The following is a 57,671-nucleotide window of genomic DNA, read 5'->3' on the forward strand; positions in this document are numbered from 1 at the left end:
ATGAATCCGCTTACACGTTTTAGGTGGAAATAAATTCCGCCAACAAATGCTTGACTCAAACATATGTTGTCCATTTCGGGTTAGCCGTTATAATATATGATAATATATAGTGGTAGATATAAAATACAGGATGTTCTTTATATGAAACCGATGAATTCGGCTTTGTTATTATAGAAAACTTATGTAAGGTGTGTGAGACTGGATGATTGGTGATCGGGTAAAAAAAATCCGTCAGGAAAAGAAGATGTCACTTTCTGAACTGGCTGATCAAGCAGGTGTTGCTAAATCCTATTTAAGCTCCTTGGAGCGCAATTTACAAAGAAACCCGTCCATACAGTTTCTTGAAAAAATATCGTCTGTACTGGGAGTTCCTGTTGATACCTTAATCAATGAACAGCCTAATAAAGAACAGCTTGATTCCGATTGGATGAACCTCGTGAAAGAGGCAATGAACTCCGGGGTTACGAAGGATCAATTCCGTGAATTTTTGGAGTTTAATAAATGGAGAATTAATAAAAAATAAACCTGTTTTTTTCATAACAGGTTTTTTATTTATGTATTTGAGTAAATTTCACAATGTGCTAAGCTAAACCGAAAAACGAATCTAATGGTCTTAATAACCCGGGAGTATTCCGTGGCAAACGAATAATACTGTTTACATTTTAAATAACTGTTCGTTTTTCAATTAAAGAAATAGCTATCGAAATTTACAGAGAGCGTCCATTGGTTCTATTGCAGAATATTGCTGGTTTGTTCCGGCATGTTCCTGATTCTTCATTTTTAGCGATTTTCAACAGCAACTTCCCTCATAAAATGATCATTAAGAAAATTTCGGATATCTTCTTTTTTGAGTCCTAGCTCCTTCGCTTCAATAATCAGCAGCATCCATTCCAGATCGATTTCGTCAAAGCTTTCTTTTACGCCTGCCAACATGACTCCCCCTAAAATACATTTCGTATTCCAGGCAACCCAGCCGTCCTAGCCTGAAAATGCTTCCAAGACCTTAGACCCGCGACTTTGCGTCCCCATCTTTCAATAGGTTTGCCCTTTTCTGGACCTGATCCATCCTCTTCTAATACTTAGGTATTATTTTATCTACTTCTTTACTATTACGGTGTTATTATTTGTCATATGAAAAATGCAGGCCATTCTCATTTTCGTTCAAAAAAAGCCATTATTCTACAGCTTTCTTCTATTTCCACGTAAGTTATTATGAAAATGTTAACTTTTGGTAGGTTTAAAGATGAATTTCTGTAAGTTTAACGAAATTATCGTCGAATTATTTTGCTAACGATTGATTGAATGCGTGGGTGTATGATTAGTTCTTTTTCACTGTTAAGTCTTCTTGTTTTTTGCTTCTTTATCATTATAAACGGGAAAAATCAGCCCCCTTTTAAGAGCTGATCTACTATGTATATTTCAATAAACTCACTGCGATACGGGACCCGATATCTGCATTATACTTTACAAGTGCAATATTGGCAATGAGACTTGAGCCTTTTGTTAATTCTTTTACTTTCCCTAACAGAAATGGAGTTACGTCCTTGCCTGCCACGTTATTTTCCTTTGCTTCCGAGAGCGCCGCTTCAATCACCTCATTAATGAATGTTTCATCTAATGCATCCCGCTCCGGAATCGGATTTGCGATTACAATCCCGCCATCCAGCCCAAGCTCCCATTTAGTACGAATCAATTGTGCAGCCTGATCCGGATCGTCGACACGGAAATTTACACTATACGGGCTTGTTCGAGTATAGAAGGCCGGCAGACGGTCAGTTTGGTAACCGACAACGGGAACTCCGAACGTTTCCAGATATTCAAGAGTTAGTCCGATATCCAGAATCGATTTTGCCCCCGCGCACACGACGGTAACATTCGTCTGTGCAAGCTCTTGAAGATCCGCTGAGATATCCATTGTCGTCTCTGCTTCGCGATGTACACCGCCAATACCGCCTGTGACGAATACTTCAATTCCAGCCAGACTTGCACAAATCATCGTTGCAGCCACTGTCGTTGCTCCATTTTTACGATTGGATACAAGATATGGAAGGTCGCGGCGGCTTGCCTTCGCCACATCATTGCTTTTCGCCAGAAACTCGAGTTCATCTTCTGATAAGCCAATTTTAATTTTTCCATTTAGAATTGCAATCGTCGCCGGAACAGCGCCGTTTTTCCTGATAATACTTTCTACCTCTTTTGCTGTTTCTACATTTTGTGGATATGGCATTCCGTGTGAAATAATCGTCGACTCCAATGCAACAATTGGCAAATTGCGTTTTCTTGCTTCCAAAACCTCTGCTGCGTATTCCAATACGTTTTCTAACATGTTGTACATTCTCCCTTATTTAAAAAATTGTTTGAACGCTTCCTGAAGACTAGTATGGTTTAAAGCGGGATTAACTGTTTCATGGGATTGCAATGTTATCTGCGAACATGTCATGCCTATTTTGCAGGCGTCTTTTATGTTCAATCCCTTCAAATGGCCATATGCAATTCCGGCGACGAGCGAGTCTCCTGCACCTGTTACATCGTCGACCGCCACTTTTGGCGGCAAGAGCACGCCCGCTTCACCTTGTTTGGAAAAATATACAAGACCTTTGTCTCCCCGGGTAATAACAACCTTTTTAGCCCCTTTTTCCAGGATCGCTTCAGCAGACTTAAAAAAGTCGCCTTCATTTTGAATTTTCACACCTGATAAAGCCTCTGCCTCGCGCTGGTTGGCAATAAGCCAGGTTACTCCGCTTAAATTCCGGGGAAGTTTTTTTACCTTTGCTGATGACACTGGCGTGATACAAAGTGGAATCGACTCTTCTTCGCAGCGTTTAATCGTATGAGCTAATACGTCTGCCGGAAAATTAGTATCAAGGATGACCAGCTCGGCAGAAGCCAGATACCCCCACTTCTTTTCAATCATTTCAATGCTCACTGCGTCATAAATGCACATGTCAGCAAGCGCGACCGCCATTTCTCCGTCCCTCTCGAGCACAGCGGTATAGGTGCCCGTCGTCTTTTTTGATATTTGCTGAGAAGGGCCAATATCGACAAAAGCTTTTGTATAATCCAAAAGCCATTGCCCCTGATGGTCGTCACCGACGACAGTCATAAGCGCCGCATCGATCCCGATCCTGCCCAGATTCTCGGCAATATTTCGGGCAACTCCACCGCATGACTGCGAACTGTATCCTGGATTGGAGGTGCCGTATTCCAGCTTATCAATCACCTGAATCTTCCGGTCCACATTGGCACCGCCAATGCAGATAACTTCTTTTTCATCCGGTAAAACGTACGCCCGACCGAGAATTTTCCCTTGTCTTATTAACGAAGAAACATAACCGGCTGCAGCAGAACGTGATAGACCCGTCTGTTCAGCCAGGTCGATTTGCGAGATAAACGGGTCTTCTTTTACTAAATGTAAAATTAACGACTCTTTTTCATTCACGTTTGTTTCCCCCATCACCTTTCAGACTTTTGTTTCAATTATAAACATTTGTTTTACATCTGTACAAAACTTTTTAAGCTCTTATAAATAGAAATGCAGGTTAAGCCTGTTAGCTTAACCTGCATTTCTTGGTAAAATAAGAATTTCAACACGTCGGTTCTTGGCCCTGCCTACGTCAGAATCGTTTGGCGCGACGGGCTGGAACTCACCAAATCCTTTCGCACTAAACCAGCGCGGATCAAGTTGTTTATTTTCTAAAACAATTTTCATGAAATTAACAGCACGCATCACACTTAGCTCCCAGTTTGATGAGAACTGTGAATTCTGAATCGGAATATTATCAGTATGCCCGCTGATAATAATATTGCGGGGTGGGTCCATCACAAGCAAAGCGGCAATTTCGTTGGCAATCTGTCTATCCTCTGCCCTTACGTCTGAACTTCCTGAGCTGAAAAAGACATTGTCTCGAATCGAAACCAGCAGACCTTCATCCGTCAGAGAAGCTTGTAATACTTCTGTTAGATTGTTTGCCTCGATATAAGCATTTACCTTCCGGAGAATCTCTTCCAATTCTTGTTGATCTAAATTGTCGGCAGCACTGCTTTTATCTTCTTCTTGTTGCTTCTTTTTTTGTTGATCCTTTTCCGACTCCTCAGCCGCGTCCATGCGACCTTCGGGAACCGGACTCTGACTTTCAAACTCCATGACCCCCGTTCCGCCGTTAAAAACCTCATTAAAAGTTTTGGAAAGCGCCTCAAACTTCTTGGCGTCGACTGAACTCATGGCAAACAAAACAATAAACAGCGCCAGCAAAAGGGTGAGCAGGTCTGAATAAGGAATTAACCAGCTCTCATCCATATGATCTTCATGAAGATGCCTTTTTTTGCGCTTACTCATCCGCCTTCACACTGCTCTCTTCCAGAAAGATCTTCCTTTCACCAGCTGGAAGAAATGAGGCAAGTTTCTGTTCGATAACCCTCGGTGCTTCACCTTCCAAAATGGACAAAATCCCTTCGATCATCATATATTTTATCTTCGCTTCTTGCTTAGACTTGCGTTTTAATTTGTTCGCGAAAGGATGCCATAAAACATAACCCGTGAAGATACCGAGTAAAGTTGCTACAAAGGCTGCACTGATAGCATGTCCGAGCGCATCTATATCCGCCATATTGCCCAATGCTGCGATTAACCCGACAACCGCTCCCAAAACTCCGAGCGTTGGAGCGTAAGTGCCTGCCTGAGTAAAAATACTCGCTCCGGCCTGGTGCCTTTCTTCCATCGCTTCGATTTCTTCTGATAGCACATCTCTAATATAATCAGCGCTTTGTCCATCAACTGCAAGCGAAAGTCCGCTTCTTAAAAAAGAATCCTCTATTTCATTTGTTTTCGCTTCAAGAGCGAGTAAGCCTTCCTTCCTGGCAAGCTGCGCCCAATCAGAAAACATCCGAATCAGTTCAACCGTATTGACAAGAGTCTGTTCTTTAAATATCACTCCGAAAAGCTTCGGGAGGCGTTTAATTTCATCAGTTGGAAAAGCAATAATGACGGCTGAGGCCGTTCCAATCAAAATAATTAAAATTGCGGCAGGATTAGCAAGTGCTACAACACTTACACCCTTCAATACCATTCCGACCCCTACCGCAATAATTCCCAATATCACACCAATTAACGACGTTTTGTCCATGAATCATTCACCTGTCTTATCTCATACTTTTTTAGCTCTTTGCTGCCAATCTCCGTTTGAAAAGACTTAAAATTAGCCATTTCCCTTTATTTCGACATTTTTTCTTGTTTTTTAAGGGAAAATAAACATTAATTTTTTTTGCAGCTGTACCCGCAAAAACTAGGTTGCAGCGCTGCAAACGCTTCCTAGCAGAATTTAGCGCGGCAGAATAGGATTTTCGTCGATAGATGCTCTTCCAATCGTGATAGAACGGAATTTTTTCGCGACTGCTCGTTCACATATTCGCGGTCGGATCAGCATTCATCCGCAATCGATGTCATCTGATCCGCGATCCTTGCCATCTTATCCTCGAAAAACTTCATATATCCGCGATTTTTTCCTATATATCCGCGAAAAATTTGATATATCCGCGATTTTTCCAATATATCCGCGAAAAACTTCATATATCCGCGAATCTCCAAATATATCCGCGAAAGCAAATCATCGATTGGTGACTCGGATAATCCGCGGCTATAATTGCTATTCATTTTAGAGAATTCGGTATATCCGCCCTTTTGCTCATGTTTGATTCGCAGGAAGCGCTGCATGAAAGCAGAACAGATGTCACTGCGCGACAGAACGACTCTCTAAATCCCGAATAATCGCATCTTTTTGTGAAACGATATGAACAATAAGTTGAAGTAAGAAGGGATGGTCCTGGATGAGAAAGCTCATATACGTATTTCTTATTGCGGCCTTGATCAATATAATTGCTGTGAGCACTGCCGATGGAGAAGGGGTGAACAGTCAGCTTATGGAAGAGGTATTAGTGAAACAATTTCATGAACAAATTTCCAAATCGATTATAGAAACTTATCAAAACAGATTTCCACAGTATGAGAATGCAACAATTATCAGTATTAATAAAGAGGCACTCCCTGAATCATCGGAGGAAATGAAACCGGGGATCCTATATGAGATCGTACTTCAAGTCGAAGTGCCGCTCAATACTGGCAAGCGTGAAAAATTGACCATCATCCTTAATAACGATTCAAGTGATGGGCAGTTTAACGTGAGAACCGTGAAAAAAGGGCATATGTAACTGGATATTTACTTCATTTGGACTTTTCTTTTTTGAGCACTAAAAAAAACAGCCAGGCCATTGTAACCTGACTGCTTCGTATTCAGCTAAAAAAGCTTGCTGTTGATTTTTTGTTCATAATTTTTGAACATGTTCGAGTTTGTGTTGGCTCGTCGCTTTGCCATCATGCTGTTGAAGCGAAGTATTTTTTCATTCAGCTTTTTTTGCAGCTGCTCTTTTTCTTCGTCGTTTTCACAGCTCTTTATGAGGTCCTCGAGTGACAGCATTTCCTGCTTAAGGCGATTTTCTTCCGTGGAATAGCCAGCATTTTTCAGCATTCTGTATGCCATTCGTAGCTCGGGCGGGACTGCGGCGGCATCATCCCGTGGCAGCGGTTTGCCAAATCCGGGTAGATGATCGAACTCCCCATTTTCGTATGCTTTGCGAATTTTATCTTCTGACACAATCGAAGCGAAATCCATTATACCATCCCTTCTTAATGGTATTCTCATGGTGAAAATGTTGATACGTTAATGTCATTATAACCGAAAGATCAAAAATTCGCACTGGAGCTTGGGCCTATGTCGCCTTTCTTATTGATCCCGAAACTAAGAGAACGAACCCGCTCAATTTTTCTTATATCCTGCCGATCTCATCATCATTATGCTGTATACCTTTATTACCGGGCAACCAGTTCGCAGGCACTCCCTGACCTGTTTGCTGCGCAAACTGAATTCCTTGAATTAACCGCACAATTTCCGGAATGTTTCTGCCTATTTCCTTCGGATAGATATGCTTTGCGAAAATGATTTGCTCAGGGCTTATGATAAAAGTTGCCCGAAATGACTCTCCCGTCTGTTCATCCAAGACGCGATAAGCACGGCTAATCTCCTGAGTACGATCACTTACAAGCGGATAGGCAACATTTCGCAACGATGATGAGGTTTCCTTAAACACTTTATGGGCATAGACACTATCAGTACTAATCGCGACCACTTCCGTTTTCAGCGCTTTCAGATCATCATGAACAGCAGCGACCGCTGCTAATTCCGTCGGTCAGACGAATGTAAAATCGCTCGGATAAAAGAAGAGGACGACCCAGTTTCCCTGATAACCTTCGAGGCTGATTTGTTTAATCTGCCCGTCGAAAAATGCATCAGCTGTAAAGAGAGGGGCCGGATCGTCTCTTGTTGCACAAAAGTAGGACGGATAAGCGGCAACGTCTTTGGCATAAAGCTTATTTTGCATAGGAAGCTCCTTTCATCTTGCCTTTAAGAATTTCATTCCTTCTATACATATGCAAAAGGAGGCACATTTTTTCAAGCTGTTTGGAAAAGCCTACTGATGAAATGAAAGCAGTGATCAGGAATGTCACAGAGGAGGAATTTAGCATAAGAAAACAGGCCACCCCGGTTCTTTCCGAAAGATAGCCTGACTAAAAAACATGCGAAAGAACGAGACGAAGATGCACAACTAATTTTCACATATGAGGCCATTAAAAACCGCTTCGACAGGCCGTGAATAGGTGAAGAAACTTTCTCACAAAAGCAAGGCTCATCTTATGTTCGTCAGATGATCATTTTGCATTTTTCTCAGCCATTGTGATGCCGTTTCGATATCCGCCGAGAAAACTCTGTCCTTCTCAATGGACGGCACCAGCTCCCGTCCTGTTTTATAAAGCTTACTAGTAAAACCAGCCATTTTTTCCGTTCCCCTGTATTCTGCTGCCTGCATGGCACAGATCCATTCGATTGCAACTACCTTCATTGCATTCTGGATTATTTGATAAGCATGCCTGGCGGCAATCGTCCCCATGCTGACATGATCCTCCTGATTCGCTGATGACGGTATCGAATCTACACTGGCCGGATGGGCAAGTGTTTTATTTTCGGAAACGAGTGAAGCCGCACAATATTGCATAATCATCGCACCTGATTGCAGACCTGGCTCCGGGCTAAGAAACGGCGGCAAATCATTGAGCTGCGGATTGACAAGCCTTTCGATACGCCGTTCTGAAATATTAGCCAGTTCGGCGACCGCGATTTTCATAAAATCCATTGCCAGCGCAATCGGCTGTCCATGAAAATTGCCACCTGAGATCACCTTCGCTCCATCATCAAAGATAAGCGGATTGTCTGTCGCAGCATTGATTTCAATCTCTAGTTTTTCTTTGACATAATCCAATGCTTGCCAGGAAGCACCGTGAACCTGTGGTATGCAGCGCAGCGAATAGGCATCCTGCACCCGCATTTCACCCTGCCTTGTCGTTAGCCTGCTCCCCTTCAGATAAGCTCTCATCCTGCTTGCTGTCTCGATTTGCTGCTTATACCCCCGTGCCAAATGGACATCCTCATCAAAAGCATCGGTAATTCCGTTCAAACCTTCCATCGTCATCGCTGCAATCATTTCACTAACGGTCGCAAGCCGTTCCGCTTCTAAATAGGCGACAGCACCCATCGCGGTCATCGCCTGCGTCCCGTTGATTAACGCCAGTCCCTCTTTTGCCTCAAGTTCAAGAGGGCATAATCCTTCTTCATTGAGTGCATCGGCCGTATCCACGACCTGCCCTTTATACATGACCTTGCCTTCGCCAATGATGGTGAGTGCAAGATGGGATAATGGAGCCAGGTCACCGCTCGCACCTAGCGACCCTTGCTGGGGAATGACAGGATGGATTTGTCTATTTAGGAATTCGATCAGCCTGTCGATGATCAAAGGCCTTATCCCTGAATAGCCTTTCAACAGGGCATTTGCCCTTAACAGCAGCATCGCCCGCGATACCTCCTCCGAAAACGGTTCCCCTACTCCGCATGCATGTGAACGAATCAGGTTAAGCTGTAAATCCCGGACATGATCAGCATCAATCATGACATCACTGAATTTCCCGAAACCAGTATTAATTCCATAAACAATTTTGCCGTCTGCAACAATCCTTTTTACGGCCTTATGGCTTTTTTCTACAGCTTTGATACTTTCAACTGATGCCTCCACTCTTTCTTTGCCAGATATGACTGTCCTCACTGCCTCGATTGTCAAAGTATTGCCCGTCAAAATTACCATCCTGTCTCCCTCCATCGCTTTAGCACAATAAAGAAAGAGGCTGCCCTTATCCGATCCGGTTAAGTTCAGCCTCTTTCATTTGTTTTTGATTAATAGAAGAACAGCTATATTTCACCTTGTTCCCCTGCCTTTTTAATAATTTTCCGAATTATATTTTAATTCTATGACCTTTAGTCCACTTACGTCAATCCTTTTGGAAAATTTTAGTTTGTTAATCAAGTGGTGTGTTAGTTTATTAAAGAGTTGAAATAAGTAATGGACATAAAGGGAAATTCATGAAATATTTTATATATATTTAAAAGGAAAGCAGGGGTAATATGGAAAAGCTGATGTATCCAATTGGCCGATTTGAATTTCCGGCAAACATTACATCTGAACAAAGGAACGAATGGATCAGAATCTTAAAAGACGCTCCCGGCCTTTTAAGAAAAGCTACGCAAAATTTGTCCGAAGCTCAGCTTAATACTCCCTATCGTCCAGGCGGCTGGACGGTTAAACAGGTTGTCCATCATCTTCCTGACAGCCACATGAATAGCTATATACGTTTTAAGCTAGCTTTGACAGAAGACGAACCAACTGTTAAAACATATGACGAAAACCGATGGTCCCAGCTTCACGACTCGTTAACGGTAGGCCACGAAGTCTCGCTCAACCTATTGGAAGCTGTACACGCACGCTGGGTCAGTTTGCTTGAATCTCTGACAGAAGAAGATTTCTCACGCAAATTTATCCATCCGGACCACAATAAAAAAATGGATTTGAACGAAACACTTGCTTTATATGCATGGCATTCGCAGCACCATATTGCCCATATCACATCACTGCGCGAAAGGATGCATCGGAACTAAGATGATAAACGGAATATAGTTGATGATATATTTATAAAGTTGATGATAAATGGGATGAAGTTGATGATATATTTAAAAAGTTGATGATAATCGGAATGAAGTTGATGATATATGTAAAAGTTGATGATAATCGGAATTAGGTCGATGATATACCTCAAAAGTTGATGATATAGCGTCTGAAGTCGAAGATATATCTGAACAGTTATTACAGAACCAAGGGTTAGCGGCATAATCCTTGGTTTTTCTATTAACTGAGATGATGTGCACAATGTCGTCCCGACTATCTCAATGTTAAATTCCTGCTTTTTCCGTTATACTTATAGGATAAGACCATTTTATAGGTATTGGTTTGCGGCTTCATCGATGCGTGACAGCTTTGCCGCAAACTCCAGGAAGGAGTTTTTATGAAATCTCTCGTTCTTGCAGAAAAACCAAGCGTTGCCCGTGAACTCGCCCGCGTGCTTGGCTGCAATCAGAAAAATAAGCATTATTTTGAAGGAAATAAATACATTGTCACATGGGCTCTCGGGCATCTGATCGAATTAAAAATGCCGGAGCATTATGATACTAAATATAAAACGTGGCGGCTTGAAGACTTGCCGATTATTCCCGACAAGATGGGATTGAAGGTGATGAAGCAAACAAGTCCGCAATATCGCGGGATCGAAAGCCTTGCAAAACGTCCGGATATTAAGGAATGCATAATCGCAACAGATGCCGGCCGGGAAGGCGAGCTTGTCGCAAGATGGATCTTGCATAAAGTCCATTGGAAGAAGCCGATTCAACGCCTTTGGATCTCTTCGCAGACAGACCGGGCTATTAAAGAAGGCTTTCAGCATTTAAAGCCGGGCAAGCAATTTGAACCGTTATTTGAATCTGCTGTTTGCCGTGCCGAAGCAGATTGGCTGATCGGCCTTAACGTTACAAGAGCATTGACAACCAAGTATAATGATCCGCTTTCCGCAGGACGTGTGCAGACACCGACTTTAGCGATGGTTATCGAACGGGAAAAAATAATTCAATCGTTCGTGCCAACCGAATACTGGACTCTCCAGGCGAACATCGGCCCGTTGAAAGCTCTCTGGGAAAAGAATGGCGAAAAGAGGATTTTTTCGAGGGAAAGCGCCGAGAAAATCAAAAAGAAATTGACCGGCCAAAAAGCAACGCTTACTTCAATTGATCGCAAGCCGAAAAGTGAACCGCAACCGCTACCCTATGACTTAACTGAATTACAGCGCGATGCCAACAAACGTTTCGGATTTTCAGCGAAAAAAACTTCGTCTGTTCTGCAAGGATTGTATGAACAGCATAAACTTGTTACGTACCCGCGCACAGATTCGCGTTACTTGACTGATGATATGGAAGCGACGATGCTTGATCGTCTCGAGGCGATAAGCTCCGGATACAAGGATGAAGTGCGACCGCTCCTTGCAAGTAAAGGACGTGTACTGGCAAAAAAGGTTTTCAACAATGCAAAAGTAACCGATCATCATGCAATTATTCCGACCGAAGAACGGCTTCATTTAAACGATTTATCCACTGACGAGCGAAAACTTTACGACATTATTGTAGGCCGTTTCCTCGGGCTGTTTTATCCACCCTACCAGTTCGAAACTGTTCTCGCCAGCTTTGACGTGAACGGGGAAACGTTCAAGGTAAAGGAAACCGTTGTCGTTGATCCGGGCTTCAGGAAAATTGCCGGAAAAAGTGAAGAAGCGGAGGGCAACCAGAGTCTTGCCAATGTAACAAAAGGGCAGGAATTTCCAACCAAGAATATCGAGATGGACAAAAAATTCACTGAGCCTCCGCTCCGCTATTCTGAGGCAGATATTCTTGCTCAAATGGAAAAATACGGCCTCGGTACTCCGGCAACACGCGCTGAGATTATTGAAAGACTAATCGAAACCGAAGTTGTCGAACGGCAAAATGGCCGTCTTTACCCGACAAACAAAGGAAAACAGCTCATTGAACTGGTTAACGACGAACTCAAATCACCTGAGCTAACTGCACACTGGGAGAAAGAATTAGAAGCGATTGCACGCGGAACAGGAAACCCAAAGGTATTTTTGCAAAATATCCGCAAAAAGACGGAAAATCTTGTTTCCGAAATCAAAAAGAGCAACCAGGCATACCGTGCCCATAATTTAACCGGTTCGAAGTGCCCCGAGTGCAATTCCTTCTTAAAAGAAAGAAACACGAAAGAAGGAAAAATTTTAGTTTGCTCCAATCTGGATTGCCACTACCGGAAGCATAAAGATCCAAAACTCTCAAAACGGCGCTGTCCGCAATGTAAAAAACGCATGGAAATGCATGAAGGTAAAGCAGGCCTGTATTTTCAGTGCCGTCCATGCAATGTTGTCGAGAAAGCAGAAGAACAGAAAAAGTCGGTAACAAAAAGAGAAGAACGGAAACTCGTCCAGAAATATTCACAAAATGACTCATTCGGAACGAGCCTTGGGGACTTGCTGAAACAGGCATTGGAGGAGAAAGACTGAAAAAAGAGCGGAAATTCCCGCTCTTTTTTGCTTCTATTTCTGAATTAACCTGATTTCCCTGATTGGACTGTCCTTCTGTTCAGAAGTCCCTTCCAGCCACAATTCTTTCCCATTCCCTGCGTCATAAAGCTGAAAATAGTTTCCGTCCTTATCGCTTACACCTTCAGCACCCGGTACTCCTAGTACTTTTTCTGCCTCTTTGAAAAACAGCTGCCGTTCTCCAGGAAAATAGCTGACATAGTGAATGGATTTGGCGTTTTCTGTTTCCAAGTAGCCAAAGGCATGGTCTTTATAACCAAAGACGAGAGATCCGCTCCAGTTTTCCTCGAAGTCCGGTTTCCCTTTTTCTGTTTTAATTTGATCGACCATTGTACCAATTGGATAAACGATTCCCTTTAGTTTATTCTGTCGAATTTCCTCAACAAAAGTTTGATCAAAAAAACCGGCACTAGCCATTTCCTTCTGCAATGACGATTCCAGTAAAATCGTCACTTTTTTTATAGTATGGCCGTACTGAAAGTCAAAGACTATATCACGATTATGATCATCTTCAGTAATTGTGTATAAACCCGGCTGATCTGCCTGCTTTAAGCTATGGAATATACGAGCACTCCCCTTAACAAGGCCGGATTGTCGTATCCCGATTGTCCCGCCAGGCTGGGCATACACCACACCTTCTTTATCACCGGTAACAGTAAGTTCACCAGCCTGTGCTTCATATTCCAGCATGATATTCGCGTATTTACCGAGTTCTTTTCTTGAGTTGAGCAATTCGGGACTTGACTCAAATTGGGCTTCTGACCATTGGAAGCTATCCTGCTGTTCTTCACCTTTAAATACAATTAAATTATCTTCAACTGCTACTTTTCCTGTTTCCACATATTCGCTCGTTAATTCGCCTATTTGTTTAAATTCACCGTTGGCAAAACCAAAGAGCCGTGCAGAAGTAGGCACCATTGATGCCCCTGCAGACTGATGCTCTACAACTACTCGGGTTGTCTGTTTACCTTCGTACTCAACGGTTATCGGTCCAACCATTCTAAAATCAGCAACAGCTGGTGCTTCTTCTCGAAAAAACACTTTCCATTTGCGCGTTTTTTCGTCAAAGCTTTTGCCTATCAAGATCCCGGTTTGTTCATTCAATTCCGGATTGGATTTAGTATAGGAGGCCAATATTTCTGGCTGTTTCCTGCCCCTTATATGTATAACTTCAATGATGGGATCTTCCGCGGATGCTAGCTCTGTTTTTATCCCGCTCTGTTTAATCCAGTCTTCCTTTGTATGCGGAACCTCTTCCTGAAGTTTTTCTATTGTTTTTGTCTGTGCTTCAGTCTGGCAGCCCGCTAATATAGCTGCACTGATCATCAAATAATAAAACTTACGCAAATCGTTTCCCCCTCCTAAATAGGATAACATGATTTTATGAAATAGAAGGATTGTTTTTTCAACCCTTGCCTCGTTTGTGAGAAATGAACCATATAGATTTGTCTTGTTCTTCTTTAATTTGGAATTCATCACTACTTTATAGCTATATAGAACGGATAGGAAATTTCAGGCCAGAATGGTATTCAGTTTCTTTTTCCAATCATTAAAGCTAAAATAAAAAGGAGATTCTGTAAATAAGAAAAAGCGGAAGCGCCTTGTTCAGACCCGACAAGCATTAGACGAGCGCTGCAGCAAGGTGTTTTTTGCCTTCTGGAAGCGATTGGCTCATGACCCCCCTCGAGGGTCTAGGCGCTGGCGCTAGACAAGGAGATAATAAATGAGTGATTTTAACGCACAATTAGAGAAATACGCAGACCTTGCTGTCAAAGTGGGCGTAAATGTTCAGAAAGGACAAACCCTCGTGATTAACACGACGCTTGATGCTGCGAAATTTGTAAGACTTGTCGTGAAAAAGGCATATGAGACAGGAGCACATAATGTCGTCGTCAATTGGACTGATGATGTTGTTTCACGCACGAAATACGAGCTCGCACCTGACGAAGCGTTTTTGGAGTACCCTGAATGGCGCGCAAAGGAAACGGAGGCACTTGCTGAAAATGGGGCTGCCTTTATGGCGATCGTCTCTTCAAGTCCTGATTTGCTCAAAGGGATCAATCCTGAGCGAATCGCCAATTTCCAAAAAGCTACCGGAAAAGCGCTCGCCAAATACCGCCAATATGTGCAATCAGATAAAGTCAGCTGGACTGTCATTGCCGTGCCTTCAGATGACTGGGCGGCCAAAGTATTCCCTGAGGAACCAGCGGAAAACCGTGTACATAAGCTTTGGGAAGCTATTTTTAAAGCAACCCGGAGCGATCTTGACAATCCCGTCGAGGCTTGGAAGGAACATGATAAAAACTTAAACGAGAAAGTTGAGTATTTAAACAGCAAGCGTTTTAAGAAGCTGCATTATAAAGCATCCGGCACAGATCTAACCGTAGAGTTGCCTGAAGACCATATTTGGGTCGGAGCCGGAAGCACAAATGAAAATGGTATTGAATTCATGGCCAATATGCCGACGGAAGAGGTTTTTACCGTACCATATCGGGAAGGTGTAAATGGTTATGTCTCAAGCACAAAGCCTTTAAGCTATGGCGGCAATATCATTGACCAATTTAAAATCACGTTCGAAAATGGACGAATTGTCAATGTCGAGGCTAAAGAGGGTGAAGAAGTTCTAAAGCGGTTAGTTGAAACGGACGAAGGCTCACACTATCTCGGTGAAGTTGCTCTCGTTCCACATAATTCACCGATTTCACAGTCAGACATTTTGTTTTTCAATACACTCTTTGATGAAAATGCTTCAAATCATTTTGCAATTGGCAGCGCCTATGCTTTTTGTATTGAAGGCGGCAAAAAAATGTCTTCAGATCAGTTGAAAGAAAAAGGTTTAAACCAGAGCATCACCCATGTTGACTTTATGGTCGGATCAGCTGAAATGGATATTGACGGAATTTCCGCTGACGGCAAAACAGAACCTGTCTTCCGGAACGGCAGCTGGGCATTTTAATAACTGTAAGAACAGACTCCTCTATTGGAGCCTGTTTTTTTTTGCCGTATCATAACTATGTTTTATTGCCTGATTAGAATATAATAAAAATATAAAAATAAGTGGTTTTTATTTCTCTGGGGAGGGAACAGTTCTTGCTGCAATATCATCTGATTGTTAACGGAAGGGTCCATGGTGTCGGTTTTCGCTATTTCACACAAATGAAGGCCAATGCATATCACATCACTGGCTGGGTAAGAAATCTCCCGGATGATCAGGTCGAGATTTTAGCAGAAGGTTCCGAGGATGACCTGGTCCTCTTTGCGAACAGCATCAAGGAAGGCAATCCATTTTCCAGGGTGACCAGTATCGAAAAAACAGAAAGCAGCCACTTGCAGGGCTTTAAATCTTTTACGATAAAATATTAATGACGCAACCCCATGCCATGATTGGCATGGGGTTTTGATAACAATCGAGACCTATTCACGATTGCGAATAGGTCTCGAACTTGTATTTTTATAATTTTGGGTTGACTAATATATTAACGATTATCAACTTTTTCTGGATACAGATCATGATTCATCAGCCTGTATTCAGCCATTTGCTCATACTTTGTACCGGGCTTACCGTAGTTTGTGTAAGGGTCGATGGAGATGCCGCCTCTTGGCGTGAATTTCCCCCACACCTCAATATAGCGCGGATCCATTAACTTGATTAAGTCATTCATAATAATGTTCATGCAATCTTCATGGAAATCACCATGATTGCGGAAGCTGAACAAGTACAGCTTTAACGATTTGCTTTCGACCATTTTTTGGTCAGGTATATAGCTGATATAAATGGTTGCGAAGTCAGGCTGACCTGTGATTGGACATAAGCTTGTAAACTCCGGGCAATTAAATTTAACAAAATAATCACGGTTCGGATGCTTATTGTCAAATGACTCGAGTATTTCTGGTGCATAGTCAAATAAATATTTTGTTCCTTGATTTCCAAGCAAGGTAATGTCTGATAGCTCTTCATTTTTTCTTCCGGGCATAAATAAAAGCCTCCTTATCTGAATCCGCATTCGCGTAAGAGAGGCCGCCGCATCTTTAACCGGGCTTATAAAGTATCAAAGCCATAGTTTTTTATAGAGGGTTGTTTGCTATGAACCTCTCCCGCCTGAGTGCGGGATTATTGAATTGTCATTGTTAATATAGATAAAAAGTCCGTACCTGTCAACGGATACTTTTCTCTGCCAGAAAATGCTCTATTATCATCCACAATAAGGAATGTCATCTTAAACATCGATTATGGTAAAGTAGCATTATATTGAACAGTCTTCAGGGAGGGTTTTGTTTGTGGAACGAATTTAAGAGATTTGCGATAAAAGGTAATGTCATTGACCTCGCGACCGGGGTTGTTATTGGCACCGCTTTTGGAAAAATAGTTACTTCTCTTGTAAATGATATTATTATGCCAATAGTCGGTTTGCTTATCGGCGGGATTGATTTTTCAAAACTGATATTTCCATTGCCGAACGGAGCAGAAGATATAAAGATCGGCTTATTTATTCAAACGATTGTAAATTTTATGATTATTGCGTTTTCAATTTTTATGATGGTTCGCCTAATTGAACGCTTTAAGAGAAAAGAGGAAGAAAAGCCGGCTGAACTGGTCATAGACAGACAAGAGGAGCTTCTTTCTGAAATTAGGGACCTCTTAAAGGAAAGATCAAAACAATTATAATCGCTCTTAAATTTCCTCTGCTGCCATATTTTTATTTGCTGAAAATTTTAAAGCTTATTTGAAAATCGTTTGGATCTTGGAAAAAAGATTGGCTTATCGGATGCTCAGCTTGCTACCACACCAAGAAATTCGGCGATTATTTCGCGGATCATGCAGAACCGAAAAACCGTGAAGAAAAGCTGCTGCAAGAGCTTTGGAAAGCAGGAAACGAGGAAGAAAGACACAAGCTTGCCCATCTGCTCGTAAAGCTCGTTGATGCGGAATAACCATTATAATATACAGGACATTCTCCATGATTAAAAGCCAATACGGGTATGTCCTTTTTTCTTTGTCGCGAACTACTTTTCTGCTATCGCTATGCCCTGTAATCTGTTAAAATAGAAGTTGACTTCATGATACAATGAGTCCTAAAAAACGATTTCCCCTCTTCCTTCCGCCAGTAAAGAGCCGCACTCCCGACTGGATTGTTTTCTTGATCCGGAGCTTTCTTTTTTTACAAATTCAGCTTCTGTTCATAGAAGCATTAAACGAAGCTGCCAAAATCCAGAGTTCATAATAATCAACCTCCAACCTTCAACTTCAGCTTACCTTATCTTCCATTTACAGCTACAGCTCCTATCTGCGCCTCCACCATGAAAATCCTTCAGATCTGTTGCATCCTTTTTATATTGCAGAATATACTTTCACTTGTTCGTTTAACACTGGTCTATCAAAGAAACCTCCGGAGACTTGGCCACGGCTTAACGCTTTATACTCTCCCGTTCAAAACATCGTGCAAGATTACAGTTCCCAAATAGTTGAATCGTACGAATATCGAAGGCTCCAATCTAAAAGCGCTGAAAAATTGTACCTTTTTATGAGATGGTTAATAGAAAGTAAATAGAAAATTTAAAATTTAGCATTTAAAAAAATACGGTTACTAATATATCAAAAAAGCATAAAAAATTCTTTCCGAATAGGATAAAGGTCCTACAAAAGATCGATTCTTAAAAGAAACAAAAAGACTTTCGATAGAAATGTAGCAATTTCCCACTTTTAATATTTTTTAGAAATAACTTTTTTTCTATGTAAACTATTTTTCTATTTACCACATATGCTATTCCTCTGCGTAAAATGCTGTCGAATTTCCACACATATTGGTTTAGAATGGCATATATAATAACCGTAATTACCTCTATAAAGGCAAAATCACTGAAAAGTGGTGACGCAAAGCTAAAGGGACTAACGCAGGAAACATTGCCAGGTCAGCCAGCTGCTTTAGGTTTCTTAAACCTGTTTATGCGAATAGGTTTATTTTTATAGCTCAAGGGGGCGAACGATAAGTTAATGAAGTGAAACACCATATTTTTCATGCTAGATAAACAACGGTTGTACTGTACCTGTACCACATAGGTTTTATGCAGTGTTTTTTCATTGATTGCCAAGGCAAGTATGCGCTTTCCCGGCTGCATTAATCTAACGGGCGCACCCAATTTAAGTTTGCTATTGAACAATTGTTTCAGTATTTAAGTCACACTTTGCTTACCTCACTCCTTTAAATACTGAAGCAAGTCTTTCAATATGATGAACTCCGTGCCTGGCCACCTGGAACCTATACACAGTACAATACTTAGCTTAAAGTTTTCAGCTTAATAGTAAAGGTAAAGTAAGGTGCATGGAAAAATGTTATACAAACGATGGACTACAGAGGAAGTCGATTATCTAAAGGTGAGTGTCGGAAATAAAAAAGTACCTGTAATCGCCAATCAGTTAAGGAGGACCGAAAAGGCAGTTGTCGCGAAAATGAAGAGGCTGGGAATCTCGCAAACGAAATCGCATACCGGGATGCTTACCATGAATGAACTGGCCAAGCATCTCCATGTTGATCCGAACACAGTCAAAAACTGGATTGATAATCATCATTTAAAAAGCAGTGTGAAAATTACAAGGACAACCAGAAAGTTTACGTTTATTAACCCTGAGGATTTTTGGGAATGGGCCGGCGAATACAAATCCAAAGTCAATTTTCAAAAAATAGATCAACATGCGATCTTACCCGAACCCGAGTGGGTTGAGGATGAACGAAAAAAAAAACGAGAATTTTGTTTCTTACAAAAAGTGGACCACCAAAGAGATTCAGCAAATGTTATGTCTCATCTCAAAGGGACATTCCTTTGAAGTGATAGGTAAACACCTGGGCAGAAGCCCAATGAGTGTCGCCAGAAAATATCAAAGAATCAATAAGGATAACAGAAATTCGACCTAACAGGTTTTGCAGCAGATATCTCCCAAATAGTTCTTATTTCAATCCATGGTGAATAGTTGGAGGGAAAATAAATGATTTTAAAAGACATCGACAAAGTCATAAGCCGGGATATACTCGAAGATGATATCTATCACGACAGTACACTGGTTATCAAAAAAGATACTCTGTTAAATGAAAAACTTATTAAGAAGCTGAAGTCACTTGGTGTAAAAAAGATTGCTATTAAAAGCGAGATATTGACTGACTCCGGCCAGGAAAACAAATCCGTTTCAAACAGCTTTCAAATTCAATTTATAAAAGAAACCTTTTTTACCAACTTAACGCATTTTGCGAACGAGCATCGTTACGGAAAGCTATTGTATGAATTGGAAGACTTGATGTTTGTTGAAGACTTATTTGTCTCTACTTTAATGGATGAGAAAATTGAGAGCTTGCTGGCCGCTTTGCGAAACTGGGATTCATACAGCTATTATCATTCATTCGACGTGTTTGTTATGGGTACTTTACTTGCCCGCAAAATGGAAGTTAAAAACCTGGAGGAATTGGCGATCGGTTATCTGCTGCATGATATTGGAAAAATTAATGTAGCAAGAGATATTTTACAGAAGGAAACAAAGCTAACGATTGAAGAATTCCAGAACGTCCAAAATCATGCAATCGAAGGCTACAAAATATTAAAAAACCTTGGCTTTGACGAAGCGGTCGCAGTTCTGGCCAAATCCCACCATGAACGAATCGATGGTTCAGGATATCCGGAGGGGAAAATCAATGACCTGCTTTCATTGGAGCTGAAAATATTAATGATCGTCGATGTTTACTCTGCTCTTACCTTAAAAAGACCTTACAGGGAGCCGTTTCATGCTGCGCAGGCTATTCAGTTTTTAATCAGTGATGTTCCCAAGTTTGAAAAAGAGTGTCTAATCCAATTTATCGAATTATTGAAAATCTATCCGGCAGAATCAATTGTCAATTTATCAAACAATAAACATGCGAAGATTGTGTTAATAAAAGAGGCCTTTCCAACATTGCCGGTCGTTAGACTGCTTGATCAGCTAGAGCCTATTGAACTACCATCAAATTACTCAATAACTATCAGCAATTTGGTCGAGTGGTCCGAATATGATCCTGAAAAGAACTTTGATGCTTACATAAAAGTATTAAAAAACGGAGACATCAAGCAGGCCTATGAGATTTTCCAGGTGATCATTGACGGGATGAGGATTGAAGAGATTTACTCGAAAATTATTTACAGTTCAATCACTAGGCTTTATACCCAGTATAAAAATGGTGAAATTGCCATGTCCGAGCTAAGGATTGCCGAGGAAGCAACAAAAAATATCATGCATAAAGCTCTTGAACAATTCATGCCTGAAATTGATCATACTCGGGAGAGCATTGTTCTGACCTCGTTTGGAAATGAAGAACAGTCAGTGCCGCTGCAAATTGTAGCGGATGTCCTGACAATCAATCGCTGGAAAGTTTATAACCTTGGGCTTTCAATTCCAAAGGAAGAACTGCTCGCTTTTATCCAAAAAAAGAAATTGAAATACTTGGGGTTCACACCGCCTGCCGAAGAGAAACTTCCTGAAATGCTCCAGACGATTCAATGGTTAAAGGAACAGCACCGCCAGTTAATTGTCGTGTCCGCAGGCTTAACGGTTAAGCTCACGTCAGCACTGAAGGCTGATATTCATGCAGCGACTCTTGCGGACATGCTGGATCAACTAAATACGAAAGAGATGGCTCGAATGAATGGATAGCTGCTCGGTGACGGTGTGTAAATTCCGCCATCTGATCGGGAGCTATCACAAACATCCCTGCCGGTTATCGGCAGGGATGCTTGGAAGTATGCTATTTGAAAAATGAGTCCTTTTCTTTTGGGGTCAATATATCTCCCATCCATCCTTTTAATCTTAAATAAAGATAAATGGCCACGGTCGATATGACCATTAAAATAATGGCATATAAATAACCAAATTTCCATTTCAGCTCGGGCATAAATTCAAAATTCATTCCCCATAGCGCTCCCAATGCCATTAGCGGTGTAAAGAGAACAGTAAATACAGTCAACGTTTTGATAATTTCATTTCCCCTATGTGTGGAAACAACTTCCTCAAGATCGATCATTGTGTCGATTTCCTGCTGGTACTCACCTATTAAGCGTAGTCCTCTTTCCAGCCTTTTACTTAAGCGCTGATATTCCGGCTTTTTATTAATCTCATCATTAAAGGTTTCCTCCAAACCCATTTCAACCTCCATAAGTGGTATCATCAAGTTTTTCCTGATTAATAACTCATGTCGGGTATCAAAAATATCATCCAATATACTTATATTGTTTTCCTCTTGAATCCTCCACATTAATTTCCTGAGGCGAACTTCGAATTCGTCGACTTTTCTTAAAAAGTTATTTAAGATATCAGCCAGCAAAATGGAAAAACCCTCAATAGGGGAAGTTGCCCTTTCCATCTGGTCAAGCATCGCCGGCAGGTTTGTTGATTCCAGAATCTCAAAGTCGAGGCCTACTGTAATAAAAAATTCTCTTGTAATGTAAAAGTAGAAAAGATGGTGGTCTTCTTTATCGTCAATATTTTGCTGATAAACAATTGAACCCCTCAAAAATTCCTTATTTAATTTTGTCACATCGATTTGTAACAAATTTGACTTTTTTTCTTTAATACCTTTCATCCAGTCATCGCAAGGCTGATATTCTTTGGTGATCTCATGCACCAGATCAGCATCATCGTATTTTAGCTGATACCATTTCCAATTATGCTGCAGGAATGTATGGTCCATATCTTATCCTCCCAAAAAAGTCACTTCCATGGTTACCCTTTTTCCCCTTTTTGATAACAATTAAAACTAGTAGACCTTTCTCATGTTTCCCATTCTTGTGAACAGATACTTTTTTTAGCGGTGACAGCAATTTCACCCATCAATGAAAAATAAAAAGTTTTCGATTGTGTTTCTCCTGTAATAAAAACGGGTACATATTATTCAACAAGGCGGGATACCTTAAAGAAACAAACTCCTTAGATGTTAACTTATTAAAAAACGACAGGGAGGAACAGAAACATGATCCAGTCTGGTTCGGTTAAATCTTACGTGTTGTTCGGTGTGGGCGTTACAGCATTATGGCTCGCTTTAAAACCTAATTCAAATAAAATTGAGTTCTATTCTACAAAATTAAGAAAAAAATTCATGCCAGGAAAACAGCTTCCAAACAGTTTGCCGCCATTAGAAAAAGCAGGACACCCGGATCCGGAAGATATCGAAGACAACAAGATGGTCAGTGAAGGTGCAATGTACTCTGTTAATTATTACAACGAAGTGAAGCAGTCATGATCATAATAAATCGAGCATTTTGTCGCCGGGGCAGTTGTGGCAAATCAGATGACAACATTGGAATTTCATAGAAAAAGAACCTGAGCGGACAAAGTCTCCTCGGGTTCTTTTATTTCCTGGACATGCATAATTTCATTCATTTAGGCAACAGAAGGTTGAGGTGATAAAAAGTGGGTTTTCTTTTTATTTTAATTTATATCGCGATTATTCTTGCGGTTATTGAAATCAACGTTACATTATTTATTCTCACCGGTCTTGAGCCGAGGGTAGCGAGGTTCCAGGTTATCTCGATGTTAACTGCAACAGGCTTTACAACTGGCGAATCGGAACTTATTATTGACCACCCGATCAGGAGAAAGCTTAGTACTTTTTTAATTCTCTTTGGTGCCTTTTCACTGGCGGTGATCATTTCGACAATCAGCAGCATTTTATCCGATAATTTTTATGCGGTTGAAGCTGCTTATGTAGTTGGTGTACTGATTTTTATTTTAATGATTTTAAAAACACCTTTGCTGAAAAGAAAACTGGAGAAACTATTTGAACACGATCTGGAAGAACATTACGATATATCAGAACTTCCAATCCAAGAAGTTCTATTAACAAACGAGGATGACCAACTTTTTGAGCTAGCCCTTTATGAGGAGTCACCGGCTGCCAATAAGAAGATCGCTGATATCCTTAGCCCTGATGATGATATTATGATTTTGTTTATTCAAAGAGGAGAAATTAAAATCATGCGGAATAATTGCAATAAAGAAGATCTCCAGCCCGGAGATGATATTATTTTATACGGAAACAAGCAGCACATAAAACAAAGGTTCAACAAGGATATCGAAATTGCAGAAAATCGAAAAAAAGAAGAATTAAGCGAGAAGTAGGATTTACCATATTGTTGGCTGACAGCCCTGAAGGCTTTCTATTGGACTGCCAGCATTTTCAATTTTGGTCGCAGTTGCTCTTTTCCCCTTTTCATCCTTGTTTTCACTGTAGATAAAGGAATCCCGGTTTCATCGGAAATTTCTGCTAACGAGCAGTCTTTAAAATAAAAAAGCAGCAGCGGATCTTGATATCGGGCTGGAAGCTCCTTGATCGACGCTTCGACGGCCTCGTCAGCCTGTTTTTTAATGACATATTCTTCAGTTAATAAACTTGCTTCATAATCATTGGAATAGATGCAGGCATTCTCCTGCCAAAAACGCTGTCTGCCTTTTTCTTTCCTCCAGTAATCCCGGCATTTATTAAGGGCAATCGTGTACATCCAACTTTTCAGCCTGGCTCTTTGTTCAAATTGCCCGAGGGCAAGGTAAGCAGACAAAAGAACCTCTTGATACAGATCCTCTGCCAGCTCTTTATGCCTAACTAACGAATATATATAATGAAAAACTGCTGCCCCGTGTTCACAAATTTCATTTTCAAAGTAGATTTCCCGGTCCATGGTCCCTGCTCCCCTCAAAAAAACTTCTCTATTCATAAGGTTTATAAAGCAATTCTTGAATTGAAAAACGAACAGTTATCTAAATTAACATAGTATTTCGGTTCCTTCGGGATACTCCTGTTTAGTAAGACGAACTTCATTCGTTGTTCGGTCTAAATTATTACATTGTGAAAGTTACTCTATTAAATAAACGAAAGGAAATAATCAACCCCTACACTTTATTTAACATTTTCCTCGCGTCAAATCCATAAAAGACAATGTCCAGCCGCGTGGAACATTTTTTCTTTAATAATTCGCTAAAATGAGCGGAAAACCTTCGTTATTTTAAAACACTCTGCTTTGATAATTTTAAGGACCATGAGATATTTAGTTTTTTGACAATTGTTAAGTAGTGCATTAACGTTAGTAAAATCGTACCCGTATTCATCCCGATGATCACCCCGCCCATCTGCAGATCATGGAGAGAACCGAGCAAAAAAATCAGTCCGTATGATATACATGTTGACCAGACCACATGAATGAAAGCATCCCTGATCAGGCCAAGGCCAATTAAATATGCCTGCATCGGAATAACAAAAAAGTGAAAGAGAAAGTACGGCCAGAGCATTTGCAAGTAGCTTGCCGCGACAGGAGAATGAAAGAACAAATTCGTCAGCGGTTCGGCAAAAAAATAAAATACAACCACTGAAGGTACACCGTAAATGAATGTCGCTGTCAGAACGTTTTGCAGAAGCCTTTGCAGCTTGCTTGTTTCATTCTGCGAATAGGCTTTTGAGACAGTCGGTATTAACATGATAAGCAGGGAGTGGGCAATGAACGCCGGGAAAAAGCCAATTGTCATCGCCACCCCGGCAAGGATTCCGAAATGCTCGGTTGCCAGCGGTTCCGATATACCGGAACGCATAAGAGCTGCCTTGATTAAAAAAGGCTGCAACGCATGTGTAAATGCATGAAAGACGCGCATTCCCGTAGTTGGAATCGATACTTCCATCAAGTTCTGCAGAACGGTACGCCTGCTGAGCGTGTTATATGGCCTTCTCTTTAGCTGCATAAATTGAACAATAAAAATATGAATTAAGTATAAAAAAACGACGAATTCACTGCCGACAAGCGTACAAAAAGCGATCAGCACGGCTGTATCAAGATTAAAATCAAAAAACTGATAGACGGCGACCAGCAATCCGAGCTGTAACAGTTTTCTTAGAAAATTGGACAGGGCGATTTTCCCCATTTGATGCTTGCCCATAAAAAATCCTCTGGCAATCGATGAAAAGGAAACCAGCGGAATTAATAAAAGCACTGCCCACTTAAATAATGGATGATATTTATCAAACACCGGAACGTTCGGGATAACAACCGCAGCTGCCAATAAAGAAACTGCTGTAAAAATAATTGTTATCTGAATGGCATGCTGGAGCATACTGCGGTGGAATCTCTCATCTTTCTCGGCAACAAACTTTGAAATAGAAATGGGCAACTCAAGGCTTGCAAGCAAAACAATAAAAAAAACAGAAGGCAAAATGGACATATAAAGGCCCATCCCTCTCTCCCCAAGTTCGTTTGCCAGTACCATATTTACAATAAATTCAATGCACTCTCCGAAAAACGCCGCACCCACTAATAAGAGTGTCCCTTTAAGAAACTTATTCATATTGTCTCTCCTCATATATATCCCTGTGCGGATATATTTTGAACGATAAAACGCTGTAGGGATAACCCTTTTATAAAGGTATGAGACAAGTTGGCCAAATATTTTTATATATTGGTAAAAAATCTTTTATGCAGGAAGTTTGTTACTCTTCTTGAATGTTTATGGCAATCTTTTGACAATATAAATTTATTAGTAGTATTATAGTATGTGGAAATAGGAGGTTATATTATGTCAACTATGGATAAAAACAAAAGGATCCAAAGTATTCCGCAAAAAGGTTTTTTCGGGCATCCTAAAGGATTATTCACTCTCTTTTTTACAGAATTCTGGGAACGGTTTTCTTATTATGGGATGAGGGCAATACTTCTTTATTATATGTACTATGAGATTTCAGAAGGTGGATTGGGGCTCGACCAAACTACTGCCGCTTCGATTATGGCAGTATATGGGGCTTTAGTGTATATGTCTGGTATTATCGGCGGCTGGATCGCAGACCGATTGCTCGGAACATCTAGAACCGTGTTTTACGGTGGTGTTTTGATCATGCTCGGCCATATCGTGCTATCTTTCCCGGGCGGTGTTACAGCATTATTCGTATCAATGGCTTTAATCGTCATCGGGACAGGCTTATTAAAGCCTAATGTTTCAAGTGTTGTCGGTGATTTATATAGCGATGAGGATACCCGTCGTGATGCCGGATTCAGCATTTTTTATATGGGCATTAACTTAGGTGGCTTTCTTGCACCATTGATTGTTGGTACAGTCGGACAACAATATAATTATCATCTTGGTTTTAGTCTTGCTGCAATCGGGATGATGCTTGGACTTATCACTTTTGTTCTAACTAAAAAGAAAAATCTTGGCTTAGCAGGCACGCATGTTCCTAACCCGTTAACAAAGGAAGAAAGAAAAAAAGTATTTGGTATTATCGGAATCAGTGCAGTAATCATGATTATTTTAGGTGCTGTTTCGATTCAAACAGGGTTTTTAACGATTGAACGCTTTATTTTCCTTATCAGTATTTTGGGAATCATTATTCCAACCCTATACTTCATTGTAATGTACAACAGTCCAAAGACAAACGAGGTAGAGAAATCACGCATCATTGCTTACATCCCTCTGTTTATTGCTGCGATGATCTTTTGGGCTATCCAGGAACAGGGTTCAATTATTCTTGCTTTGTATGCTGACAATCGCACACAACTATCTTTGGGTGGAATCGAGATTACACCATCATGGTTCCAGTCTTTAAATCCTTTATTTATCATCTTTTTAGCGCCGGTGTTTGCATGGCTATGGGTGAAGCTTGGCAACAGGCAGCCATCAACTTCTAAAAAGTTTGCTTATGGTTTATTTTTTGCAGGGCTTTCGTTCCTCGTTATGATCATTCCTGCAGCTATGAATGGAACTGAAACACTCGTAAGCCCACTCTGGTTAGTGCTCAGCTTCTTCCTGGTCGTACTTGGGGAATTGCTGCTGTCGCCTGTCGGATTGTCAGCCACTACGAAGCTGGCACCAGCTGCTTTTTCAGCGCAAACAATGAGTTTATGGTTCCTGTCCAACGCATCGGCACAGGCCATTAACGCTCAAATCGTTAAATTATATCGCCCGGAAACTGAAATCATCTATTTTGGAGCAATCGGAGCTGTCGCGATTTTACTTGGCGTGATTCTGTTAAGTCTTTCTCCAAAAATTCAAGAATATATGAAGGGTGTACGTTAACCCTGATAGAAAAATCGCCTGCCTCCTCTCGGAGAACAGGCGATTTTTATTTGGAATACATTGATGTTTCACTTGACCAACGAATGTTTAAAAGCATAAATAACGGCCTGGGTTCTGTCCTGAACCTGGAGCTTGCTTAAAATATTACTGACGTGGGTTTTAACGGTCTTGAGTGCGATAAATAATTCATCCGCCATGTCCTGGTTCGACTTTCCCTCTGCCATCAGCAGCAATATTTCCATTTCTCGGGTTGTCAGCTCCTCATGGGGAGCATGCTGGTTTTGCTTTCGCATCTTCATCATCATTTTCCCGGTCACCTCCGGCTCCAATACTGGCTGGCCGTGATAGGTTGAGCGAACGGCATTGGCTATTTCACTAGCCTTTGATGTTTTCAGCATATAACTGGTTGCGCCTGCTTCGAGAGCAGGATAGACCTTTTCATCGTCAAGAAAGCTTGTCACAATAATGATTTTCGCATCCGGCCAACTGTCGATAATTTTTTGTGTCGCTTCAATTCCGTCCATTTCCTTCATGACAAGGTCCATTAAAATAATATCAGGGCGCAGCTGCAGTGCGAGCTCAACCCCGGTTCGGCCGTTATCTGCTTCTGCTATGACGTCGATGTCAGGCTGGGCAGACAAATACGAGGACACACCGATTCGGACCATTTCGTGATCGTCAACAAACAATACTTTAATCATCGATTTCACCTTCACTCATTATCGGAACTTTGACTTCCAGACGGGTTCCTTTATTTTTTAGGCTGACTATTTTAAGGGTTGCACCTATTTCCAATGCGCGCTCATGCATGTTTTGCAGCCCATATGAACCGGCTTTTTGTTCTTCTATATCAAAACCGATGCCATCATCGGATATTCGCAAAATGATAAACTCATCCCTTTTAATAAGCAGAACCTCTAGCTTCGTTGCTTTTGAGTGGCGAAGGGTATTGGATGCACTTTCTTGTAAAACCCGAAACAGATGGTCCTCCACCCCTTTATCGAGAGGAAATTCCTCTACCTTCCAGACGATCTCCATCGTTACCTTTTGTGATAATTCAATAAGCAGCTCAACAATTCCTTCCTGAAGCGTTTTTCCCTTCAAGGCAGCAGGTCTGAGATGGAGAAGAAGAGCCCTCATTTCAAGCTGGGACTGGTGAATCATTTCTTCGACAATTTTCAACTGTTTTGTTTCAAGATTATTATCTGAATCGGTCTTCGCCTCATTGATTGCAGACATCAGCATTGAAGCTGCAAACAATTGCTGGCTTACAGAGTCATGAAGCTCTCTGGCCAACCGGTTTCGTTCCTGAGAAATAATTTCCTGAATTCTCGTCTCCTGGTCCTCGGCTTTTTCGGTAGCGAGCCGCTGTGAAAGCTTTGTCTGTTCCGCGATTTGCTTTTGGACTTTTGCAATTCTGCTTGTAATCGCAGAGAGGTCAGGATTGCTTTCGGGTCCGGCAATTTCGAATTGACGTCCCTCTTCGAGTTGGCGAAGATACCCTTCAATCGCCTGTAGCTGCTTGCGCCTTGTAAGGCCGGAGGTAAACCCGAAAATAATGCCGATTGCCACACTGACACTTGGCAGAAATACAATAAACGGGATGTCCATCAACTGGCGCTTCCAGAGCTCTGACCAAGCCGCTAAAGGGTATGCGGCTAAAAAAGCGGCAGCGGACAATACAAAAACAATTAAAGAGAGAAAGGCCCCCCAGAGAATTTGGCGCTGTACCGTACTCATACCCTTTTCACCTCGACATCCCCGACGATCAATGAGGTGAATATTTTAATCTTCTGCTCTTGTGTTTCATACCCTGGTGTCTGGAGCAGGAATGTACGATTGAACGCTTTTGGTTCCTGAAAATTGAAGACTTTTATCGAACCGGCAATGACTGAGTGATGAATACTGACCTCGAGGTCATACGGTACGAGGATCTGGACATTGCCAATAAAATTACGAATAAATACAACAGTCTCCCCAGGAGGCAGAACAGTATAGCTTAAATCTATGACTGTATCGCCAAACCCTGCCTGGATATTGATATCATTCCATTCGTATACACGCTCAGGTGTTTTTTGCTGCCCAAACAGAACATTATCAAAGAGCGGTTTTTTCCTTACGACCTCTTCCTCGCTGTTAAACAGGACCGGCTCTTTTAACACTGGATTGATCTGTTCCGGCTTTCGTTTTGATTGTGAATATTGAATGACAAAGTGGACAAGTATGGCGAGCAAGAAAAACCTGAATGTCAGCATGCCAATGATGCTGGCAAAGAAAAAAATAAGCCCGCTCCAAAACAGGATTTTCCCAAACGTCCCCGGCATTGCCTTGCGCCCGAAATAAATCATGCCGACAGCCACGAGAAGGGAAAAGATAAGCCCTTTATTAAAGAAAGTCACTTCAAGAAGAAGCAATATACAGCCGATTAATATGAACCAACTAATATAATCGCTTTTGATTTTATCGAGCACAGGCATTTCCTCCCTTCCTGCGGCAGTAAAAAATAGGATTATAGACTCGGGTGATAAGTGCAAAAAGGCGCAGAAAGCCTACGCCTTTTAAGAATACCATGTTTCTGTTACGAAATAGAATGGGTTTCTTCTTTTTTCACATCTTTTTCAAGTTTGGCAATCCGGGCATCGATCGTGCTCCGGTAATAAGAGCTGTGTACCTGGTGCTCCAAACGGTCAAGATACGTTTCAATTTCCTGAAAGCGGGAATAAGCTTGGTTCGAGTATGTGGTATTATCAAGAACCTGGTTCATTCGATAATTCGCGCGTGTAACATTTTCGCGGCCCATCAGCTCCATGCGGCGAATGTTCATATCCTTTAGCTTGTGATTCATTTCTTCATATTTTCTTTCCAGCTCAGCAAGCTGGCGGTCGGCGTTTTGCAAGGCTTCATCCAGACGTGCTGCACGCTCCTCGTACTGGCGGTGCTCCTGTGAAGCGAATTCATACAGCTCGGCTTCTCCTGCCTTTAGGGCAATCTCCGCCTGGCGCTTTCGTTTCTCTGCCAGCTCCCGCGCCTGATGGCATTCACGAGTAAACTGTTCCTTTAGCCGAAATTGTCTTTCAAGCAGCTTGCGAACTTTCTCGGTTTCCTGCTCACATTCGCGCAAATATTGATTAAGCATCGCAATTGGATTTTTTTGTTCTTTTTGGTCTAATGCCTCATGCAAATCAGCGGCAATCGTATTTTTTATGCGGTTGAATAGGTTTGTCATCATTGAACACTCCTTCTCTTCTTAATAATTTTTTAGGTTGGACCACTCTTTTTCAAAGTTTACAAACGGATCTTTCTCTTCTTTAAAAGTCATTTTCCTACCGTTCCACTGTTTGTAGACAACATAGAGGATATAAGCTGCGGCAACTCCAAGAATGGCTGGAACATTTGATGCTGATGCCATTAGCGCCATAAATCCGATCGCAGCCCAGCCTATCTTCGCCCATGTCGATTCCGTCTTTAAAAACTGCTTCACAACCAGATACAGGACGAGCAGACTCACCGCCAAACCGATCATTGGACCGAGCTGTGAGATCAGCACCAGCGCGGCAATTCCTCCTATTAAAAGCAAACCGAATTTTTTCATTTTTCGTTTCCTCCTTTCTTGATTTCATCTTACCTGTATCCCGAGCTTCCTATAACGAGCCTCAGCTTTATTTTCAGATCAGACTTGAGGCTTAGCAGATATAAGTCTGGCTTGTCCGGATGCATTCCGCGGATATATCTTTCTCAGTTAGATTTATATATAAAAACCACCGCTCTAATCAGGAGCGATGGCTGTGCAAGAAACAACATTCTATTAACAATTTAAAGATCCGCTTTCCCTAAAATATTATCATAGCCCCAGCAGCTGAATAAATTTTTGAGTTTAAAAAAAATTCAAGCAAGCAAATTTTCCTTGTCTTTCTGTTCTTCATTCTCTTGATCTCTGAGAAATTTGATATAATTCAGACAAAAGTAATGGAGGTTTTAAGGATTAAAAAAGCACTCTTATTTCTCTTCATCTTTGGTTTAACACTAATCATGATTTACTTTATTTTTAATCCCTTGCGGATTTTTGATTTAATATCTAAATGAGTCAAAACCGAAAAACGAATGAAGTTGTCTACATATATAGGAGCATGCTGCAGGAAACGAATAATACGATCTTAACTTTGAATGACTGTTCGTTTTTCAATTAAAGAATTGCTTTATGAAATTCATTCAAATAAAACTATCCTGACAGCAATTTTTGGATAAGATTTTAAGATAACGTAGACATGAATTTCTTCCTATACCTGCTCAACGTCAGCAACGGCCAGATATACCTGTAGCTGTGATAATGAATATAGAAAAAGGAGGCCATGCCCTGTCCGGTTGGATAATCAATCGTCCAGTCCTGTTTGGTCCCTTCGCTCACGAGATAAGCTATCGCTTTTTTGATTTCAGGTGTCTCCTCTTCTGAAATAGACAGGAGCGCATCTGCTGCCCATGCTGTGTGGATGAGCGTGCTTGTACCTAGTGGCACATATTTCTTATGAATGTCACTGTTGCATGATTCTCCCCAGCCTCCGTCCTCATTTTGGATACTGATCAGCCAGCGTTCTGCTTTTTTGATGGCCTGATGTCCGTTTGGAACTCCGACTGACGTTAAACCGGTAACCGCTGCCCACGTCCCATAAATATAGCAGATCCCCCATCTGCCATACCACGCTCCATCGTGTCTTTGGTTATTTAATAGCCAATTAATTGTGCGTCCTATTGTGTGTTTCGGGTTGGCGAGACTGACGTATCGTCCAAGAAATTCTAAGGTTCTGCCTGTTAAATCGGGCGATGACGGGTCGGTTAAAATAAATTCCGCGCCCTGAATTGGCAGTAAGTGAAGCAGTTTTTTATCAACGTTTCTTTCAAAAGCTGCCCAGCCCCCGTCATCATTTTGCATCGTTAATGTCCAATCAAGCCCCTTCTGCCACGAGTTTCTTGCTGTCTCGTCTCTTTTAGTAGACTCGTAAAGGGCTCGAAGCGACGCTGTTGTATCGTCGACATCAGGATTGATTGTATTCACATCAGAAAAGCCCCAGCCTCCCGGCGCGCCATTCGGGTTATGAATCTGCCAGTCTCCATATTTATGATGCTGGCGCGAAAGCAGGTAACGGTTTGCCCGGCGCACACTCTCGTCCTGGTGCGGCAGGCCCGCTTCTTGCAATGTATAACTGATCAGTGAAGTATTCCAGACACTTGCTGTCGTATATTGCATATGTATATCATCATCAATCCGGCAAGTCATATTCTTTAAGCCGTTTACAGCTTTTTCGATGATCTGGTCGTTTTTCGCATAACCGAGAGCAAGCAGGGCGAAAATCATATAAAAGGTTGAGCTGAAATAGCTGTACAGCGTTCCATCAGGTTCACGCCGTTCCAACATGAAACTTTCTGCACGGTTTAAGGCTTTTTTATGAAGCTGTGCAGGAAGCTCCAATATGCTGTTGAACGCATTTTTCAGAGAAGAATAACAAATTTGCCACTCCCGAGATTGAAATTCCTCCCAGTCATCGTCATTGTTCGTGCGAAAATTTAAGCTTTGCAGATTGGGGCTTAGTACCGTTTTCCGTTGATACTTCGCATTGGCAAGAAGGAGAATCGGCACCAGATTGGCCCTGCCAAACACTGAAATGTCGAACTTGTTAATCGGGAAAGAAGCCGGGAGCAGCACGGTCTCGATCGGAATCGGAAAAAAGGCGGGCCAGCTGTATTGGCCTGTCGTCGCGAGCATGATTTTTGTATACATGCCTGCTTTTTTTAATCCGCCGTTTTCGTAAATAAATTTTCGCGCTGCAAGAATGGCTGGGTTATGCTCATTACGATAGCCCGAATAAAGCAGTGCATAGTAAGCCTCAATCGTCAAAGAGAGATTGCCATCTCCCTGTTCGTCTTTATACAACTTCCAAGCCCCGTTCTCTTCCTGTTTCCGTTCAATTCGCTTAACAAGGGCTTTTATCAACTCCTCCTCATCATCGATTTTTAATGATCTAAGCAAAATAATCATATAGGCATCCGTAATGATTCCGGTCTCAAAAGGATATCCCCATGACCCGTCCTCCTTTTGCTGCTCTTTCAAAACATGGATTAGTCGCTCGATTTCCTGATCCAGTTCATGCACAATTGCGCCCCTCCTAAAATCAAATCGTCACTCCATGTATATTCTTGATGTGGATTTCCCATACATACTCAGGTCATTAACCTTTGAGTATTAGATTGGAAAATATTATAATGAGAAGATAATTTTAAAGGTAAGCTCCTTTTGCATAGAAAGAAGATGACAGCTTGAAAAACTATCAGATTTATTTGGTTCTGACAGGTGTTATGCTCATTTGGGGACTAAATGTGTCGGTGCTTAAGATTCTTGTCGAGCATTTTATGCCTGTGACGATTACCGCGTTACGAATTTTCACTGCTGGCGTCTGCGTATTATTGATTCTGGCAATCTCCCAAAAAATACGTAAGCCGTCAAGTCAAGAGCTTGGGTATATCATTGTCGGAGGTCTATTAAATGTTGTTGCCCATCATTTATTTTTAGCAACAGGCCTGGCAAGAACAACGGCTACAAACGGAGGATTAATTCTCGGACTCGGCCCCCTCATTACCGCCTGCTTTGCGTTGATCTTTTTAAAGAGATTTCCAACACGACTTCAGCTGATTGGATTTGTACTGGGCGGGATTGGCATTAGCTTTACCGTGCTTGCTGGCAATAAAGAGATTGGCGATATTAACTTGGGTGATTTTTATGTGTTTCTGTCGATTTTAGCTCAAGGTATGAGCTTTATTTTAATTAAAAAGGCTTCAACTACCTTGGACCCGCGCCTCTTAACAGGGTATATGCTGATCATTGGCTCATTCATTCTCTTTTTGCTCAGTATCGTGATAGAGCCTGATGGTCTCAAAACACTTGGTGGGGCGCCAGCCTATGTTTGGGGCGTATTTTTCGCTTCAGCGATCCTCGCTACTGCGCTTGGACATTATATCTACAACTATGCAATCGGCCAAACCGGACCGGCTGAGGCTGCAATTTTTTTGAATTTAAGTACATTTTTTGCATTGCTTGGATCAGCAGTTTTCCTTGGAGAACAGTTCTATCCTTCCCACTTCGCCGGCCTTATTCTGATTGTCTCAGGAGTAGTATTTGGATCAGGGGCAATGGAGGATTTGATAAGAAAAAGACGACGGCGCATCAAAGTTTCATAGAAACTGAAAGCTGAGGCTGCCTCAGATTTACAGGCAGCCGCATTCAGGTGCGAAAATTTCATTTTAAATAAACTTTTTAATCCCGATAACGATACCTGCCCCAACTAAACTGAGCAGAGAATAAATGAAGGCGTAAACCACTAGGGTAGAATCATAGGATAACCTTTGAAATGTAAGCATTAATACCAGACTCAGAATAAAAATAATAAAAGGTATCCACTTCCACCACGTTGGGGCAACCAAACAAAAAATAATGCCAAACAGAAACATAAAAACGGGATTAAACAATAATAGTATTTCAAAAGTATTCATTTAAGTTCCCCTTGAATGTCTTTTATATAAAGCTTCAAAAATAGCAATACAATCAAAAAACGTCTTATCATACTTTCCGTTATCCTCTACCGACCAACTTGTCGAAAGCACAGTGTGGGCATATCCCCATAGCAGCATTTTTTCCTTATCTAAGCCCAGTTCTTCAGTGAATATATCGATTCGCCTCTCAATGACTTCGGGCCGATTTTCAGCGGGCAAGCAATTCAGTAAAATTAAAACGATATCATCGCGCCGCGCTCGTCAAACACTGAATCGGGATTCCATGCCAATTCCCAGAGATTATTTTCCGGATCAGCAAAATAGGCAGTTCTGCCTCCCCAGGCGGCCCCGCTTGGTTCGCGAAGGATTTTCCCGCCGGCTTCGCGTATTAATTCGATTGTCAAGTCCACTTGTTCTGGTTCGTCAACGTTGATTGCGAATGTAATAGCAGAATAAGACTCTGCTGGTTTAGTAATTTCTACCCCTGCGTCTTTTTGTAAATCCCCAATCGGAAACAATGAGAGCAGAACCCCCGCCGTCTTGAACACAGCATAATGATCAGAGCTAATGTCCGTTTCTTCCCACCCTAACCGCTGATAAAAAGCCCTTAAATTCGGCAAATCCATTGCGCCTATCGTGATCAAACTTACTCTTTGCGGTACCATCCCTACCACTCCTTTAAATTTACTTAACTACGCTTTAATAATACCAAAAATAGACAATGTTCTGTTACTTTTTAGTTAAAAATACCACAGCTTCTAAAGCTGTGGCAGACTCAAATTTGCATTCTTATTTATTATGACTATATAACTTAAATATAACATTTTCCAGCTATCTTTCGATGAGCTAAGAGAGCGGGTGCTGTTATGGCGCATGAAGGACAAATCTCATTCGAAAAATAGGAAAAGCGGTCTTCATAGGGCGCATGAAGAACAAATCTCACGTGGAAAATAGGAAAAGCGGTACTGCATCAAAGATTCACCAATGCAGTCCATAAGAAAGTTGCCTAATTTTTAAACTCAACCAGTTCAATTTGATTGCCGGATGGATCTTCGATAATCGTATACCGGCCGGGCGGACATGGTTTTGGTTCCTCGAATAAAATTTTGACGCCTTTAGATTTTAAAACCTCTATCTCCTCATCTAAATTCTTGGCGATGAGTCCAGGCAGGACATTGTTCTGCGAATTTGCTTGAATGCCCTCGGTTTCTTCCAAAACAAGCGGCAATCCCTCGTGCTTCAAGCTGACAAGCTTTTCCCCATAATGCGTAGCCACCTCAAAACCTAATGCCTCAGTATAAAACGTGATCGCTTCTTTTAAGTTGTGGACACGGATCGTTAATACCCCGATTTGATTTAACATACTTTCTCCCCTTTCTTACTCTAAATATATTGGAAATAAATAAGCTAGAATTCTTTTAGTTTGCTTTATTGCTATCCTTTTCAAATAACAACAACGGCAAATTGATCAGAATCGGCGGATCGTATGGCAGCGGTTCCCTCAATTCTATATTCACTTCTAAACTAGAATATTCCTGTACAGTAACCAGCTCTGATTTTCCCCGCAATGCATTGTCATATACAAAGTAGAGCCGGTGCAGCATATGACGCTGTCCGGCTCCTTTTTTGAGGTCTATTTCAGAAAAGCATTGTAGTACCTCGTCATAGCGACGGCGAAATCACCGCGTGTTACGGTTTGCTTCGGGCTGAACGTCGCTGTGACGGTTGGTTTTAAGTCATACGGCCCCTGCGACACTGAGAACTTGGCATTCAGGATATTTAAGTCTAAAGCGAGCTGGACATATCCTTTAAGTTCGGCTGGGATGTCCGCCGCATCCTTAATGGCGATTCTTTCGTCTTTATACTGAACAGTCACTTCACCTTCAAACGCTTTTGCCTCATTTTGCAACCCAAGGATCTGGACTAATGAGTAGGCTAATTCCGCACGGGTCACAGCATCCTTTGGCGCGAACTTTCCGCTCGCTTTTGGCAGGATGACGCCGTTTTGGATGTGCTTGTTATCTGCGAACGCGGCACCTTTTGCAGCGGTTGCTTCGGCAAAAGGCAGATCCTCACTGGCAACATCAAAAAATGTTTTTTGTCCGACGGCTGGCAGTGATTGCCGGATTTCCGCACCCATCACGAGGTATTTCGCCAGCTCTTTTCTCGACAGGGCTGAATCCGGTTTGAATGTTCCATTTGAATATCCGTCAAACAATCTTTCGCCTGCGCCAATTTGAATCGCCGCCGCAGCCGGATGGCCGTTTATGTCATTCAATCCGGTAAAGCCGCTTACCTTTGTGAATGCCAGAGTACCTTTGACGGTCTCAGGAAGTGCTGCTCCGACTGGATTCACTTCATTGCCCCTCAGTCCTCTTATTTCGGCTTTCCATGTACCAGCTGCCGGGGAATTGACAGAGACAGTGCGATCGTAGTAGAGCGGGAACAACAAACTCACGCCCGAGCTGTACTCCGTACCATCCGGGGCAATTAACACGAGATTGATCGGATTTCCCGTTTCCTCCAGCAATCCTTTTCCATCGACCTTGGCTGTAAGGCTTGTTAGCCCTTCTTTTACGGTAAATTCGTATTGATTGGTCGAAACGAATGTCAATGGATTATAGTCTACTTCAAATTCAGTCCGTTCTGTGGACGAGTTCACATTGCTGTTAAAGTTCTGAAACATGTTGACGGTTTTTCCGTAAGCTTTGCCGTTGAAGGCTTTGTCAACAGCTGCATATGCATTGACATAGCCGGCACCGGCCTCCCATGTCTCATAGCCTGGCATGTTGGTAGCTGTCTCTTGTAAAATTTGTTTCACTTCCGCAGGAGAAAGCTCAGGATTTACTTCAAGAATGAGCGCGGTGATTCCGGCAACATGCGGAGTCGCCATCGAAGTTCCGCTCATATGCGTGTAATACGGCAAATGGGCCGGACTGAGTACTGCAGCATCTTGATCAGCGGACAGACTTGATACCGGTGCGATGACGCGTGTTGAAATGATATCAACACCAGGTGCAGTTATCGCGGGTTCATCCTTCCATGTCCATTCCTGGCCGTCGATCGTAAACTTTCCGCCAACACCTTTCGTTCCCCGTGAAGAAAAGTCGGCTAATGTACCGTCTTTAACACCTGCTGCAACCGAAATGACCCAAGGCGCTTTTGCATAAGGGTTATGCGTGTTCTCACCGGGCCCTTCATTTCCGGCGGCAAAAAGGACTGTAATTCCGCGGTCGTACGCTTTTTTACTGGCAATATTGATTGGATCATTCGGATCGAAATCCCCTGTCGATCCCCATGAATTTGTAATGACGCGGATATTGTATTGCTGCTGATGGGTAATCGCATAGTCAAAACCGCCGATTCCATCCAAAATGAACAAAGCAGCGCCTGATCCGTAACCGATCAAGTCGGCTCCCGGAGCAACACCTTCATATTTGCCTGAAGACATCGCGCCCGTGCCCCCGACCGTTCCGGCAACATGCGTTCCATGGCCTGAATTCGTATCCGTGTTCGGCACGTTTTCCTGATAAGTAATCGGCAGCAGTTCTGGGGCAAGACTATTTAAGTTCGTCGAAGCCATCACGTTTTGCACTAAATTCCTGCCTAACTCATGGTCTTTGTGAGTTCCATCGACGCCGCTGTCATTGATGACAACCCCGATTCCTTTTCCGGAAACAGGCAGCCCGTTATTGGCTTTTCGAAAAGAATCATCAGTTCGGACTTTATCCACACCGGTGACATCCGTAGCTTCTTCGTTAAAATAAGTGAGTTTCTTATTTAAATAAATGGAACGGACTTCATCGTGCGTTGCCAATTTTTCGATCTGATCTCTTGTTGCGACAACACCAGCGATCGGCAGCGACTTCATTGTGATACCTGTGTCAATTCCAAGTCCCTTCAAAAGGTTAAGCTGCGATGATGTTGGTGCCCCATCCCCATCAAAGCTGACAATGACCTGCAGGCTGCTTTCGGTTTCCATTGCTTTTTCAAGAAGCGGGTCAAGAACTGCCTGGCTTTCGGTATTTGCTTGAACTGCCCTATTTTGACTGGCAAACGCGGGAAAGAATAGAATTAACGCAAACAAGACAAGTAACCATCGTTTCATTTTCGTTCTCCTCTCATTTTTAAAAATAAATAATTATAAGTCTATTATCTATTAAAGGGTGTCAAAGTGAATATTCCACAAAGGTTATAAAATTGAAACCCGGAAGGAGTATTCTCCTATCGTACAAAAGTTATAGACCGATAGTTACGAGGTATAGTGCCCCGGATGGTCATATTACAAGCAAAGCGCCTTAATACCGAATTCGGTATCGAAGGCACTTTGATCAGATTATTTTATGCTAAAAGAAGCTTGCACTGCTTTATAAGCATTAATATACCCTGCTCCAACTTCCCAGTTCTGATACCCTTCCATAGGAGTTGCTGTTTTTTGCAGAATATCCTTCACTTCTTTTGCAGACAGGAGCGGGTTGGCGTCAAGCATTAAAGCGATAATTCCGGCCGCATGCGGGGCCGCCATCGAAGTTCCGCTCATCGTCGTATAATATGGAATGTAAGCAGGCTCAATATACTGCACATCGTCTGTGGCGCCAAGTGATGCTATTGGCGAAATTACCCTGGTCGAAATAATGTCAACACCAGGAGCGGTAATCGTCGGACGGTCTTCCCAAGTCCACGTTTCCCCATCAACTGTGACTGTTCCGCCATTTCCTTTTTCACCTCGCGACGAAAAATCAGCCAACGTTCCTGATTTAGTACCGGCTGCCACCGCGACAATCCATGGGGCTTTTTTATAATTTCCCGAGATTGTTTTTTGTTCGGGACCCGAGTTTCCGGCGGAAAATACTGTGACAATCCCGCGGTCATACAACCTTTTTGTTGCTACGTTAATTGGATGATTCGGATCGAAATCGGTACCCGCATCTCCTGTATCTCCCCATGAATTTGTAATGACGCGAATATTGTATTCCTGCTGGTGTGTAAGGGCATAGTCAAAGCCGCCAATCGTATCGAGCATCGCCAGACCGGCACCTGAGCCATAGCCAATTAGGTTTGCGCCGGGTGCAACTCCTTCATACTTGCCGCCTGACATTGCACCAGTTCCGCCAACAATGCCGGCAACATGTGTTCCATGCCCGGAATTGTGATCAGTGGAAGGAACGTTTTCTACATACGTAATCGGCAATAACGTATCAACCGCATGGAGATTCGTTGAACCTAATACATTCTGGACAAGATGATCACCAAATTGAATATCTTTATGGAGGCCATCAACCCCGCTATCATTGATGACAACTCCGATGCCTTTACCGGAAACAGGCAGCCCGCCGTTTAGCTTTCTCATCTTTTCATCTGTGCGAACCTTATCTACCCCGGTTAAATCGGTTGCTGCCGCATTTTCATATGCCAGTTTTTTATTATAATAGATCGATAGAACCTGATCGCTTTCGGCAAGCTGTTCAATCTGCCCTTTTGTCGCGAGAACACCGGCGATCGGCAGGCTCTTGAAAGCTATCCCTTTCGTAACCCCTGCATTTTTTAAAAAATCAAGCTGGCTCGCAGTTGGTCCACTCGTCCCCTTAAAGGTCACGATCACTTCAATGGGCCCAGTCGCATTGGATAGAGCCTCCGTTATGCTGGAATCTAGTTTAGCCGAGTTTAATTCAGTTGCTTTTGAGGAAGTTCCCGGGATCATTGCTCCGAAAATAACTGCCACAAACAAAAGAAATGATATTAAGGCTGCTCTAATTTTCATCCATTTCACTCCCAGTTTGAATTTTAAGCTTTTAAAAATTATCTCATGTGCGAAGCCGCTTCACTATTCTGCAGAAGGGGTAAATTCGTTGCCCTGTAGTATTAACTTACTTACTACTAAAGTAGTAGGGCATGTTTAGATTGGGAGTTGGTGATCGATTTTAAAAGTTGATGATAGCAGCAGAAAAGTTGATGATAACGGGGACAAAGTTGATGATAAATGGTGCGAAGTTGATGATAAATCCAAAGTTGACGATAACAGGGAAGAGGTTGACGATAAATGGTGCCAAGTTGACGAAATGGTGCCAAGTTGACGATAAATGGTGCCAAGTTGATGATAAAATTAACAAAGTCGATGATAAAAGTAGCGAAGTCGATGATAAAAGTAGCGAAGTTGATGATATTTCTAAAAAGCCAATAAAAAAGGGCCCCTGGTAAATTCAGGAGCCCGGCGGCATTGGCACAAGCTGGTTCTGGACCGCGTAAATAACTACCTGGGACCGGCTTTTCACATTTAACTTCTTGAAAATCTTGCTGACATGAATTTTAACTGTTTTGTCGCTGATAAACAGCCGCTGTGCAATTTCTTTATTGCTTAAGCCTTCGACAAGACAAAGAAGAACTTCCTTCTCTCTTTCCGTTAAGCTGGAATTTTCTGTTTCAGTTTGCTTTTGCTGGTGAAAGGAAAGCAGCTTTTTTGTCATTGACGGGTGAATGACTGACTCCCCCTTCGCCACAGTGCGGATTGCCGCGACAACTTGATCGGATGGTGCATCTTTTAACAAATAGCCGTCGGCTCCTTCACGGATGGCAGACATGAAAAACTCGTCATGGCTATGCATCGTCAAAACCAAAACTTTGATATTGGGATATTGTTTTTTAATAATCGCAGTTACTTCGACCCCATTTTTGTTTGGCATGTTGATATCCATTACAACGATATCCGGCTTGATGATGCCAATTTTTTGCAGAGCATCATCCCCGGAAATCGCTTCGCCGACTACTTCTATATCGTCTTCCATCCCTAAAATGTTGCGGAGTCCGTCTCTTAACACAGCATGGTCATCCACTAGCATGAGCCTTATCAACTGAATCTCCCCCTTCAAACCCCATTTTTGGTACTATAAGTGTAACCTCTGTCCCCTCTCCTTCCTTGCTGTCTATTTGAAGCGAAGCATTGATTTTATCCGCGGCATCGTTCATGTGCAAAATGCCAAAATGCGGTTGGTTTCGGGCTTTAAGCATTGCCTGGAAAAGCGAAAAACCGTTGCCGTCATCTTCTATTTTCAGTAAAATATGCTCTGTTTGATAGCTCAATAAAATCTCGATACCTGAAGCCCTTGCATGCTTTATGCTATTTTGCAGGCTTTCCTGAAACGTATCAAACAATACTTTTTCTACCATCGGGCTGAGCTCCAGTTCTTTGCCCCTAATTTCAAACTGGATATTCTGCCCATGCTCCTGCTGGACAGCTGCAATCTTTCTCGTGATCGCGGTGACAAGCCCGACCCGCTCAGTAGGATAAGGCCGCAAAGCATAAATCGATTCGCGAACTTCCTTTAAACTTTGGCGCAGCCTCATCACGCTGGCTGTTATTAATCTTTTTGTCTCATCAGGGTTCTTGTCGAATTTTTTTTCGGCTGTTTCGAGCTTCATGACAGCTCCGGCAAGTGTTTGTGCCAACCCATCGTGAATATCGCGGGCGATCCGGTTGCGTTCCTCGAGAACAATCCGTTTTTCTTTTTCAGAAAAAAGCATTCTTGTCTTCATTATAACAGCAAGCTGATTGGACAGCGTCGCAATCGATTGAACATCGTCATCCTCGAAGCTTTTCGTCCTGCTCTTGCCAACGATAAACATGCCGACTGTTTCATTTTCGACAACGAGCGGGGAGTACATGAGCGCTTTAATATCCCGATCGAAAAACGAATCCGCTATTCCGGCCTGCTTTTTGCGATTGGCGTAAATCAGCGGTTTTTTTATCTCCTCAAACCCGACAATCATTTCTGGGGACAATTCCAGATTACCATTTACTCTCCCGTCCTCGATTTCCCGTTTCCACACTCCATTCTCTTTAATCCAAAGAAGGCTGGCTTCAACATTAATGAAGTCATTAAAACTGTTTTTTAACGTTAACAACCATTCTTTTGCGGGCAGGTGTTGATTTAACTCTGTTGTGATTGAAAAGAGTGCCTTCATCCGCCGTTTTTCTTTTTTGAGCCTTACGATCGTCGAGCTTAACAGGGCAATGCCCACCAATGGTGAAAAAAAGAAAAAATAAGAAAAGAAATCAATTTCGCCGCGGTTTTGGCTGCCAAGCAAATACAAAAGCAGTCCATAGGCTAACGAGAGCGTGATACTGATTAGCTCTGTGACCATTTTTTGATTCCAATCCTTGAGCGGATATGGCTGCGGACGAATCATCAGAACGAAATCGACAATCGTGTTATTAATAATAAAAAACAAGATTAATAAAGTGCAATATTCAATGATTCCTAAAAGAGTATTTGATTCAATTCCACTTGGTAAAAAAACGCTGAGGAACGACCAAAGTTGTTCCGCTAAAAATAAGCTGACAACAAGCTGGGCGGGATTAAAAAAAATGATTCTTAAAGGGCGGCGCTGCAGGATATTCACTGACAGCACAACAACAGCGTAGATGACAAGTGTGTATGGAAGTCCATAGAGCAGGTAAAGCACGTAAACGAGCGGGAAGGTAATTGCGGTAAAGCCTCTCCAAACAGGCATTGGATAGTATTCGCTTATGAATAAAAATACAATCAGCAGCAGCATAGGAACCAAATCTGTTGGTCGATCAAAATAAAACAACTGGCAAAGAACGGTTACCCAGCCAAGAAGCGAAATGGCCGAAAGAAACAGCTTCGAATAACTTTCCCTTTTTTCAAAAAGTGCCAGGCTACTCACACCGACACCCCCTTTATCATGAATATTCTGTTAAATTGATTCTATCGATATCAGCAATAAAACACAAATTAAAAAACCCAGACTGGTCGAATGGCAGAGCCGCTGACCAATGCTGGGCCAAATCCCCTAAAGGATTTTGTTGGTGTTCATTATGGCAAAGACTGACCATCTTTACTATTCATCGAACGGGTTATCTTTTATAGTACAAAAGTTTTATCAACTGCAGGGACTTAAGGCAAGAATGGTTCCTGCTTTATAAGTGTTTATGATACATTTAAAGTGATCTTAATGGAAAAATTTCAAGAGGAGGACCGGAAGTGGCCAATATCAAGGAAGTGGCAAAAATCGCCGGTGTATCAGTTACGACGGTTTCCCGCGTCTTGAATAATCACCCGTACGTGAAGGAAGATAAGCGGAAAACTGTTTTGGACGCAATTAAAAAGCTTGATTATATCCAAAATCTGAACGCAGTAAATCTGGCAAAAGGGAAAAGTTATACGGTTGGCGTGATTCTTCCTTTTATTAACCATCCCCACTTTGGTGATATCGTCCAGGGGATTGCCAGTGCAGCACTTGAGCATAATTACCGGTTTATTATGTGCCAGACAGATTACAAGGCTGAAGAGGAGCTTAAATTTTTGCAACTGTTAAAAATGAAGCAAATTGATGGGGTTATCATTTGCTCAAAAACGAGCAGTTGGGACGAAATTGAACCGTTTTCGCAATTTGGCCCGATCGTAGCCTGCGAAGATACGCGCGGAGCCGCTATTTCTTCTGTGTTTATAGATCATTATGGAGGCTTTAAACTTGGAATGGACCATCTTATTTCGAAAGGCCATCGCAAGATTGGCTACTGCATCGCAAGAGGGCACAGCTTCAACAGCCGCCAGCGAAAAAAAGCCTATCTGGATGCGTTAGGAGAAATCGGAGCGAGCATTCACAATGATTGGATGTTTGACCAATGCATCTTTATAGAAGATGGCATAAGGGTCGTGCATGAGCTTCTTCACATGAAGGACCGGCCTACTGCATTGCTGGTCGCCTGTGACCAGGTTGCAGCAGGGATTGTAACCGAAGCGCGGAAACACGGAATTAGAGTGCCGGAGGATCTAGCTGTTATTGGTTTCGATAACCACCCAATTTCAAAAGTACTTGATATTACTACAATTGAGCATCACAGTGTTTTGCTAGGACAAAACGCTTTTAACCTCGCTTTCTCATTAATTGCTGACAACGACAATAAAGTGGAAAAGGTCGAACTTCCTTACAAGCTAATCGTACGTTCAACTGCTTAATGTTATATCCAGCCATTAATAGAAAACAAAAGAAGACTGTTCCATCGTAAGTGGATTGCAGTCTTCTTTGGGTGATAGTCGTACGGTGCGCCAAATGCTCACACAATCTTCCCGATCGGCGTTTCAAAAATTTTGTCTTCCAATCTATCCTTTGCCACCGACAAATTCCGCAGACATTCTACCTTCACCTTATCATCACAGATAAAATCGTTTAAAAGCTCGTCTTCCAATCTTGAATAGGCCGCAGAAATATAGTCCTTGCCCATTTCTTTCAGGCTTATAACCGCTGTGTATTCAAGTAGTTCTCTTTCAAAATATTCGACCGTACCAAACAAAACAGTCAACTTCATCTCCGCCTTCCCTCTCATTTACCGCCACGAAAATGGCGAACAAAAAAAACCATCCAAAAAAGATGGTGGATGCTTTATATTAAAGGAGACAAACCTTTAACAGCAGCAGCAATACCCGTTCCTTTTTGGCAACCCGACTATCATAGCTTACGCCTTAGACTCGCGGCTTTGCGTCCTTATTTTTCAATAAGTTTGCCTTTAACATTTCGTTACTTTTATACTAAAACCAATTGTGCGTTTTTTCAATCTTTTTCGGCAAATTTCTTACATTTTCGCACAAATTTAGTCATATTTTACTAGTTTACTTTTAAAAAAAACAACCTTAAACAAAAAAACAGCCTTGAAGCATTTCGCTTCAGGCTGTTTTTTTCGGCACGCCAATATCACTTCATAGCAGGCGGCTGAATTGGCGGTCCTGACGGTTCTTCAGTAGCTGCATGTGAAAGCTGCGTTTCACCTAAACTGATTACACCTAGACTCAGCAAAGCAAATAATCCAACAGAACAAAAAGTACCCAACAATTTTCTCATTAATTTTTCCCCCTTAACTGGTTTTTTCTAAATATTTAACTGCCTTTTTATGCATGCCGATTTCCCGGTAATGCAATGAAAGCAGGTGGTAAAAATGGCTCACATCATCCATATACTCACTGTTCTGTTCTAGGTATGGAATCACCTTAGTTTCTAAATATTCAATCGATTTTTCCTTCGAATCAATAGCAGTTAAATAATATCGCGCCAATATTTGATACTTTTTTATGCTCAATTGGGCCGACAGTTGCGATAGTTCATCGAAAGTTAAGTGTGCTTGCTCCATGTCTAGTAAAGAATAATAGATTTCTCCGACAGAATACAATGTGATCAAGTATTGACTCGATTGTTTACTCTGTAGAGCCAAGCTTTTGTTATAATATTTTAAGGCTTGCTCCAGATTACCCATTTTCCACTGAAGAAACCCCATATTATGATAGATTTGCGAAAGAAGATGCTGGTCATTCAACATTTCTGCATTCCGAATCAGATGCTTAAAGCAACTTAACGCCTCATCATATATTTTCGAATTCGTATAGTTGATGCCAAGCAACATTAATGAATGAAGAATTCTTTTAAAATTATGCTGATTCATGAATAATTGTAATGCGTGTTTGCCGTAATGGATCGCAAAGCTGGATTGCTTAAGCGAGCTTTTTACGAGCGCCCGATGGTATATAAGTTCACCTGTAGCAGACTCAGAATTCTTATCTGTAAGCAGCTGGTCGAATGCCTCATCCGCTTTCTTAAACTGCCCCTTTAATATTAAAAATAACGCATTATAGCTTTGATATAAATAGTTCTCATTTTGGGAAAAATTTCTTGTTTGTTTCTTTAACATATCACGCTGCTGCTCTGCTTCGACGAGGAATCGCTGAAATAGTTGGTATCTGTATTTAATAAGCTCATACTTATATAAGTATGACGAAAAAGGAATGATATTCTCCAGATCGGAGAGCTGTTCAAAGAGTTGCTGGGCCTCGTCTTTAAGATAAAAATCAATTTTATCCTTAAGTTCATTCAAGAGGAAACCGATTAATTGTTCTTGCTCACTTATCTCAGCGAGACTAATATTTAATCTGTTTAGCAGAAGCATAATTGTTTCTATGTTCGCATCTTTAGAATTGTGTTCAATTTTGCTTAAATGCGAAACAGAACAAATTCCTGCGGCGAGATCCTTAAGCGTCAGCTTTTTTTGCGTACGGTAAAATTTAATCAAAGGTCCGTATTCCATCAAAGCCACCACCTTTGCTTTTATAATAATTATAACAAAATTTTCAAAATATTCACTTAAAAAGTGGTAAAAATGCCGATTTAAAGAAACTGGTCAGAACAGAAGGGCTTATCACTTCCATCGTTTACCCCGAAAAATTTAATAGAAACATCGGAAAAACGCCTGGATCACAAGTATCCAGGCGTTCTTTTATTATAAACTAGTTTGCCAGACAGTTATCTGGCGACAGCCGGTAATCCTGACATTATTTTACCCTTGCAAATCCGAATCCGGATGCATAATCATCACCTGTTGCTGCACCGGTTCCGCCTTTAATGTCGTACTGTTTTGCGCGGTTTTGCAACTGTGCACGCAGTTGCACATGGCTTAAGGTTGGGCTTGCAGACCATATTTTCGCAGCAAGTCCGGCGACATGCGGTGTTGCCATTGAAGTTCCGCTGATTGTATTATAGTTGCCATCATACCAGGTAGATTCGATAGCGCTTCCCGGTGATGAAATTTCAACATCACGTTCTTGAATCACATAGTCTCCATCTGTGTTCGGGTTCCCTCGTGATGAGAAATTGGCAACCCGGTATGTGCCATTTTGCTGGACATTTTCAAGAGCGGCGACTGCAACCGCGTTTACCAATGCTCCCGGGTAACCGATTGTATTGCTGTTCGGACCAGAATTCCCTGCAGCAGCAACGACTAGCACGCCTTTGCTATATGCGTAATCAACTGCATTTGAAATAAGTGTATCTTTCGCGCTAGAACCCAGTGACATATTGATGACTGCCTTTGAACCTGTTCGGGCTGCTTCATCTGCAACATGGCGAATCGCTCCTGCTATGTCATCAGAGTATCCTGAACCACTGTCAGTGAGCACTTTATATGCCCAAAGCTCGGCTTCCGGCGCTACACCGTAGATGCCAAGCCCGTCACTTCCTCCATTTGCAAGAGCTGTTCCGGCGACATGTGTGCCGTGGCCGTTCCGGTCTGTACAGCTGCCATTTACTAATGGTGAAGTTTGCGTGAAATCTTTGCATTGCTCAACGTTTTGGACCAAATCAATATGGTTTCGATTAACACCTGTATCGAGAACCGCCACTTTAATTCCATTTCCGCCGCTTGTTCTCTGGATGGCACTGTCGTTATAGATTGCTTGAATTCCCCAAGGTGTCTGATCGCTTGGCACTGTTGCTGCTGCTTTAATCGGTGCAGTAGCCTGAATTTCAACTTCCGGGACAAGCTCAACTTTTAAGTTCTTAATTTTTTGCAGGGCTTGATATTGCTGGGCATTTACAGTAGTTGTGAAGCCCTCACTTCCGAAATCCCAGCGTGCACCGTGCTTGTCTTTCATTTGTTTGACCTGTGCTGTTTGGACAGCAGGAGCATGAATTAAAACTCGATAAGATTGCTGGCTTTCTGCTTTTTCTGTAGCTTGTCCAAAAGCCGCCGATGAAAACATTGAAAAACCCATTGCTAAACTTAAAACTGCCGCGCCTAGTATTCTTCTTTTTTTCATACCCAATACTCCTCTCGAATTTTAATAGCAGCATTTGCTGCTGCGATTTAAGTATATTTATAATATTCTGAATAAATCAACCTATATTCACTAATAAAAAGTTGGGAAAATTTTTGACAATCCGGAATTTTTCTATATATTTCCATATGATAATAATAAATTCAAGGAAAATTTCGTTTCTTCGAATTAATAATCTTCTTGTAAAATGTAACTGGAAGTAGTAAAATTTCATGATATGACTGCAGGTCATAGTTAAATTTAAAGATTAGGTTTTTTTGCTGTATGGCAAAAATAAGCTTATAAATGATCAATGAAAGAGGGGATAAGATATATGTCATCGCTGAAGGAAAATCGGACGCCGCTGGTGCTTTTAATGGTCAATATGTTTATTGCGATGGTTGGTATTGGGTTGATTATCCCTGTATTGCCTATGTTCCTTGATGAATTTGGTGTTGGCGGCCAGGCGATGGGTTACTTAGTTGCCGTTTTTGCATTGACCCAGTTCCTGTTCTCACCGATTGCTGGAGAAATGTCGGATAAATACGGACGGAGACTTCCAATTATTGTTGGCCTCGCTGCCTTCACTATTTCACAGCTGATATTTGCAGTCGGGACAGAGATTTGGATGCTGTTTGCCTCGAGGCTGTTAGGCGGTGTTGGGGCTGCTTTTATGGTTCCGCCGATGATGGCGTATGTCGCCGACATCACAACAGAGAGAGAACGGGGGAAAGGGATGGGTTTACTCGGTGCCTGCATGTCACTGGGATTTGTCATCGGGCCCGGGATTGGCGGATTCCTTGCTGAAGTTGGCATAAGAGTCCCTTTTTATACAGCAACCGTTATTGCCGGCATCGCAACTGTTTTATCGCTGTTCTTTTTGCCGGAAACACTGTCAATTGAAGAACAGCAAAAGGCCAGATCCGCGGTTCGCCAAAAAGAGAGCATGCTTCAACAACTGAAAAAATCGTTTAAAGCACCATATTTTATGCTGCTTATCCTCATTTTCTCGATGACATTCGGACTTGCCAACTTTGAAGCAATTTTTGGGCTCTACGTTGATGATAAATTTGGTTTTACCCCTAAGGATATTTCAATCATCATTACAGTCGGCGCATTAATTGGTGTTATTGTCCAATCGATATTTGTCGATATCATGCTGACCAGGTTTGGTGAAAGGAACGTAATGTACTGGACATTCTTGATCTCTGCGGTGTCCATGCTCGTACTTCTGCTCGCTGATTCTTTCTGGTCTATCTTAGCCGTTACGCTTGTATTCTTCACAGCAACATCACTCGTAAGGCCTGCACTGAACACATTACTTTCGAAAATGGCAGGAAACGAACAGGGTTTTGTAGCCGGGATGAACAATATGTATATGAGTATCGGAAATATGGTCGGCCCTGCTCTTGCCGGGATATTGTTTGATGTCAACATCCACTATCCATATGTGACAGGTGCGATCATCCTGTTCATGAGCTATTTCATGCTGTTAAGCTGGAAGGACCGCAGCCAGGGTCTGGCCCAGTCAGAGTCGGTCGGGAAATAACATTCTTTTAAAAAATCCCGGAGCGGATTTTGCTTTTCGCGGATATATTGAAATTTTCGCGGATATATCAAAAGCTTTCGCGGATATATCAAATTTTCCGCGGATATATCAAAACTTTTCTTCGCGGATCTATTATAATTTGAAAGCGAAGGCCAAATCGTTCTGATTTGGCCTTCGCTTTTTCTGTCCAACTATACAAAAATCCAATTTACAATATAGAAAACCCGGCCCCATCGGTGCCGGGTTTTCCAAATGCCACTATATACTTATATCCCGTTTCTGGAAAAAGACAAAGGTAATCACCAAAAATATCGCGTAATAGACGGCAAGAATAGCCAGTGATATTGGTAATGTGATGTCATCCAAAATCGTATCCTGGAGGGTGTAAATCGTTAAATCCAGATGCGGGAAAATCAAGAATTTCACCCATTCATACTTTCCGGCTAGAACGATCAGGATCCCACCGATCGATGAAGAAAAGAATAATACAAAAATTCCGATGCCGACAGCGAGTGCCTGGCTTTTAAACAATGTCGACAGCATAAAGGCAATCGTCATAATCACCAATAAACCAGGTAAAAAGTAGAGCGTCTTGAGCAAATATTGTGTTCCTACCACGGCTTCCTGTTGTCCTTCAATGCCCATTTCAAATATTTTCGTATCAAATGCACCATTTCCGAATAAAATCAATCCGATCAAATATCCTGAGACAATCAGGGTTAGCATCAATAAAATCGCATAAATAATCACTGCAATATACTTTGATAATAAAACGGCCCATCTGCGGTGCGGGCGAATTAGCAGCTGTTTGATCGTCCCGTCGGAGAATTCCGCTGAGACATTGGCGCTGCAGACAATGACAACGAACAGCGTCACTAAGGATCCTACTCCAACGACTACTTCATTCATAAAGTGCCAATTTGTTTTTTCATTAGGATTAATATCCTCGTCCAAGTACTTCTGGTTTTGGTCGATTTGTTGCTGTGCCCACTGTTTTTCTCCTTCAGGAAGCCCCTCCACATCCTTCTCTAACTGTTGATTTTGCATTTGCAGTTCTTCACGCCAGTTTTCGTTTGGCTCCGCATTTATTCTTTGGTATACGATTCCGCCAATCAAAACGGCTAGTACGATAATAATCATATAAACCCAGCTGGCTTTTTTCTGAAAAATTTTCATAAGCTCATTGCGTATCAAATTAATCATAAGCTTTGCTCCTTTTGATCCTTGTTGGTTAGTTCTAAAAAGCGATCCTCCAGTGTTGCCTTCACACTGCTGATCCCATATACATCAATATTATTTTGAACGAGTATTTGATTCGCCCTGGCGATCGTCTCTCTCTTTATGTCAATCGTGAATTCCTGCCCTTTTGATGCCTTAACTTCCTTTATCAATCCATTAGTCTTTAAAAGTTCAACCGCATTCTCAACATTTTCAACCTCGAAGATCACATCGCGCAATTCTTGTTCAGACCCTTCAACACTATCATTCATGTTTGAAATATGGGTAAGCTTTCCTTTATCGATGATCGCAAAGCGGTTGCACATCAACTGCATTTCTGAAAGTAAATGTGATGACACCAACACTGAAATTCCCTGGCTCGCCAATGAATGGAGATAGTCCCTGAATTCCCGAATTCCTTGAGGATCGAGCCCATTCGTCGGTTCATCCAATACCAACAAAGACGGATTATGTAAAAGCGCCTGTGCCACCCCTAAGCGTTGCCGCATCCCAAGTGAATAAGTTTTTACTTTATTATGGATAGCGTTTTTTAAACCTACTAAATCAATTACTTCTTCAATTCTTGATTCAGGTATTTCCTTGTCGGCCATTCTTGCATAGTGAATGAGATTTTTATAACCGCTCATATATTTATAGAATTCCGGATTTTCAACAATAGCGCCAATCTCACTCATCGTTTCCTTGAAGGCTTCATCAAGGTTATGTCCATTAACGATGACATGGCCGCCTGTCTGGTTTATCAGACTGACAATCATTCGGATGATCGTCGTTTTACCGGCCCCGTTTGGCCCTAACAAGCCAAATATCTCTCCTTTTTCAATGCTAAAGCTTACATCGTCAACAATCGTCTTCTTTCCGATTCTTTTCGTTAACGACTGCACCTCAAGTGCATACTGTGCCATACGTTTCCCTCTTTTCTGTTAAAATGAACTCGCCTTAATGGTATACGATTATGAGGAAAAAAAGTTGCAAAATGTGTAGAATTTCTATTCGGGATGTTCAATTTTGCCATATAACCTTAATAAAAAATCGGAAATTTTAGCCATTGCATCGTTTGGTTTCCTATTTCTGATCATGACATTAACTTATCTGTCGGCAACAGCCTGGTTGCTTTAGTAAAACATTGGGTAAAAACCATGCCCACCATGCATATACCTCTAAAAAGGAGGTAATGAAGTGGCTGAAATGTGGGTGATCACAGTTGGTTTTATTATATGTTTAGGTTTATTTGGGGGGATGTTCGTTTATTTCTTAAAAAGCGCATTAAACACCGAGGACTCGAAGCGGATCGACCGCTTGCCTGGACAGGAAAGAAAAAAATAAGTTTCATTTTCAAAAAAAGAAGGCTGAATCATGTCCCAGCCTTCTTTTTTTTATTTAAGATTTGGAAAATTCAGCAGCCAAATTTTCTTATTTAGCTGGCACAGCATCACTCCGCGAAAAAGCGGTATTTACTTTTTGGCAATTTGGGCAATAAAAGCTTTTTCTCGCAGCTTTTTCTCCCTTTTCTATAGCAGTGCCACAGCGGGTGCAAGGTTCCCCTGCCCGATCATACACATTGAAAAGCTGATTATAACCACCCGTTTTTACGTCTCCAGCAAAAAGCGGGTGATCCATATACCCTCCAGCATTCGTTGCCCTTGAAAGCACTATCTTAATTGAATCATAAAGTCTGCTTATCTGCTCTTCCTGTGACACCACCCACGGCTGAAGCCGTGGGCTTCTTTTCTTGCTATTACCTTGCTTATTTCAGGTATAGCCCCTTCCGGAGAAGGACCTAAAGCAGAGGCAAGGATACGGCAAGCAACATTTATTGGAGAAACAGTCCAATAAAAGGGCGGTGTCGTGCCTACTACGCCTTCCTCCAGGCGATACTTTATCACTTGTTTCCTTACATTTTTTTTACTGTTAGGTACCTTTGGTACCAAACGGGTTGTCGATACAAAACATCGACCGATTTTGTCTCCATCGCGAATCTTTTCCGGCATATATTTTGTGCTCCGTTCACATCCCGATGGATTTCTGTATTGTGTACAGAACATTTAAAGTTGCGGCCATTGGCTTTATGCCTTCCACCGCAATTGGCAACCTCTCGATCGGTTCCCGCCAACTGTATCATATTATTTTTTTTCGCTGGATTATTGCAACTGCTTCGCGCCTTCTGCACGCTGAATTAAAAGTTTTTTGATTCGTTCATCAAACCCGATCGGATCGCAGAAGATAAATTCCATGGAGCTGTTCGATTGCTCAAATGCTGCTATTCTTTCTTCTACTTCTGACTGAAAACGCCCTCCAAACAATAAATAAGGAATAATATATACCTTTTGAAATGATTGTTCGTGCAGCTCTGCCAGCTTTTCAAGAAAATATGGGGGATTTATCAAATATCCAACAAGCGATTTCGTTCCAAGCTCCTCACCAAGAAAACACGAAATCGCCTCCATCTCTACAGCTGCAACAGGGTCAGGGCTGCCATGGCTTACCAGCAAAACAGCTTCATTGCCATCATGGGCATACATTTTACTGGCGAGACGGTCTTTAAGAATATCGATGATAATCGGATCAACTCCAATCGCTTCTCCACATTTGAATACAATCTCAGGATAGATGGCTCTTGCACGTGCTATTTCTTGCGGGATCCCTGAGTTGGCATGAATGCCTGGTAAAAGCAGGACAGGAATAACTGTCACCTCAGTAGCACCCTGTCTTATTACATTTTCAACTGCCTGCAGGATGGATGGCTCCGCCCTCTCATAAAATGAATAGGCTTTAATGGGCGTATTCAGACTTTCCATTGCCATTTCGATAAAATCAATAAACTCCTGGTTACCTGCCCCAGTGCGACTGCCATGTCCTGCAAAAATAACTGCCTCCATGATTTCCTCCTCTGTCCGGCCGTTCTTTATTTGATCTGATCACATTCTAATTTGGCAAGACTACTTTCCTCCATTGTAAATTCTCCAAGAATATCTTTATATGAGTTTCCTCACATACCACGCTAATTTGTGAATAATTTCACAAATTAGTCAAAAAAGGGACCGCTCCCTGCTTGAGGAACGGTCCCTGCAGCAACAAGCCAACAGCGCTTGTTTCTCTCTTAGACTATTTAACGTGGATAAATAAGCTTCCGCTTTGTTTAAAAGTCTTTACTATTAAAACTGTCGCGGACTGAAGCAGGGTTGTTGGATGTGAGATGCTCATTATTTGATAGATATGCATTATCTCTATCCATTCTGCCAGTGCCGGTTACTGTGCCGTCCATTGATCTCATATCGGTCTCATCAAATCCGGCTCTGCCCATCTTTGCCGATTCACCATCAACGAGTACCAAAATTTTTCCTGCTTTCACTTCAGACTCATAGTGACCAGCCTCGTCCTCGGGAATCCCCATTCCGATCAGCGCACCGGTCAATCCGCCGGCCCCGGCTCCTACCGCAGCTCCTGTTAAAGTAGCGGTAATTGGACCTGCGGCGATAATTGGTCCGACTCCCGGAATTGCCAACGCACCGACACCTGCCAACAAGCCAGCCAGGCCGCCAAGCGCTCCGCCCGTTGCTGCCCCGGCAGCAAGGCCTTCCTCTGCTTTTGTGCCCGTTGCTTCTGTTACTTCGTCAACTTCATCATCATGTTTACCAATAACCGAGATCTCTTCTGAGCGATATCCTTGCATCTTCAAATCTTCAACAGCACGAATCGCTTCTTCATGTGTATCGTATACTCCGACAATGTGTTTTGTTTGCTCAGCCATATTTTATTCCTCCTTTTTAGTTGGAAAAGCTGTACACCATAAAAATACCCGCTTTAAGGAGGTTAAAACTAGCATTGCTTTCCAATTGAAAAAGCAAGAAAAAAGAACTGCCGCTAGCGCTAGACCGGCAACTGCAGTTCTTTTTCATTTGAGTTTTTATATGCACTGTATTCTCCAAGCAGCGAATAATAGATAACACCACTGAGCTTGATATCTTTTTTTGCTGCTTTCGCAATGACGTTCTCGGAATCTAGTGTGGCAACAACTTCAATCTCTTTTGAAAAAGCTCCCCTGTCAAATTGGCCTGACAGAACCCACGCTTCTTTTTCATGACCCTCCTGCAGTCCATCAAATGCTTGGGTACGCGGGACCGGATTGTCTGTGCCGACATGAATCAGATCTTCAATAATCGCGCTCGCTGTCGGGTACATTCCCGCACCGGGGCCAAGGAGACTGATGTTGCCGACAATATCAGCATCAATCGAAACAGCATTTTGAACGCCCTCTACTTGGTACAGAGGATGTGCACGTGTCACAAGCACAGGTTTCACAGAACAATGGACACCGCTGGCCGTTTTCTCCATTGATGCTACATGCTTAAACCGAAAGCCCAGTTCGTTATAAGACTTGATTTGTTCAATCGTAATCTCGGCAATGCCTTGTCTGAATGTTTTGTTCCAATCAGGCTGTTCGCCAAAAACAAGCTGGCTAAGGATTGCTGCTTTATAAAAGGCATCATAGCCTTCGACATCATTGGTCGGGTCTGCTTCTGCATAGCCATTTCGCTGAGCAAGTGATAATGCATGTTCAAACGAAAGATCTTCTTCTCTCATTGTCGTTAAAATGAAATTGGAAGTCCCATTTAATATTCCTTCTATTTTTTCAATCCTATTAACATTGAGCAGTTTTCTTAACGTTTGAATAACCGGAATCCCGCCGCCAACAGTTGCCTCATATCCGACTGACACCGCTTGTTCATTCGCCAATTCAAGAAGTTCGCTTCCGTGGTGGGCGAACATTTCCTTATTAGCGGTAATGACATGGCAGCCCTTTTTGATAGAATGCTTCAAGTAATGAAAGCCTGGCTCTTTACCAACAATTGCATCAATCACGACGTCGATCTTACCAAGTTGATCAATATCCTCAAACCGGTCTGTCAGGACCACATCGGCATCTGGAAGCTTATGCTTATCAATATTTTTAACAAGAACAGCCTTAATTTCCACTTTTTTGCCGAGAATGCTTTTAAGCCTCTCCTGATGGTAATGAATCGTATTATAAACACCTTTGCCGACTGTTCCGTATCCTAATAATACAATGTTAAGGGTTTGCATTTGTCCACTCCTCTTAACCCGTAGTCGAGGGCCGTTTTAATATGCCCGCTCCAGTTGGAAAATTCCGTTAAAAACCCATCGTGACCGAAATTTGTTTTCACCTCGAAAAACACGGACTCCTTATTTTGCTCTAAAAGAAGATCTGCAGCTTCCTTAATCGCATGGGGCGGATAAAGAAGATCGCCCGTAAATCCGAGCAGAAGGACGGAAGCCTGGACCTGCTTTAATGCTTCCTGCCAATTTTTACGGTTGAAGCCGATATCATGTCGGTCCATCGCACTCAATAAACGCAAATAACTGTTGGCATCAAAGCGTGCTGCCAGCTTTTCTCCCTGATACTTCAAGTAGGATTCAACCTGGAATTCAGCACCATCTTCTTTTTGCTCTCTTTGAAACCTATTACTAAATAAATAATCGGTTCGGTAGGTAACCATGCCCACCATCCTGGCGATTTCCAGACCGGCAAGTTTTTTCCCGTCCGGATAATAGCCGCCCTGCCATTCAGGGTCTGCCATAATCGCGGTTCTGCCAATTGTATTAAAAGCAATCGCATAATCGCTTAAAAATGGCGTGGCAGCCAGCGGAATTAACAATTCGGAAAAGGATGGATAAAGAATTCCCCACTCCCACGCCTGCATTCCTCCCAGAGAGCCTCCAATAATCGCTTTCGCCTCATGAATGCCGAGTTTTTGCAATGCTTGATGCTGGGCGCGGACTATATCCCTGATTGTAATTTCCGGAAAGTCCTGCTTATACGTGCTTCCTGTTTTCGGGTTTATGCTGGCAGGCCCGGTCGATCCGGAGCAGCCGCCAAGCACATTGAAGGTGATCACCATATACTCGTTCGTATCAATGTAACGCCCGGGTCCGATTAAGCCGGACCACCAGCCAGGCTGATCATTTGTGCCAACCGTATTCTGATTTCCGGTTAACGCGTGGCACACAATCACGACAGGCCTGTTTCGCTTACCGGCCAAT

56 protein-coding genes and 3 riboswitches (1 of these 59 running past the window's edge) are annotated in these 57,671 nt (G+C 42.1%); of the genes, 18 read left to right on the plus strand and 38 right to left on the minus strand.

Annotated features, from left to right (window positions below; all coding sequences use genetic code 11):
- Positions 1-202: 202 nt before the first annotated feature.
- On the plus strand, positions 203-523 hold the full coding sequence (locus tag CVD23_RS04325) for a helix-turn-helix domain-containing protein (RefSeq protein WP_101578267.1): 321 nt from the start codon (positions 203-205) through the stop codon (positions 521-523).
- A gap of 257 nt (positions 524-780) precedes the next feature.
- Here the strand turns inward: CVD23_RS04325 and CVD23_RS04330 are convergent, their stop codons facing one another.
- The 5 genes from CVD23_RS04330 to motA all read right to left on the minus strand — a co-directional run bounded on the left by CVD23_RS04330 (position 781) and on the right by motA (position 5,123).
- A complete protein-coding gene (locus CVD23_RS04330; RefSeq protein WP_257985660.1) occupies positions 781-930 on the minus strand; it encodes an anti-repressor SinI family protein in 150 nt (49 codons plus the stop codon).
- A gap of 30 nt (positions 931-960) precedes the next feature.
- A riboswitch (cyclic di-GMP riboswitch) is annotated at positions 961-1,056 on the minus strand.
- Positions 1,057-1,408: 352 nt separating this feature from the next.
- Positions 1,409-2,326, minus strand: a complete 918-nt coding sequence (locus CVD23_RS04335) for a pseudouridine-5'-phosphate glycosidase (protein WP_101665303.1) — start codon at positions 2,324-2,326, stop codon at positions 1,409-1,411.
- 15 nt (positions 2,327-2,341) lie between these two features.
- Positions 2,342-3,439 (minus strand): carbohydrate kinase, encoded by a 1,098-nt coding sequence (locus CVD23_RS04340; protein ID WP_101665304.1) that lies wholly within the window; start codon positions 3,437-3,439, stop codon positions 2,342-2,344.
- Positions 3,440-3,553: 114 nt separating this feature from the next.
- The gene (gene motB / locus CVD23_RS04345) at positions 3,554-4,336 is read right to left on the minus strand and encodes a flagellar motor protein MotB (RefSeq protein WP_101665305.1); all 783 of its coding nucleotides are present in this window, start codon (positions 4,334-4,336) and stop codon (positions 3,554-3,556) included.
- A complete protein-coding gene (gene motA / locus CVD23_RS04350; RefSeq protein WP_101665306.1) occupies positions 4,329-5,123 on the minus strand; it encodes a flagellar motor stator protein MotA in 795 nt (264 codons plus the stop codon). Before motA ends, motB begins: the two co-directional genes overlap by 8 nt.
- 700 nt (positions 5,124-5,823) lie before the next feature.
- On the opposite strand from motA, the gene CVD23_RS04360 reads away from it, so the two are divergent.
- Complete coding sequence (locus tag CVD23_RS04360) at positions 5,824-6,204, plus strand: hypothetical protein (protein WP_101665308.1); 381 nt, start codon at positions 5,824-5,826, stop codon at positions 6,202-6,204.
- Between the two features lie 86 nt (positions 6,205-6,290).
- Here the strand turns inward: CVD23_RS04360 and CVD23_RS04365 are convergent, their stop codons facing one another.
- The 3 genes from CVD23_RS04365 to hutH form a co-directional block, all read right to left on the minus strand.
- Entirely contained in the window at positions 6,291-6,665 is a 375-nt protein-coding gene (locus tag CVD23_RS04365) for a DnaJ family domain-containing protein (RefSeq protein ID WP_101665309.1), read from the minus strand.
- Between the two features lie 154 nt (positions 6,666-6,819).
- A complete protein-coding gene (locus tag CVD23_RS22300; protein ID WP_257987979.1) occupies positions 6,820-7,431 on the minus strand; it encodes a peroxiredoxin in 612 nt (203 codons plus the stop codon).
- Between the two features lie 306 nt (positions 7,432-7,737).
- Entirely contained in the window at positions 7,738-9,243 is a 1,506-nt protein-coding gene (gene hutH / locus CVD23_RS04380) for a histidine ammonia-lyase (RefSeq protein WP_101665311.1), read from the minus strand.
- 317 nt (positions 9,244-9,560) lie between these two features.
- Between hutH and CVD23_RS04385 the strand changes: the two genes are divergently transcribed.
- Together CVD23_RS04385 and CVD23_RS04390 are read left to right on the plus strand one after the other, a co-directional pair.
- On the plus strand, positions 9,561-10,091 hold the full coding sequence (locus CVD23_RS04385) for a YfiT family bacillithiol transferase (protein ID WP_101579633.1): 531 nt from the start codon (positions 9,561-9,563) through the stop codon (positions 10,089-10,091).
- 404 nt (positions 10,092-10,495) lie between these two features.
- A complete protein-coding gene (locus tag CVD23_RS04390; RefSeq protein WP_101665312.1) occupies positions 10,496-12,586 on the plus strand; it encodes a DNA topoisomerase III in 2,091 nt (696 codons plus the stop codon).
- Positions 12,587-12,619: 33 nt separating this feature from the next.
- Here CVD23_RS04390 and CVD23_RS04395 read toward each other — a convergent pair whose 3' ends face one another.
- Positions 12,620-13,972, minus strand: a complete 1,353-nt coding sequence (locus CVD23_RS04395; RefSeq protein ID WP_101665313.1) for a hypothetical protein — start codon at positions 13,970-13,972, stop codon at positions 12,620-12,622.
- 376 nt (positions 13,973-14,348) lie between these two features.
- On the opposite strand from CVD23_RS04395, the gene CVD23_RS04400 reads away from it, so the two are divergent.
- Positions 14,349-15,581: an aminopeptidase gene (locus CVD23_RS04400; RefSeq protein ID WP_101665314.1), complete on the plus strand. Its 1,233-nt coding sequence runs from the start codon at positions 14,349-14,351 to the stop codon at positions 15,579-15,581.
- Between the two features lie 134 nt (positions 15,582-15,715).
- Complete coding sequence (locus tag CVD23_RS04405) at positions 15,716-15,988, plus strand: acylphosphatase (protein WP_101579637.1); 273 nt, start codon at positions 15,716-15,718, stop codon at positions 15,986-15,988.
- Positions 15,989-16,101: 113 nt separating this feature from the next.
- Here the strand turns inward: CVD23_RS04405 and queF are convergent, their stop codons facing one another.
- Entirely contained in the window at positions 16,102-16,599 is a 498-nt protein-coding gene (gene queF / locus CVD23_RS04410) for a preQ(1) synthase (RefSeq protein ID WP_101579638.1), read from the minus strand.
- Positions 16,600-16,901: 302 nt separating this feature from the next.
- Between queF and mscL the strand changes: the two genes are divergently transcribed.
- From mscL to CVD23_RS04430, 4 genes are all read left to right on the plus strand, one after another.
- Positions 16,902-17,291, plus strand: coding sequence for a large-conductance mechanosensitive channel protein MscL (mscL, locus tag CVD23_RS04415; RefSeq protein ID WP_101579132.1), 390 nt, complete (start codon positions 16,902-16,904; stop codon positions 17,289-17,291).
- Positions 17,292-17,473: 182 nt separating this feature from the next.
- Positions 17,474-17,557: a DUF3243 domain-containing protein gene (locus tag CVD23_RS22305; protein ID WP_257987991.1), complete on the plus strand. Its 84-nt coding sequence runs from the start codon at positions 17,474-17,476 to the stop codon at positions 17,555-17,557.
- Between the two features lie 905 nt (positions 17,558-18,462).
- Positions 18,463-18,551: riboswitch (cyclic di-GMP riboswitch) on the plus strand.
- Between the two features lie 402 nt (positions 18,552-18,953).
- Entirely contained in the window at positions 18,954-19,448 is a 495-nt protein-coding gene (locus tag CVD23_RS04425; RefSeq protein WP_101579130.1) for a helix-turn-helix domain-containing protein, read from the plus strand.
- A gap of 159 nt (positions 19,449-19,607) precedes the next feature.
- Positions 19,608-21,296, plus strand: coding sequence for an HD domain-containing phosphohydrolase (locus CVD23_RS04430; RefSeq protein WP_101665315.1), 1,689 nt, complete (start codon positions 19,608-19,610; stop codon positions 21,294-21,296).
- Positions 21,297-21,387: 91 nt separating this feature from the next.
- Here the strand turns inward: CVD23_RS04430 and CVD23_RS04435 are convergent, their stop codons facing one another.
- On the minus strand, positions 21,388-22,329 hold the full coding sequence (locus CVD23_RS04435) for a magnesium transporter CorA family protein (protein ID WP_101665316.1): 942 nt from the start codon (positions 22,327-22,329) through the stop codon (positions 21,388-21,390).
- Between the two features lie 279 nt (positions 22,330-22,608).
- On the opposite strand from CVD23_RS04435, the gene CVD23_RS04440 reads away from it, so the two are divergent.
- Positions 22,609-22,878: a hypothetical protein gene (locus CVD23_RS04440; protein ID WP_101579127.1), complete on the plus strand. Its 270-nt coding sequence runs from the start codon at positions 22,609-22,611 to the stop codon at positions 22,876-22,878.
- A 170-nt stretch (positions 22,879-23,048) separates the two neighbouring features.
- The gene (locus CVD23_RS04445) at positions 23,049-23,756 is read left to right on the plus strand and encodes a TrkA C-terminal domain-containing protein (RefSeq protein ID WP_101665317.1); all 708 of its coding nucleotides are present in this window, start codon (positions 23,049-23,051) and stop codon (positions 23,754-23,756) included.
- 38 nt (positions 23,757-23,794) lie between these two features.
- Here the strand turns inward: CVD23_RS04445 and CVD23_RS04450 are convergent, their stop codons facing one another.
- Together CVD23_RS04450 and CVD23_RS04455 are read right to left on the minus strand one after the other, a co-directional pair.
- On the minus strand, positions 23,795-24,313 hold the full coding sequence (locus CVD23_RS04450) for an RNA polymerase sigma factor (protein WP_101579125.1): 519 nt from the start codon (positions 24,311-24,313) through the stop codon (positions 23,795-23,797).
- A 319-nt stretch (positions 24,314-24,632) separates the two neighbouring features.
- Positions 24,633-25,964, minus strand: coding sequence for a polysaccharide biosynthesis protein (locus CVD23_RS04455; protein ID WP_101665318.1), 1,332 nt, complete (start codon positions 25,962-25,964; stop codon positions 24,633-24,635).
- Positions 25,965-26,192: 228 nt separating this feature from the next.
- On the opposite strand from CVD23_RS04455, the gene CVD23_RS04460 reads away from it, so the two are divergent.
- Positions 26,193-27,686, plus strand: a complete 1,494-nt coding sequence (locus CVD23_RS04460) for a peptide MFS transporter (protein WP_101665319.1) — start codon at positions 26,193-26,195, stop codon at positions 27,684-27,686.
- 68 nt (positions 27,687-27,754) lie between these two features.
- On the opposite strand, the gene CVD23_RS04465 is transcribed toward CVD23_RS04460, so the two are convergent.
- The 6 genes from CVD23_RS04465 to shc form a co-directional block, all read right to left on the minus strand.
- Complete coding sequence (locus tag CVD23_RS04465) at positions 27,755-28,387, minus strand: response regulator transcription factor (protein WP_101665320.1); 633 nt, start codon at positions 28,385-28,387, stop codon at positions 27,755-27,757.
- Positions 28,380-29,426 carry a sensor histidine kinase gene (locus CVD23_RS04470; protein WP_101579121.1) on the minus strand — a complete coding sequence of 349 codons (1,047 nt, stop codon included), beginning with the start codon at positions 29,424-29,426 and terminating at the stop codon, positions 28,380-28,382. The genes CVD23_RS04465 and CVD23_RS04470 overlap by 8 nt, the downstream gene beginning before the upstream one ends.
- The gene (gene liaF, locus CVD23_RS04475) at positions 29,423-30,157 is read right to left on the minus strand and encodes a cell wall-active antibiotics response protein LiaF (protein ID WP_180955529.1); all 735 of its coding nucleotides are present in this window, start codon (positions 30,155-30,157) and stop codon (positions 29,423-29,425) included. Before liaF ends, CVD23_RS04470 begins: the two co-directional genes overlap by 4 nt.
- A 107-nt stretch (positions 30,158-30,264) precedes the next feature.
- The gene (locus CVD23_RS04480; RefSeq protein WP_101665322.1) at positions 30,265-30,912 is read right to left on the minus strand and encodes a PspA/IM30 family protein; all 648 of its coding nucleotides are present in this window, start codon (positions 30,910-30,912) and stop codon (positions 30,265-30,267) included.
- Between the two features lie 21 nt (positions 30,913-30,933).
- Positions 30,934-31,278, minus strand: a complete 345-nt coding sequence (locus tag CVD23_RS04485; RefSeq protein ID WP_101579118.1) for a lmo0954 family membrane protein — start codon at positions 31,276-31,278, stop codon at positions 30,934-30,936.
- Positions 31,279-31,935: 657 nt separating this feature from the next.
- Positions 31,936-33,831 carry a squalene--hopene cyclase gene (gene shc / locus CVD23_RS04490; RefSeq protein ID WP_101665323.1) on the minus strand — a complete coding sequence of 632 codons (1,896 nt, stop codon included), beginning with the start codon at positions 33,829-33,831 and terminating at the stop codon, positions 31,936-31,938.
- Positions 33,832-33,995: 164 nt separating this feature from the next.
- Between shc and CVD23_RS04495 the strand changes: the two genes are divergently transcribed.
- Positions 33,996-34,913 (plus strand): DMT family transporter, encoded by a 918-nt coding sequence (locus tag CVD23_RS04495; RefSeq protein WP_101579116.1) that lies wholly within the window; start codon positions 33,996-33,998, stop codon positions 34,911-34,913.
- A gap of 545 nt (positions 34,914-35,458) precedes the next feature.
- Here the strand turns inward: CVD23_RS04495 and CVD23_RS04505 are convergent.
- From CVD23_RS04505 to CVD23_RS04525, 5 genes are all read right to left on the minus strand, one after another.
- Complete coding sequence (locus tag CVD23_RS04505; RefSeq protein WP_101665325.1) at positions 35,459-35,890, minus strand: VOC family protein; 432 nt, start codon at positions 35,888-35,890, stop codon at positions 35,459-35,461.
- Positions 35,891-36,231: 341 nt separating this feature from the next.
- Positions 36,232-36,588: a VOC family protein gene (locus tag CVD23_RS04510; RefSeq protein WP_101665326.1), complete on the minus strand. Its 357-nt coding sequence runs from the start codon at positions 36,586-36,588 to the stop codon at positions 36,232-36,234.
- Between the two features lie 55 nt (positions 36,589-36,643).
- A complete protein-coding gene (locus CVD23_RS04515; protein ID WP_101665327.1) occupies positions 36,644-36,829 on the minus strand; it encodes a hypothetical protein in 186 nt (61 codons plus the stop codon).
- A 29-nt stretch (positions 36,830-36,858) separates the two neighbouring features.
- Positions 36,859-39,333 carry a S8 family serine peptidase gene (locus CVD23_RS04520; protein WP_101665328.1) on the minus strand — a complete coding sequence of 825 codons (2,475 nt, stop codon included), beginning with the start codon at positions 39,331-39,333 and terminating at the stop codon, positions 36,859-36,861.
- Between the two features lie 228 nt (positions 39,334-39,561).
- Entirely contained in the window at positions 39,562-40,986 is a 1,425-nt protein-coding gene (locus tag CVD23_RS04525) for a S8 family serine peptidase (protein ID WP_101665329.1), read from the minus strand.
- A gap of 212 nt (positions 40,987-41,198) precedes the next feature.
- On the opposite strand from CVD23_RS04525, the gene CVD23_RS04530 reads away from it, so the two are divergent.
- On the plus strand, positions 41,199-41,423 hold the full coding sequence (locus CVD23_RS04530; RefSeq protein ID WP_142382883.1) for a hypothetical protein: 225 nt from the start codon (positions 41,199-41,201) through the stop codon (positions 41,421-41,423).
- A gap of 2 nt (positions 41,424-41,425) precedes the next feature.
- Here the strand turns inward: CVD23_RS04530 and CVD23_RS04535 are convergent, their stop codons facing one another.
- Together CVD23_RS04535 and CVD23_RS04540 are read right to left on the minus strand one after the other, a co-directional pair.
- Positions 41,426-42,073, minus strand: a complete 648-nt coding sequence (locus CVD23_RS04535) for a response regulator (RefSeq protein ID WP_101665331.1) — start codon at positions 42,071-42,073, stop codon at positions 41,426-41,428.
- Positions 42,048-43,910: a GAF domain-containing sensor histidine kinase gene (locus tag CVD23_RS04540; RefSeq protein ID WP_101665332.1), complete on the minus strand. Its 1,863-nt coding sequence runs from the start codon at positions 43,908-43,910 to the stop codon at positions 42,048-42,050. The genes CVD23_RS04535 and CVD23_RS04540 overlap by 26 nt, the downstream gene beginning before the upstream one ends.
- A 317-nt stretch (positions 43,911-44,227) precedes the next feature.
- On the opposite strand from CVD23_RS04540, the gene CVD23_RS04545 reads away from it, so the two are divergent.
- Positions 44,228-45,205, plus strand: a complete 978-nt coding sequence (locus CVD23_RS04545; RefSeq protein WP_101579425.1) for a LacI family DNA-binding transcriptional regulator — start codon at positions 44,228-44,230, stop codon at positions 45,203-45,205.
- Positions 45,206-45,303: 98 nt separating this feature from the next.
- Here CVD23_RS04545 and CVD23_RS04550 read toward each other — a convergent pair whose 3' ends face one another.
- The 4 genes from CVD23_RS04550 to CVD23_RS04560 form a co-directional block, all read right to left on the minus strand.
- Positions 45,304-45,555, minus strand: coding sequence for a hypothetical protein (locus CVD23_RS04550; RefSeq protein ID WP_245917555.1), 252 nt, complete (start codon positions 45,553-45,555; stop codon positions 45,304-45,306).
- A gap of 124 nt (positions 45,556-45,679) precedes the next feature.
- Positions 45,680-45,762: riboswitch (cyclic di-GMP riboswitch) on the minus strand.
- 176 nt (positions 45,763-45,938) lie between these two features.
- A complete protein-coding gene (locus CVD23_RS21805; RefSeq protein WP_180955533.1) occupies positions 45,939-46,085 on the minus strand; it encodes a hypothetical protein in 147 nt (48 codons plus the stop codon).
- A gap of 13 nt (positions 46,086-46,098) precedes the next feature.
- Positions 46,099-47,319, minus strand: a complete 1,221-nt coding sequence (locus CVD23_RS04555) for a helix-turn-helix transcriptional regulator (RefSeq protein WP_101665333.1) — start codon at positions 47,317-47,319, stop codon at positions 46,099-46,101.
- 244 nt (positions 47,320-47,563) lie between these two features.
- Positions 47,564-48,826 (minus strand): S8 family peptidase, encoded by a 1,263-nt coding sequence (locus CVD23_RS04560; RefSeq protein WP_101579423.1) that lies wholly within the window; start codon positions 48,824-48,826, stop codon positions 47,564-47,566.
- Between the two features lie 331 nt (positions 48,827-49,157).
- On the opposite strand from CVD23_RS04560, the gene CVD23_RS04565 reads away from it, so the two are divergent.
- Positions 49,158-50,372, plus strand: coding sequence for an MFS transporter (locus CVD23_RS04565; protein WP_101579461.1), 1,215 nt, complete (start codon positions 49,158-49,160; stop codon positions 50,370-50,372).
- A gap of 258 nt (positions 50,373-50,630) precedes the next feature.
- Here CVD23_RS04565 and CVD23_RS04570 read toward each other — a convergent pair whose 3' ends face one another.
- A complete protein-coding gene (locus CVD23_RS04570) occupies positions 50,631-51,575 on the minus strand; it encodes an ABC transporter permease subunit (protein ID WP_101665334.1) in 945 nt (314 codons plus the stop codon).
- A complete protein-coding gene (locus CVD23_RS04575; protein ID WP_101665335.1) occupies positions 51,572-52,513 on the minus strand; it encodes an ABC transporter ATP-binding protein in 942 nt (313 codons plus the stop codon). The genes CVD23_RS04570 and CVD23_RS04575 overlap by 4 nt, the downstream gene beginning before the upstream one ends.
- Positions 52,514-52,787: 274 nt before the next feature.
- Here CVD23_RS04575 and CVD23_RS21810 point away from each other — a divergent pair, with 274 nt between their 5' ends.
- The gene (locus CVD23_RS21810; protein ID WP_180955537.1) at positions 52,788-52,934 is read left to right on the plus strand and encodes a hypothetical protein; all 147 of its coding nucleotides are present in this window, start codon (positions 52,788-52,790) and stop codon (positions 52,932-52,934) included.
- An 87-nt stretch (positions 52,935-53,021) separates the two neighbouring features.
- On the opposite strand, the gene CVD23_RS04580 is transcribed toward CVD23_RS21810, so the two are convergent.
- The 6 genes from CVD23_RS04580 to metX form a co-directional block, all read right to left on the minus strand.
- Positions 53,022-53,228 (minus strand): zinc finger domain-containing protein, encoded by a 207-nt coding sequence (locus tag CVD23_RS04580; protein WP_101665336.1) that lies wholly within the window; start codon positions 53,226-53,228, stop codon positions 53,022-53,024.
- A 274-nt stretch (positions 53,229-53,502) separates the two neighbouring features.
- On the minus strand, positions 53,503-53,730 hold the full coding sequence (locus CVD23_RS04585; RefSeq protein ID WP_257987985.1) for a transposase: 228 nt from the start codon (positions 53,728-53,730) through the stop codon (positions 53,503-53,505).
- 19 nt (positions 53,731-53,749) lie between these two features.
- Entirely contained in the window at positions 53,750-54,487 is a 738-nt protein-coding gene (locus CVD23_RS04590) for a sirohydrochlorin chelatase (protein WP_101579465.1), read from the minus strand.
- 260 nt (positions 54,488-54,747) lie between these two features.
- Positions 54,748-55,359 carry a general stress protein gene (locus CVD23_RS04595; RefSeq protein ID WP_101665337.1) on the minus strand — a complete coding sequence of 204 codons (612 nt, stop codon included), beginning with the start codon at positions 55,357-55,359 and terminating at the stop codon, positions 54,748-54,750.
- Between the two features lie 119 nt (positions 55,360-55,478).
- On the minus strand, positions 55,479-56,693 hold the full coding sequence (locus tag CVD23_RS04600; RefSeq protein ID WP_101665338.1) for a homoserine dehydrogenase: 1,215 nt from the start codon (positions 56,691-56,693) through the stop codon (positions 55,479-55,481).
- Positions 56,666-57,671, minus strand: partial view of a homoserine O-acetyltransferase MetX gene (gene metX, locus CVD23_RS04605; RefSeq protein WP_257987987.1) — the 3' portion only. It continues 122 nt past the right edge of the window; only the last 1,006 of its 1,128 coding nucleotides appear in the window; its start codon lies off the right edge, out of view; it ends in the stop codon at positions 56,666-56,668. Before metX ends, CVD23_RS04600 begins: the two co-directional genes overlap by 28 nt.

The organism is Bacillus sp. V33-4, from assembly GCF_002860225.1.
GTDB lineage: Bacteria > Bacillota > Bacilli > Bacillales > Cytobacillaceae > Bacillus_BJ > Bacillus_BJ canaveralius.

Bases quoted from the DNA above. Each gene is read 5' to 3' on its own strand.
- CVD23_RS04430 (WP_101665315.1), top strand. From the start codon at position 19,608: ATGATTTTAAAAGACATCGACAAAGTCATAAGCCGGGATATACTCGAA.
- CVD23_RS04550 (WP_245917555.1), bottom strand. From the start codon at position 45,555: ATGAAGTTGACTGTTTTGTTTGGTACGGTCGAATATTTTGAAAGAGAA.
- CVD23_RS04575 (WP_101665335.1), bottom strand. From the start codon at position 52,513: ATGGCACAGTATGCACTTGAGGTGCAGTCGTTAACGAAAAGAATCGGA.
- queF (WP_101579638.1), bottom strand. From the start codon at position 16,599: ATGCCCGGAAGAAAAAATGAAGAGCTATCAGACATTACCTTGCTTGGA.
- CVD23_RS04400 (WP_101665314.1), top strand. From the start codon at position 14,349: ATGAGTGATTTTAACGCACAATTAGAGAAATACGCAGACCTTGCTGTC.
- hutH (WP_101665311.1), bottom strand. From the start codon at position 9,243: ATGGTAATTTTGACGGGCAATACTTTGACAATCGAGGCAGTGAGGACA.
- CVD23_RS04460 (WP_101665319.1), top strand. From the start codon at position 26,193: ATGTCAACTATGGATAAAAACAAAAGGATCCAAAGTATTCCGCAAAAA.
- CVD23_RS04440 (WP_101579127.1), top strand. From the start codon at position 22,609: ATGATCCAGTCTGGTTCGGTTAAATCTTACGTGTTGTTCGGTGTGGGC.
- CVD23_RS04530 (WP_142382883.1), top strand. From the start codon at position 41,199: ATGATAAATGGTGCGAAGTTGATGATAAATCCAAAGTTGACGATAACA.
- CVD23_RS04485 (WP_101579118.1), bottom strand. From the start codon at position 31,278: ATGAAAAAATTCGGTTTGCTTTTAATAGGAGGAATTGCCGCGCTGGTG.
- CVD23_RS04360 (WP_101665308.1), top strand. From the start codon at position 5,824: ATGAGAAAGCTCATATACGTATTTCTTATTGCGGCCTTGATCAATATA.
- CVD23_RS04505 (WP_101665325.1), bottom strand. From the start codon at position 35,890: ATGGTACCGCAAAGAGTAAGTTTGATCACGATAGGCGCAATGGATTTG.
- CVD23_RS04365 (WP_101665309.1), bottom strand. From the start codon at position 6,665: ATGGATTTCGCTTCGATTGTGTCAGAAGATAAAATTCGCAAAGCATAC.
- CVD23_RS21805 (WP_180955533.1), bottom strand. From the start codon at position 46,085: ATGAGAAAATTGTTGGGTACTTTTTGTTCTGTTGGATTATTTGCTTTG.
- CVD23_RS04520 (WP_101665328.1), bottom strand. From the start codon at position 39,333: ATGAAACGATGGTTACTTGTCTTGTTTGCGTTAATTCTATTCTTTCCC.
- CVD23_RS04385 (WP_101579633.1), top strand. From the start codon at position 9,561: ATGGAAAAGCTGATGTATCCAATTGGCCGATTTGAATTTCCGGCAAAC.
- CVD23_RS04470 (WP_101579121.1), bottom strand. From the start codon at position 29,426: ATGAGTACGGTACAGCGCCAAATTCTCTGGGGGGCCTTTCTCTCTTTA.
- motB (WP_101665305.1), bottom strand. From the start codon at position 4,336: ATGAGTAAGCGCAAAAAAAGGCATCTTCATGAAGATCATATGGATGAG.
- CVD23_RS04580 (WP_101665336.1), bottom strand. From the start codon at position 53,228: ATGGATCACCCGCTTTTTGCTGGAGACGTAAAAACGGGTGGTTATAAT.
- CVD23_RS04585 (WP_257987985.1), bottom strand. From the start codon at position 53,730: ATGATACAGTTGGCGGGAACCGATCGAGAGGTTGCCAATTGCGGTGGA.
- CVD23_RS04390 (WP_101665312.1), top strand. From the start codon at position 10,496: ATGAAATCTCTCGTTCTTGCAGAAAAACCAAGCGTTGCCCGTGAACTC.
- CVD23_RS04570 (WP_101665334.1), bottom strand. From the start codon at position 51,575: ATGATTAATTTGATACGCAATGAGCTTATGAAAATTTTTCAGAAAAAA.
- CVD23_RS04425 (WP_101579130.1), top strand. From the start codon at position 18,954: ATGTTATACAAACGATGGACTACAGAGGAAGTCGATTATCTAAAGGTG.
- CVD23_RS04435 (WP_101665316.1), bottom strand. From the start codon at position 22,329: ATGGACCATACATTCCTGCAGCATAATTGGAAATGGTATCAGCTAAAA.
- CVD23_RS04335 (WP_101665303.1), bottom strand. From the start codon at position 2,326: ATGTTAGAAAACGTATTGGAATACGCAGCAGAGGTTTTGGAAGCAAGA.
- CVD23_RS04515 (WP_101665327.1), bottom strand. From the start codon at position 36,829: ATGCTGCACCGGCTCTACTTTGTATATGACAATGCATTGCGGGGAAAA.
- CVD23_RS04560 (WP_101579423.1), bottom strand. From the start codon at position 48,826: ATGAAAAAAAGAAGAATACTAGGCGCGGCAGTTTTAAGTTTAGCAATG.
- CVD23_RS04600 (WP_101665338.1), bottom strand. From the start codon at position 56,693: ATGCAAACCCTTAACATTGTATTATTAGGATACGGAACAGTCGGCAAA.
- CVD23_RS04590 (WP_101579465.1), bottom strand. From the start codon at position 54,487: ATGGAGGCAGTTATTTTTGCAGGACATGGCAGTCGCACTGGGGCAGGT.
- CVD23_RS04525 (WP_101665329.1), bottom strand. From the start codon at position 40,986: ATGAAAATTAGAGCAGCCTTAATATCATTTCTTTTGTTTGTGGCAGTT.
- CVD23_RS04555 (WP_101665333.1), bottom strand. From the start codon at position 47,319: ATGGAATACGGACCTTTGATTAAATTTTACCGTACGCAAAAAAAGCTG.
- CVD23_RS04450 (WP_101579125.1), bottom strand. From the start codon at position 24,313: ATGGACCGGGAAATCTACTTTGAAAATGAAATTTGTGAACACGGGGCA.
- CVD23_RS04565 (WP_101579461.1), top strand. From the start codon at position 49,158: ATGTCATCGCTGAAGGAAAATCGGACGCCGCTGGTGCTTTTAATGGTC.
- CVD23_RS04325 (WP_101578267.1), top strand. From the start codon at position 203: ATGATTGGTGATCGGGTAAAAAAAATCCGTCAGGAAAAGAAGATGTCA.
- CVD23_RS04455 (WP_101665318.1), bottom strand. From the start codon at position 25,964: ATGAATAAGTTTCTTAAAGGGACACTCTTATTAGTGGGTGCGGCGTTT.
- CVD23_RS04510 (WP_101665326.1), bottom strand. From the start codon at position 36,588: ATGTTAAATCAAATCGGGGTATTAACGATCCGTGTCCACAACTTAAAA.
- CVD23_RS04465 (WP_101665320.1), bottom strand. From the start codon at position 28,387: ATGATTAAAGTATTGTTTGTTGACGATCACGAAATGGTCCGAATCGGT.
- motA (WP_101665306.1), bottom strand. From the start codon at position 5,123: ATGGACAAAACGTCGTTAATTGGTGTGATATTGGGAATTATTGCGGTA.
- CVD23_RS04480 (WP_101665322.1), bottom strand. From the start codon at position 30,912: ATGACAAACCTATTCAACCGCATAAAAAATACGATTGCCGCTGATTTG.
- CVD23_RS04595 (WP_101665337.1), bottom strand. From the start codon at position 55,359: ATGGCTGAGCAAACAAAACACATTGTCGGAGTATACGATACACATGAA.